This is a genomic window from Agrobacterium sp. H141, from assembly GCF_057158725.1.
This window is the reverse complement of the sequence record NZ_CM169893.1, coordinates 1,018,358-1,075,513: the sequence shown is the minus strand read 5'-3', so window position 1 is coordinate 1,075,513 and position 57,156 is coordinate 1,018,358. Positions and strand designations below refer to the sequence as shown.

General features: G+C 58.3%; 52 protein-coding genes (2 of these 52 only partly in view). 25 read left to right on the top strand and 27 right to left on the bottom strand.

The genetic code is table 11. The features are described from left to right. The 5 genes from ACWPM9_RS04810 to odc2 all read right to left on the bottom strand — a co-directional run. Positions 1-1,228 carry the 5' portion of an MFS transporter gene (locus ACWPM9_RS04810; protein WP_484756944.1) on the bottom strand. Its footprint begins 23 nt before the window's first position, so 1,228 of the gene's 1,251 nt are visible here — the first part of the coding sequence; its start codon is at positions 1,226-1,228; its stop codon lies off the left edge, out of view. Between the two features lie 373 nt (positions 1,229-1,601). Continuing rightward, the gene (locus ACWPM9_RS04805) at positions 1,602-2,285 is read right to left on the bottom strand and encodes an OmpW/AlkL family protein (protein WP_484756943.1); all 684 of its coding nucleotides are present in this window, start codon (positions 2,283-2,285) and stop codon (positions 1,602-1,604) included. A gap of 264 nt (positions 2,286-2,549) precedes the next feature. Beyond that, entirely contained in the window at positions 2,550-3,182 is a 633-nt protein-coding gene (locus ACWPM9_RS04800) for an outer membrane protein (RefSeq protein WP_428187804.1), read from the bottom strand. 393 nt (positions 3,183-3,575) lie between these two features. After that, entirely contained in the window at positions 3,576-4,166 is a 591-nt protein-coding gene (locus ACWPM9_RS04795; protein WP_428187803.1) for a GNAT family N-acetyltransferase, read from the bottom strand. Positions 4,167-4,242: 76 nt separating this feature from the next. Continuing rightward, positions 4,243-5,376, bottom strand: coding sequence for an ornithine/lysine decarboxylase (odc2, locus tag ACWPM9_RS04790; RefSeq protein WP_484756942.1), 1,134 nt, complete (start codon positions 5,374-5,376; stop codon positions 4,243-4,245). Between the two features lie 536 nt (positions 5,377-5,912). On the opposite strand from odc2, the gene ACWPM9_RS04785 reads away from it, so the two are divergent. The 3 genes from ACWPM9_RS04785 to ACWPM9_RS04775 all read left to right on the top strand — a co-directional run bounded on the left by ACWPM9_RS04785 (position 5,913) and on the right by ACWPM9_RS04775 (position 8,569). After that, positions 5,913-6,806 (top strand): LysR family transcriptional regulator, encoded by an 894-nt coding sequence (locus ACWPM9_RS04785; RefSeq protein ID WP_484756941.1) that lies wholly within the window; start codon positions 5,913-5,915, stop codon positions 6,804-6,806. A gap of 72 nt (positions 6,807-6,878) precedes the next feature. Continuing rightward, positions 6,879-7,520: a DUF1007 family protein gene (locus ACWPM9_RS04780; protein WP_484756940.1), complete on the top strand. Its 642-nt coding sequence runs from the start codon at positions 6,879-6,881 to the stop codon at positions 7,518-7,520. After that, on the top strand, positions 7,514-8,569 hold the full coding sequence (locus tag ACWPM9_RS04775) for a nickel/cobalt transporter (RefSeq protein WP_484756939.1): 1,056 nt from the start codon (positions 7,514-7,516) through the stop codon (positions 8,567-8,569). Before ACWPM9_RS04780 ends, ACWPM9_RS04775 begins: the two co-directional genes overlap by 7 nt. Here the strand turns inward: ACWPM9_RS04775 and ACWPM9_RS04770 are convergent. From ACWPM9_RS04770 to ACWPM9_RS04755, 4 genes are all read right to left on the bottom strand, one after another. Continuing rightward, a complete protein-coding gene (locus ACWPM9_RS04770; protein WP_428187798.1) occupies positions 8,560-8,778 on the bottom strand; it encodes a hypothetical protein in 219 nt (72 codons plus the stop codon). The two genes, ACWPM9_RS04775 and ACWPM9_RS04770, sit on opposite strands and share 10 nt — an antisense overlap. Beyond that, positions 8,775-9,464: a GNAT family N-acetyltransferase gene (locus ACWPM9_RS04765; RefSeq protein WP_484757598.1), complete on the bottom strand. Its 690-nt coding sequence runs from the start codon at positions 9,462-9,464 to the stop codon at positions 8,775-8,777. The genes ACWPM9_RS04770 and ACWPM9_RS04765 overlap by 4 nt, the downstream gene beginning before the upstream one ends. Positions 9,465-9,548: 84 nt before the next feature. Further along, a complete protein-coding gene (locus ACWPM9_RS04760) occupies positions 9,549-10,247 on the bottom strand; it encodes a tellurite resistance TerB family protein (RefSeq protein WP_484756938.1) in 699 nt (232 codons plus the stop codon). 91 nt (positions 10,248-10,338) lie between these two features. Beyond that, on the bottom strand, positions 10,339-10,977 hold the full coding sequence (locus ACWPM9_RS04755) for a 2-dehydro-3-deoxy-phosphogluconate aldolase (protein WP_428187990.1): 639 nt from the start codon (positions 10,975-10,977) through the stop codon (positions 10,339-10,341). Between the two features lie 153 nt (positions 10,978-11,130). Between ACWPM9_RS04755 and ACWPM9_RS04750 the strand changes: the two genes are divergently transcribed. The 5 genes from ACWPM9_RS04750 (at position 11,131) to trhO (ending at position 14,775) form a co-directional block, all read left to right on the top strand. Next, positions 11,131-11,619: a CYTH domain-containing protein gene (locus ACWPM9_RS04750; RefSeq protein WP_484756937.1), complete on the top strand. Its 489-nt coding sequence runs from the start codon at positions 11,131-11,133 to the stop codon at positions 11,617-11,619. After that, positions 11,603-12,514: a CHAD domain-containing protein gene (locus ACWPM9_RS04745; RefSeq protein WP_484756936.1), complete on the top strand. Its 912-nt coding sequence runs from the start codon at positions 11,603-11,605 to the stop codon at positions 12,512-12,514. Before ACWPM9_RS04750 ends, ACWPM9_RS04745 begins: the two co-directional genes overlap by 17 nt. Before the next feature lie 73 nt (positions 12,515-12,587). Continuing rightward, on the top strand, positions 12,588-13,283 hold the full coding sequence (locus ACWPM9_RS04740; RefSeq protein ID WP_484756935.1) for a helix-turn-helix transcriptional regulator: 696 nt from the start codon (positions 12,588-12,590) through the stop codon (positions 13,281-13,283). 67 nt (positions 13,284-13,350) lie between these two features. Beyond that, on the top strand, positions 13,351-13,722 hold the full coding sequence (locus tag ACWPM9_RS04735; protein WP_484756934.1) for a VOC family protein: 372 nt from the start codon (positions 13,351-13,353) through the stop codon (positions 13,720-13,722). A 108-nt stretch (positions 13,723-13,830) separates the two neighbouring features. Then, positions 13,831-14,775 (top strand): oxygen-dependent tRNA uridine(34) hydroxylase TrhO, encoded by a 945-nt coding sequence (gene trhO / locus ACWPM9_RS04730; RefSeq protein ID WP_484756933.1) that lies wholly within the window; start codon positions 13,831-13,833, stop codon positions 14,773-14,775. Between the two features lie 59 nt (positions 14,776-14,834). Here trhO and ACWPM9_RS04725 read toward each other — a convergent pair whose 3' ends face one another. The 7 genes from ACWPM9_RS04725 to ACWPM9_RS04695 all read right to left on the bottom strand — a co-directional run bounded on the left by ACWPM9_RS04725 (position 14,835) and on the right by ACWPM9_RS04695 (position 21,635). Further along, entirely contained in the window at positions 14,835-15,560 is a 726-nt protein-coding gene (locus ACWPM9_RS04725) for an EAL domain-containing protein (protein WP_484756932.1), read from the bottom strand. A gap of 231 nt (positions 15,561-15,791) precedes the next feature. After that, positions 15,792-16,421, bottom strand: coding sequence for a nitroreductase family protein (locus tag ACWPM9_RS04720; RefSeq protein WP_484756931.1), 630 nt, complete (start codon positions 16,419-16,421; stop codon positions 15,792-15,794). Between the two features lie 197 nt (positions 16,422-16,618). Then, positions 16,619-17,230, bottom strand: coding sequence for a DsbA family protein (locus ACWPM9_RS04715; RefSeq protein ID WP_428187788.1), 612 nt, complete (start codon positions 17,228-17,230; stop codon positions 16,619-16,621). Positions 17,231-17,398: 168 nt separating this feature from the next. Next, entirely contained in the window at positions 17,399-18,178 is a 780-nt protein-coding gene (locus ACWPM9_RS04710) for a MetQ/NlpA family ABC transporter substrate-binding protein (RefSeq protein ID WP_428187787.1), read from the bottom strand. Positions 18,179-18,207: 29 nt separating this feature from the next. Continuing rightward, positions 18,208-18,876, bottom strand: a complete 669-nt coding sequence (locus ACWPM9_RS04705) for a methionine ABC transporter permease (RefSeq protein WP_484756930.1) — start codon at positions 18,874-18,876, stop codon at positions 18,208-18,210. Further along, positions 18,866-19,906 carry a methionine ABC transporter ATP-binding protein gene (locus ACWPM9_RS04700; protein ID WP_484757597.1) on the bottom strand — a complete coding sequence of 347 codons (1,041 nt, stop codon included), beginning with the start codon at positions 19,904-19,906 and terminating at the stop codon, positions 18,866-18,868. The genes ACWPM9_RS04705 and ACWPM9_RS04700 overlap by 11 nt, the downstream gene beginning before the upstream one ends. A 355-nt stretch (positions 19,907-20,261) precedes the next feature. After that, positions 20,262-21,635: a GH1 family beta-glucosidase gene (locus ACWPM9_RS04695; protein WP_484757596.1), complete on the bottom strand. Its 1,374-nt coding sequence runs from the start codon at positions 21,633-21,635 to the stop codon at positions 20,262-20,264. A gap of 353 nt (positions 21,636-21,988) precedes the next feature. Between ACWPM9_RS04695 and ACWPM9_RS04690 the strand changes: the two genes are divergently transcribed. Genes ACWPM9_RS04690 through ACWPM9_RS04680 form a run of 3 tightly spaced genes read left to right on the top strand, consistent with a single transcriptional unit; the run spans position 21,989 to position 25,788 of the window. Next, positions 21,989-22,690 carry a gluconate 2-dehydrogenase subunit 3 family protein gene (locus ACWPM9_RS04690; protein ID WP_428187784.1) on the top strand — a complete coding sequence of 234 codons (702 nt, stop codon included), beginning with the start codon at positions 21,989-21,991 and terminating at the stop codon, positions 22,688-22,690. Positions 22,691-22,693: 3 nt separating this feature from the next. Next, complete coding sequence (locus ACWPM9_RS04685) at positions 22,694-24,463, top strand: GMC family oxidoreductase (protein ID WP_428187783.1); 1,770 nt, start codon at positions 22,694-22,696, stop codon at positions 24,461-24,463. A gap of 11 nt (positions 24,464-24,474) precedes the next feature. Then, complete coding sequence (locus ACWPM9_RS04680) at positions 24,475-25,788, top strand: c-type cytochrome (protein ID WP_484756929.1); 1,314 nt, start codon at positions 24,475-24,477, stop codon at positions 25,786-25,788. Between the two features lie 119 nt (positions 25,789-25,907). Here ACWPM9_RS04680 and ACWPM9_RS04675 read toward each other — a convergent pair whose 3' ends face one another. The 5 genes from ACWPM9_RS04675 to ACWPM9_RS04655 form a co-directional block, all read right to left on the bottom strand. Further along, complete coding sequence (locus ACWPM9_RS04675) at positions 25,908-27,080, bottom strand: Gfo/Idh/MocA family protein (RefSeq protein WP_484756928.1); 1,173 nt, start codon at positions 27,078-27,080, stop codon at positions 25,908-25,910. 173 nt (positions 27,081-27,253) lie between these two features. Beyond that, positions 27,254-28,306, bottom strand: a complete 1,053-nt coding sequence (locus ACWPM9_RS04670) for a sugar phosphate isomerase/epimerase family protein (RefSeq protein WP_484756927.1) — start codon at positions 28,304-28,306, stop codon at positions 27,254-27,256. A gap of 131 nt (positions 28,307-28,437) precedes the next feature. Next, positions 28,438-29,382 carry a substrate-binding domain-containing protein gene (locus tag ACWPM9_RS04665; protein ID WP_428187779.1) on the bottom strand — a complete coding sequence of 315 codons (945 nt, stop codon included), beginning with the start codon at positions 29,380-29,382 and terminating at the stop codon, positions 28,438-28,440. A 69-nt stretch (positions 29,383-29,451) separates the two neighbouring features. After that, positions 29,452-30,462 carry an ABC transporter permease gene (locus ACWPM9_RS04660; protein WP_428187778.1) on the bottom strand — a complete coding sequence of 337 codons (1,011 nt, stop codon included), beginning with the start codon at positions 30,460-30,462 and terminating at the stop codon, positions 29,452-29,454. Between the two features lie 77 nt (positions 30,463-30,539). After that, the gene (locus ACWPM9_RS04655) at positions 30,540-32,066 is read right to left on the bottom strand and encodes a sugar ABC transporter ATP-binding protein (RefSeq protein WP_484756926.1); all 1,527 of its coding nucleotides are present in this window, start codon (positions 32,064-32,066) and stop codon (positions 30,540-30,542) included. Between the two features lie 181 nt (positions 32,067-32,247). Here ACWPM9_RS04655 and ACWPM9_RS04650 point away from each other — a divergent pair, with 181 nt between their 5' ends. The 6 genes from ACWPM9_RS04650 (at position 32,248) to ACWPM9_RS04625 (ending at position 40,356) form a co-directional block, all read left to right on the top strand. After that, a complete protein-coding gene (locus ACWPM9_RS04650) occupies positions 32,248-33,273 on the top strand; it encodes a LacI family DNA-binding transcriptional regulator (RefSeq protein ID WP_428187776.1) in 1,026 nt (341 codons plus the stop codon). 10 nt (positions 33,274-33,283) lie between these two features. Beyond that, the gene (locus tag ACWPM9_RS04645) at positions 33,284-33,643 is read left to right on the top strand and encodes a VOC family protein (protein WP_428187775.1); all 360 of its coding nucleotides are present in this window, start codon (positions 33,284-33,286) and stop codon (positions 33,641-33,643) included. A gap of 210 nt (positions 33,644-33,853) precedes the next feature. After that, positions 33,854-35,038, top strand: a complete 1,185-nt coding sequence (locus ACWPM9_RS04640) for a hypothetical protein (RefSeq protein WP_484756925.1) — start codon at positions 33,854-33,856, stop codon at positions 35,036-35,038. A gap of 214 nt (positions 35,039-35,252) precedes the next feature. Continuing rightward, on the top strand, positions 35,253-37,997 hold the full coding sequence (locus ACWPM9_RS04635; protein WP_484756924.1) for a DNA translocase FtsK: 2,745 nt from the start codon (positions 35,253-35,255) through the stop codon (positions 37,995-37,997). Between the two features lie 137 nt (positions 37,998-38,134). After that, positions 38,135-38,965 carry an NADPH-dependent oxidoreductase gene (locus ACWPM9_RS04630; RefSeq protein WP_484756923.1) on the top strand — a complete coding sequence of 277 codons (831 nt, stop codon included), beginning with the start codon at positions 38,135-38,137 and terminating at the stop codon, positions 38,963-38,965. A 212-nt stretch (positions 38,966-39,177) separates the two neighbouring features. Beyond that, a complete protein-coding gene (locus ACWPM9_RS04625) occupies positions 39,178-40,356 on the top strand; it encodes a PQQ-dependent sugar dehydrogenase (protein WP_484756922.1) in 1,179 nt (392 codons plus the stop codon). Positions 40,357-40,424: 68 nt separating this feature from the next. On the opposite strand, the gene xylA is transcribed toward ACWPM9_RS04625, so the two are convergent. The 5 genes from xylA to ACWPM9_RS04600 all read right to left on the bottom strand — a co-directional run bounded on the left by xylA (position 40,425) and on the right by ACWPM9_RS04600 (position 47,400). Next, positions 40,425-41,735, bottom strand: a complete 1,311-nt coding sequence (gene xylA / locus ACWPM9_RS04620; RefSeq protein ID WP_484756921.1) for a xylose isomerase — start codon at positions 41,733-41,735, stop codon at positions 40,425-40,427. Positions 41,736-41,913: 178 nt separating this feature from the next. After that, positions 41,914-43,362 carry a xylulokinase gene (gene xylB / locus ACWPM9_RS04615; protein ID WP_484756920.1) on the bottom strand — a complete coding sequence of 483 codons (1,449 nt, stop codon included), beginning with the start codon at positions 43,360-43,362 and terminating at the stop codon, positions 41,914-41,916. Positions 43,363-43,389: 27 nt separating this feature from the next. Then, the gene (locus tag ACWPM9_RS04610; RefSeq protein WP_428187768.1) at positions 43,390-44,415 is read right to left on the bottom strand and encodes a LacI family DNA-binding transcriptional regulator; all 1,026 of its coding nucleotides are present in this window, start codon (positions 44,413-44,415) and stop codon (positions 43,390-43,392) included. Positions 44,416-44,584: 169 nt separating this feature from the next. Then, positions 44,585-46,180, bottom strand: coding sequence for a DHA2 family efflux MFS transporter permease subunit (locus tag ACWPM9_RS04605; protein WP_428187767.1), 1,596 nt, complete (start codon positions 46,178-46,180; stop codon positions 44,585-44,587). A gap of 11 nt (positions 46,181-46,191) precedes the next feature. Beyond that, positions 46,192-47,400, bottom strand: coding sequence for an HlyD family secretion protein (locus tag ACWPM9_RS04600; protein ID WP_428187766.1), 1,209 nt, complete (start codon positions 47,398-47,400; stop codon positions 46,192-46,194). Positions 47,401-47,494: 94 nt separating this feature from the next. On the opposite strand from ACWPM9_RS04600, the gene ACWPM9_RS04595 reads away from it, so the two are divergent. The 4 genes from ACWPM9_RS04595 to lysS all read left to right on the top strand — a co-directional run bounded on the left by ACWPM9_RS04595 (position 47,495) and on the right by lysS (position 52,565). Further along, the gene (locus ACWPM9_RS04595) at positions 47,495-48,214 is read left to right on the top strand and encodes a TetR/AcrR family transcriptional regulator (protein WP_484756919.1); all 720 of its coding nucleotides are present in this window, start codon (positions 47,495-47,497) and stop codon (positions 48,212-48,214) included. Positions 48,215-48,308: 94 nt separating this feature from the next. Beyond that, positions 48,309-49,055 carry a TerC family protein gene (locus ACWPM9_RS04590; protein ID WP_484756918.1) on the top strand — a complete coding sequence of 249 codons (747 nt, stop codon included), beginning with the start codon at positions 48,309-48,311 and terminating at the stop codon, positions 49,053-49,055. A gap of 461 nt (positions 49,056-49,516) precedes the next feature. Then, a complete protein-coding gene (gltX, locus tag ACWPM9_RS04585; RefSeq protein WP_484756917.1) occupies positions 49,517-50,974 on the top strand; it encodes a glutamate--tRNA ligase in 1,458 nt (485 codons plus the stop codon). Between the two features lie 97 nt (positions 50,975-51,071). Next, a complete protein-coding gene (gene lysS, locus ACWPM9_RS04580) occupies positions 51,072-52,565 on the top strand; it encodes a lysine--tRNA ligase (protein ID WP_428187762.1) in 1,494 nt (497 codons plus the stop codon). 98 nt (positions 52,566-52,663) lie between these two features. On the opposite strand, the gene ACWPM9_RS04575 is transcribed toward lysS, so the two are convergent. Beyond that, the gene (locus tag ACWPM9_RS04575) at positions 52,664-54,121 is read right to left on the bottom strand and encodes a hypothetical protein (protein WP_484756916.1); all 1,458 of its coding nucleotides are present in this window, start codon (positions 54,119-54,121) and stop codon (positions 52,664-52,666) included. Positions 54,122-54,341: 220 nt separating this feature from the next. Between ACWPM9_RS04575 and ACWPM9_RS04570 the strand changes: the two genes are divergently transcribed. The 4 genes in view from ACWPM9_RS04570 to ACWPM9_RS04555 are tightly spaced (each overlapping or abutting the next) and all read left to right on the top strand, a layout consistent with a single transcriptional unit that may run on beyond the window. After that, positions 54,342-55,229, top strand: coding sequence for a metal ABC transporter substrate-binding protein (locus ACWPM9_RS04570; protein ID WP_484756915.1), 888 nt, complete (start codon positions 54,342-54,344; stop codon positions 55,227-55,229). Further along, positions 55,226-56,113, top strand: a complete 888-nt coding sequence (locus ACWPM9_RS04565; protein ID WP_484756914.1) for a manganese/iron ABC transporter ATP-binding protein — start codon at positions 55,226-55,228, stop codon at positions 56,111-56,113. Before ACWPM9_RS04570 ends, ACWPM9_RS04565 begins: the two co-directional genes overlap by 4 nt. Beyond that, on the top strand, positions 56,097-56,963 hold the full coding sequence (locus ACWPM9_RS04560; protein ID WP_484756913.1) for a metal ABC transporter permease: 867 nt from the start codon (positions 56,097-56,099) through the stop codon (positions 56,961-56,963). The genes ACWPM9_RS04565 and ACWPM9_RS04560 overlap by 17 nt, the downstream gene beginning before the upstream one ends. Then, positions 56,960-57,156 carry the start of a metal ABC transporter permease gene (locus tag ACWPM9_RS04555; RefSeq protein ID WP_484756912.1) on the top strand. The gene runs 661 nt beyond the window's last position, so 197 of the gene's 858 nt are visible here — the first part of the coding sequence; its start codon is at positions 56,960-56,962; its stop codon lies off the right edge, out of view. The genes ACWPM9_RS04560 and ACWPM9_RS04555 overlap by 4 nt, the downstream gene beginning before the upstream one ends.

Genomic DNA, 57,156 nt, shown 5'->3' with positions numbered 1-57,156 from the left:
CCTGCGGGGAAACAGACCCCTTGAAGCTGATGCCCTTCTTCTCGTAGCCAAAGCCTGCAAGCAGGGCGACCGCGATACAGACGACAATGGCACCGACCAGCATCGTGAAGGCATAGTCGCCGTTCCAGTGCTCGGCCAGCCCTGCCTGCAGCGTGGCATTGCCCGAGGCCAGCAGATTGCCCAACTGATAGGCGAAACCCGGGAAGGTTCCGCGAACCTCGTCAGGCGATAGCTCGTTCAGATGAGCGGGAATGACACCCCAGGCACCCTGGACGAGGAACTGCATGAGGAATGCACCGATTGCCAGCAGAATGGGCGTGGAAGCATAGGTCCAAAGCGGGGCAACCGGGATCGCCAGCAAAGCAGCGATAACGATACTCTTGCGCCGCCCAATCTTCTGGGACAGGGCACCGAAGACAAGACCACCTATGATCGCGCCGATATTGTAGAAGATGGCGATGGCGCCGACGGTATGGGATGTGTAGCCACGCTGGCTCTCCATGAAGGTCGGATAGAGATCTTGCGTTCCGTGGCTGAAAAAATTGAAAGCGGTCATCAGGATGACAGCCCAGATGAACAGCGGGATATTCTCCTTCAGCACGACCAAAAATGGTCTGCGCACCTGATTGCGGCTGGCAATGAAAGCCGGAGATTCCTCCACATTGCGACGGATATAGAGAACCAGCAAAGCCGGTGCGACACCAATGAAGAACATGCCGCGCCAGCCGATCAGCGGATACAGGAAGAAGAAGACGAGCGAAGCAAGCAGATAGCCGCTGGGATAACCGGCCTGTAAAAGCCCGGACACGATCCCGCGTGTTCGCTCTGGAATGGTCTCCATCGTCAGCGAGGCACCGACGCCCCACTCGCCACCCATGGCGATACCATAGAGGAGACGCAGAACGATCAACAGCGTGAGCCCTGTCGAGAAGCCCGAAAGGAGTTCGAGCAGGGAATACAACAGCACATCGATCATCAAGGTGGTGCGACGCCCGAACCTGTCGGCAGCGAAACCGAAGATCAAGGCGCCGACAGGCCTCATGGCCAGTGTCAGAAAGATCGCGATGGACACCGCAGCGACGTCCGTGTGGAAGTCCTTTGCGATATCCTTGAGTATGAAGACGAGAATGAAGAAGTCGAAAGCATCGAGTGTCCAGCCGAGATAGCTGGCGATGACTGTGTTGCGTTGCGTTGGGGTCAACGCGCGTAGATCTGAGATTGCCGACATGAGGTCCTCCATCGGAGCACCGGCGGTGAGGCGGCTTGTAGTCCGGATACCGTCAAAGTGCGAAGCAAAAACCATCCCGGCGGGAGCCGGGCATTTCTGCGCTCAACGCAATGCGTGTCTCGGATAATAAGGCAGGTATGGCGCACGAGTAAGCAGCATACGTCTAAGGCCGAAAACTGGTGCTTTGTTCCAGGGCAATCCCTTACATTTCAGTAAGGTTGGCGGACGTCGAGATTGAAAACCCGGATCTACATCAGACGGAAGAAGAAGGCAGCGGCAGGCAGCTCTGTCCCAAAAAAAGAATGAACTCCCGTCCAAACGAACGGGAGCCCTTTCTCATGAGACGTGGATCTGTCAGCGAAACATTGAAAGGTCAGAAGCGGTAGGTGACACCCGCGCCGATCAGCCACGGGTTCAACTTGGCCTTGCCGCTTACCGGTGTGCCGCCAACGACCGCATCATAATCGGCCTCCATAAAGATCTTCTTCACGTCGAAGTTCACACCCCAGTGCTGATCGACCATGTAGTCAAAACCAGCCTGCAGCGCCGCACCGAAGGTGTTCTTCACATCGATTGAGTCCGCAGCGGACCCCTTCTGGTTGTAGTAGATGCTGTAATTGACACCCGCTCCGACATAGGGCTTGAAGTTGCCAAAGTTGGTGAAGTGGTACTGCAATGTCAGCGTTGGTGGAAGAAGCCAGGTCTTGCCAATCTTGCCATAACCGGAAATCGCACCTTCGCCATCGATATTGGCATAGGTCGTCCCGAGTATCAGTTCGGCAGCAATATTGTCGGTGAAGAAATAGGAAATATCGAGTTCGGGAACGACGGTGTCGCTATAGGAAAGGTCGGAGCCCGCAACGCCATCCAGAGAGCCCTTGTCCTCGGTGATTACACCCAGACCACGCAGGCGGATCATCCAGGGGCTGACAGAGGTCATCGCCGCTTCTTCCGCAGGCGTCATCGGCATCAGATCGGCCGCGGTCGCAGCAGACGCCACAGTCAGGGTGGATGCGCAAAGAGCCAGAGTGCGGACAGTCGTCCAGATGGTCGTCATTTTATCTCTCCTTAGGAATCGTAAGGCCAAAGCCTTCCGCGACTTTCCTGACGGAGGAGATAAATATATTGATTTAAATCAATACATTAGAAATTAGATAAGCATGCTTCCCGATCCGGCGCCCATGTCACAAAATTAGCACGCAAGGCTCTGACAAACGTCAAGAATAATGCGTGTCATTGGGCCAGACGCGAAGACCGGCCAGCATCATCAGATGCTGACCGGCCCATGACTGACGTCGGCAAAAGATCGCCGAGCGTAATATTAGAACTTCACGCCGAGACCGACATTGATCACATGCTGGCTGAAGTCGACGTTTGTGCCGCCGATATCCTTGTCGCCGTAATCGTTGTAACGATATTCAACGCGACCGAACATGTTGTCGGTGAAGGCGTAATCTACACCACCGCCAACGGTCCAGCCGTTCATCATCTCGTTGGATTCACCCGCGCCTGTGTCGAGCTTGGCATCCGTCGCCGTCCAACCGGCTGCACCGAAGAGCAGCGCGCGATCCATGGCATAACCGACGCGACCGCGAACGCCACCGTTCAGACCGGTTTCGAAGTCGGCACCGCCAACGGAATCCTTGTTCCAGTCGTAATCGAGGTTACCTTCGAGACCGACGATCAGGTTGCTGCCGGTATCCCAGTTATAACCAACGAAGCCACCGAAGCGACCGCCATCGAAATCACCGGAACCGGAACCGGCAACGTCGCCGTCACCCCAGCCATAGCCGCCTTCAGCACCGACGTAAGCGCCGCCCCACGAATAGACCACAGGGGCTTCAACAGCCGCTGGTGGCGCAGGTGGTGCTTCATAGACGACGTCGGCAGCCATGGCTGCACCGGCTGTGAACAGTGTTGTTGCGACCGAGGCCAGAAGAATCTTCTTGTACATTTGGGTTACTCCCTAAGGGCTGCGTTTTAGATCTCCGACATGTCGGAGCGTATGTGGATCACCCACGAACCCATAACTCTCGAAGGAGGGGCTAATGTTCCGAAGGTTCCATACGAAATGAAACTTCTTTCCGCACACCGTGGCGGTTATGTGACATAACGATTTTCAGGTCGCCGCGGACAAGTCGACAGTGACGGTAAAACACACAGCGAAAACAGCCACTTCATCACCAACTGCGTGACACCCGGAATTGGGGCGTGCAAAAAAATAGCTGCGATCCCGAGAATGTGATCGCAGCTATAAGAATAAGTATGGGCCCGCGCTGTCGACCGGCGACTCAAGAAGTCCCGCCAAATCGAGCCAAGCCGGGAGCGCGAGCCCTTTGTGGGGTCCTCAGTCCGCCTTTGTCTCCAAGGACACCCCTAGCTTGTTACCCGTTGCGACAACCATGCCGGCAGCGCCACTCAGCCACCCGGTCTTCAACTCGATTCCGAGAAAACGATCACGCGCAAAAGGACCGGGCATGATCAGATGCTGTGCCTTGTCAGCGAAGAAACCGAAACGTTCATAATAGGCAGCGTCGCCCACCAGCAGCACCGCGCCATGGCCACGCCGCTTGGCTTCCAGAAGTGCGGCGCGCATCAAGGCAGAACCGATCCCCTTGCCTTCGCAGGCGCAGTCAACGGCGAGCGGCCCAAGAAGCAATGCATCGATGGCATTGCCCTCGCTGGAAATGCCAGCCTCGATGTTCCAAAGGCGCACGGTGCCGATCACATGACCGTCACGATCACGCGCAACCAGTGCCAGGCCTTCAGCCGGCAGCCGACCACGGCGGATCTTTTCCGACGACTTGGTCTTGCGGTCCTCACCCATGACCTTGTCGAGAAGCGCTTCGCGCGCCACGACATCGGCCGGTGTTTCAGTGTCGATCAAAAAGGCAGGTGCTGCGAAAAATGCGCGCACGCTATCCAGAACAGCGGCCATCGCGGCCTCCCGTTGCAAAGCAGTTTCAACAAATTGTTTGAAGAGCCGCGCCGGAAAACCCGGCGCGGACGTCCTGTCAGATAACGTAGGACTTCAGCGGATCGAAACCGTTGAAGGCAACCGCCGAATAGGTGGTCGTGTAAGCGCCTGTGCCCTCGATCAGAACTTCGTCGCCGATCGTGAGCGAAAGCGGCAGCGGATACATGTTCTTCTCGTAAAGCACATCGGCTGAATCGCAGGTGGGACCGGCCAGAATGCACGGCTCCATCTCGTCGGCATCACGGGCGGTGCGGATCGGGTAGCGGATCGCTTCGTCCATGGTTTCAGCCAGACCGCCGAACTTGCCGATGTCGAGGAACACCCAGCGATGTGCGTCATTGTCCGACTTCTTCGAGATCAGTACGACTTCGGCCTTGATCACACCGGCGTTACCCACCATGCCGCGGCCAGGCTCGATGATGGTGCGCGGAAGCTGATTGCCGAAATGCTTCTTCAGCGAAGAAACGATGGCCTGACCATAGGCTTCAGCAGACGGGATATCGCGCAGATACTTGGTTGGGAAACCGCCGCCCATATTGACCATCTGCAGGTGGATTCCCTGCTTGGCAAGCTGTGCAAAGACGCGCTTGGCATCGCCGAGAGCTGCATCCCATGCATCGACCTTGGTCATCTGCGAACCGACATGGAAGGAAACCCCGTAGGATTCCAGTCCAAGCTGATGCGCATAGACGAGAACGTCGACCGCCATCTGCGGCACGCAGCCGAACTTGCGGCTAAGCGGCCATTCGGCGCCCTCGCCATCTGTGAGAACGCGGCAGAATACGCGAGCGCCGGGAGCGGCACGGGCAATCTTCTCAACTTCCTCGTGGCTGTCGACGGCAAAGAGGTCGATACCGAGCGCGAAGGCGCGAGCGATATCGCGCTCCTTCTTGATCGTGTTGCCAAAGGAAACGCGATCCGCAGTAGCACCGGCTTCCAGAGCCATCTGAACTTCCGCAACCGAAGCGCAGTCGAAGTTCGAACCGAGCGAAGCCAGAAGTTTCAGAATCTGCGGCTCGGGGTTTGCCTTCACGGCGTAATAGATCGAGCTGTCCGGAAGGGCGTGGCGGAAAGCGGAATAATTGTCACGGACGACGTCGAGATCGACCACGAGGCAGGGACCTTCGGGACGTCGGGTGTTGATGAAGTCGAGGATGCGCTGAGTGGTCATCGTTATAACCCTTCCAAATAGCTTCAAACCCGGAATCCAGTCGGATTCCGGAGTGACAAAGGACGACGAAATCTTGAGCGAAACCAGCCTTTGGAGACCCTGGTGACGAACAAGCGCTCGGCGCGCGGTATATGGGAACAACGCATAGAAAGGAGCATTGATCCGCTTTGTCTGCCTTGGATTGGGAGGTTGAGCCTACCGCACTTCCGGCAATGATGGTGTGCCTCTTCAGTGACCCCGGCTGTTGGAAAGCCGGAAGAGAACCAGAAAGGCCCGCACCGTCGTTGCTTCAAGATGTCCTCGCATTTCCGGTTGGCCGGAGAAACGACTGGAGGGGTTAGTTCCAGGTACCTTACCGATTTCTCACCATTCGAGGATCGGCGGACACCCACAGGCACGTGCGACTTTGGGCAAGTCAGGAGATATGAATGTTCGTCGTCATAATCAAGTGTTTTTTGAACGCATCGAGAAATTTTTCTTCGAACAAAATATGCTAATTGTTCAATGAAACGAGACGAGTCGGAAACAGGACGCCAATGGATACCCTTACGCGAATTCGCGCATTTATCGACGTGGTCGAGGCGGAAGGTTTTTCCGCAGCCGCCCGCAAGACCGGCCGTTCCAAGGCTTTACTATCAAAATATGTCCGCGAACTTGAGGATGAACTCGGCGCCCTGTTGCTCAATCGAACGACACGCCAGTTCTCCATGACCGAGGCCGGCAACACCTATTACCGCTCGGCATCCGAAATCCTGAAGGAAATTGAAAGCCTTGCCGATCTGGTACGCGAAAACAATGCGGATCTGAAGGGCAAGCTGAAAGTGTCGGTGCCGCGCACCTTCATCGACGCCGATGTCGGCCAGTCGATGATCGATTTTGCCGCTGAACACCCCGATGTCACCCTGGAGATCCTGGCCGAAGACCGGTTTGTCGATCTGATCGAAGAAAGCTTCGATCTGGCCATCCGCATCACCCGTTTGGAGGATTCGGGCCTCATTGCAAGGAAGCTGTCCGATTTCGGTGTCTATGCCCTTGCGAGTCCCGCCTTTCTGGAAAAGCACGGGCCGCTCGATCACCCGTCCGATCTCAGTCACGTGCCGTTCCTGATCGATACCAATGCGAGAGCGCATAACTCGGTCAAGTTCCAGAGCCCCGAGGGCGAACCGATCACGGTTCAAGTCAGCGGACCGATTGTCGTCAATAGTCCGCTTGCGACCTTGCGCGCCACCCGCAAGGATATGGGCGTGGCCATGGTCCCGGATTTCATCGCCAGACCGTATGTCGAATCAGGCGAACTCATTCGTTTGTTCGAGGACTATCTGCCGAGCGACCGTGGCATCTATGCGGTCTATCCGCATCGACGCTATCTGCCGGCCAAGGTCAGGGTTTTTGTCGATTATCTGCATGCGTGGTTCCGAAAAAACACCTGAACGGGTCGCGCGTCCCAATTCAGTCTCATTTGCTCGAAATACCGGCACCAACCCGAAATTCTGGGAGAAGAGATGAAGTCTCGTCTTGCCGCTTTCCTGATCTCCATGCTCGTCGCGCCTGCCATTGCCGATGCGCATCCGCACATTTTCGCCGACGCGACCATCGAGGTCACCGCCAACAAGGATGGAACGCTTGGCGAGTTACGCAATGTCTGGCGCTTCGACGATGTGTTTTCGTCCAGCGTATTGCTGGATTTCGACACCAATACCGACTTGAAGCTCGATCACGACGAGCTGGAAGAGATTTCCAAGACCATCCGCACGTCGCTTGCCGACTATGATTACTTCACCTTCATCACCCGAGACGGTGCCCCGGTTAAAATTGGCAAGCCCGATCACTTCCACGCGGACTTCAAGGACAACAAGCTACTTCTGGTTTTCTCGCTGAGACCCGTCGACAAGGTCCCCCTTAAGGGCAAGTTCAATATCGGCATCTACGACCCGACGCTCTACACGGCGATCGATTTCAACAAGGATGAGGACATGAAGGTGGAGGGCAAGCTGCTCAAGGCGTGCAAACGCTCGGTCATCCGCCCGGATCCGGACAAGATATTCGCCCAAAACCAGAATATGCAGACGGAATCCTTTTTCAACGATCCCGGTAACACCGATATCGGCAAGCTGTTTGCGACCCGGCTGGAGATGACATGCTGATATCGAGGCGTGCCCTGATCGTGACAGGGCTGCTCGCGGTCATGGCCGCGAATGTCGTGCCCGCAATCGCCCAGGCAGCCTCCCCCCTTGGCATCGGCACTGCCGAGCCATCCTTCCAGACGTCGGGGCTGTTCAGCGGCTTCCTGTTCTGGGTCAACCAGCATCAACAGAGCTTTTACCGGGCACTCACCCAGTCTCTGGAGTCGATGCGGGATAATGGCACCCATCTTTGGACACTGATCGGCCTGTCGTTCGCTTATGGCGTTTTTCATGCAGCCGGCCCCGGCCACGGCAAGGCCGTTATCTCGTCCTACATGATTGCCAACGAGACAGAGCTTCGCCGCGGCGCAACCATTTCGCTCGTATCGGCCTTGCTGCAAGGCATCGTCGCCATCCTCACAGTCGCCGCCGCATATATGGTGTTGCGCGGAAGCGGCATCACCCTGACCGACGCCACCAACACGATGGAAATCGCAAGCTATGCGATGATTATACTGTTTGGCAGCTGGCTTCTGTTTCGCAAGCTGCGGCAGATCGCCATCCGCAGATCGGCGCCTGTCAGCGCATCTCTTTTCGACGGGCCGCAACTGGCGCAGGCTGGTGGTACGGGTCTGTCCTTCTCTGCAACCGACGCCAACCATGGCCATGACAGCCTTGCAGCAGGAGCCACATGCCCCGACTGCGGCATCACCCATCTTCCGGACCCCGCAATGCTGAAGGGTTCAAGCTTCAGCATCAAAGAGGCGTGGTCAGCCATCATCGCAGTCGGCTTGCGGCCCTGCTCCGGTGCGCTTCTGGTGATGACCTTTTCGATACTGAACGGACTTTATCTCGGCGGCATCCTGTCGGTGCTGGCCATGTCGATCGGCACCGCGATCACCGTGTCTCTGCTGGCGACGCTTGCCGTGACCGCCAAGGGTATTGCCGTCAGATTGTCTGGGCCCGGCTCCACGCTGTCACGCAGCATCTCGACCGCCATTGAACTTCTGGGCGCTCTTCTGGTGGTTGTCCTCGGTGTGATCCTGCTGCTGGCAGCCCTTCAATCCTGAGAGGGATGCCGCCGCTTGTAACGGGCACGCAGCCAGAAAACACCGAAGAAGGACAGGATCACCAGCCCGCCGACAATGGTCGCCAGGATAGGTGAGAACTCTGCAATCCACAGCACCAGTTGCGGCAGGAAATAAAGTGCGACACCTGCGCCCAGCAAGATGATGGCAGCCGCGATGGCTGAAGAACGGTTCTGGTCTGCGTTGCTCACAGTGTCTCTTTCAAAAATTCGCTGCGGATATCGTCCAGACGGCGCACCTGCTTGCCGTCGGCGTCGAAATTCTCCGGCGCAAGCCAGGCCTCGAATGCAGATTTGATCACCGGCCATTCGCAATCGATCATCGAGAACCATGCGGTATCGCGATTGCTGCCCTTGGAGATCACATGCTGCCGGAAAACACCCTCAAAGGTAAAGCCGTATCGCTTCGCCGTAATCTTGCTGGGCTCATTTTCGTTATGACACTTCCATTCGTAGCGTCGGTAATCGAGGTCGTCGAACACATGGCGCGCCATCAGATAGTGGATCTCGGTCGCAAGCGGTGACTGCTTCATGGAAGGCCCATGCGCCACGGAGCCCACTTCAATCACGCCATTCTTGGGATCGGGACGCATGTAGCTCGCCATGCCGACGATGCGTCCACTGGCATTCTCCCGACAGACAAGCGTGATCAGACTGCCCGAAGCGTTGGCGCCATCGAGCCAATCGCCAAACTCTGCCCTGTCGGCGAAATCGTCATTGGGAAAATATTTGAGCAGCGCATTGGTGCCAAGGCCGCCGAGCCCATCCCACAGATCGGCCAGATGCTCCTCATGGCTATAGGGTTCGAGCGTCACGAAGCGCCCCTTCAAAGTGACGGGAGCCGGCGGTGAAACCTTGTAATTCCTCAGATCGCGCATCATTGCCTCTTGTCGTGGGGCACGAGGATTAGGCCAGCCGCCCGCCAAAGGCAACCGCTTCAACGGGCGGCAATTTGACCTTGGTCAGACCTTGGACGCGGAGACGGTTGCTTCAATGTGATCGACCAGAGCATCCGCCAGGCCCAGACGTCCGGCAAGCAGGTCGAGATAGCCCCGCTCGGCACGATTGTCGGGCTCGATGGCGAGCCTGGACGCGGTATAGAGTTCGACCTTCTGCTCTTCCGTGACAGCCGCTGCCACGAGCGCATCGAGATCGGTCGGATTGGACAATTCCTTTTCAATGAAGTCCTGTGCCTCAGCGCCGAGACCGGACACCTGCACGCGGTCCATGATCCGGGCACGCTCGGAATTGTCGATATGGCCATCGGCCTTTGCCGCAGCGATCATCGCTCTGACCAATGCCAGGGCGAAGTCATTGGTGGCATGAGGTGCTTCCGCACTGAACGCGGAATCTGATGGTGGCGGCAGAAGTTCGGCCGGGGCATTGGCGGCAGACCGGTCTGGTGCATGACCAGCCTGATAATTCTTGTAGGCCTGATAACCAAGACCGGCAATGGCTGCCAGTCCCCCGAGCTTGACGGCGCTACCGGTTAGCGACCTTCCGGTCTTGGTCCCCAAAAGCACAGCCGCGATGGCGCCGGTTGCCAGCGGATTGTCTTTCGCCATCTGGACAACCCCGCCAGCCTTCTCCTTCACCGACCCGCTCGACCCCGGAACCTGTGCGCCGAGGAACTGATCCAGCAACTTCTTCGCGTCAAACATAGCCTTCTCCCTTGTCGTTCAATTCTCGACAGGGGAGATAAGGATGCACAGACGCTATTACAAAGCGACCGGAGCCGAGGTCACGGAAATGTCAGCCGGCAAGAGCCGCAGCTTCCGCTGCAAGCTTGGTGATACCAGCCCAATCGCCCGCATCGACAAGCTCCTTCGGCGCAACCCAGGAGCCCCCGACGCAGATGACATTGGGCAGCGACAGGTAATCGCGCGCATTCTTCAGCGAAATACCGCCGGTCGGGCAAAACACCGTGCCGGCGAGCGGCGACGACAGTGATTTCAGATAAGCAGCACCGCCCGCCTGTTCTGCCGGGAAGAACTTCAACACGCGGTAGCCTTCTTCACGCAGTGCCATCACTTCGCTTGCGGTCGCGGCCCCCGGCAAAAGGGGAATGTCGGACTTGCGTGCGGCGTCCAGCAATTCATGGGTGGTGCCGGGGCTGACGATGAACTGCGAACCGGCAGCAACGGCCGCCTCGTAGTGCGCAGCATTGAGAATGGTGCCGGCACCGGCAACGGCACCTTCGACTTCATTTGCCACGAGACGCACCGCCTCGAGAGCCGCCTCCGTGCGCATGGTGATCTCGATGGCCTTCAGACCGCCGGCGACCAACGCCCGTGCCAGCGGCACAGCCTTTGCAGCGTCCTCGATGATCAGAACCGGCACGACCGGCTGCAACTTGAGAACGGAAAGGAGCTTCTCGGTTTTCGGACCCATCATCGGACCATCCTTTTTCAAACGATTGATTGGCCGAAGAAGTATCGCGGGTGTTGCCCCTTGTCGAGACAAGACGCCACATTCTTGATGTCTTTCATTGGCCAATGTGATCTTTTGCGATAGGCTTTTCGCTGATGAAACCGAGGTTGCCCCATGGCCAAGGAAATCGAACGTAAGTTTCTAGTCGTTGACGATAGCTGGCGCCGGGACGCAATCTCTGCGGTCACCATGCGTCAGGCCTATATTTCCGTCAATTCCGACAGATCGGTGCGCGTGCGCACCCTGGACAACGGCTCGGCCCGACTGACGGTCAAGGTGGGCGGGGCAGCGCTGGTTCGCGATGAATTCGAATACGACATTCCGCTGGCCGATGCCGAAGAGATGATCGATCTTTCTCTTGGTAACGTCATCGAAAAAACCCGCCATAACGTGAAAATCGGCGATTTCACCTGGGAAGTGGATGTTTTCGCCGGTGCCTATCATGGACTGGTGGTTGCGGAAGTGGAAATGAAGGCCGAGACCGATGATCCGGAAATCCCACACTGGGTCGGCCGCGAAGTGACAGGCGACCGTCGTTATTCCAATCAGGCTCTGGCCACCGAACGGCTGAAGCCGGAGCTCGTGCATGCGCTATCGCGTTAAGCCTGGCAAACCCTTCACTCAGGAGATCCGGTCCCTGGCGCAACACCAGTTGCGCACGGCTGAAAAGGCACTGACCGAACAACCGGACGGCCTGCATGAGGCCATTCATGAAGCCCGCAAGAAGTTCAAGCGCGTACGCGGGCTCTATCGCCTGATCGCCAAGGGACAGAAGGAATTTCGCACACGCGAAAATGCCCGGCTGCGCGATACCGCGGCCAGCCTGTCGGTCGTGCGCGATGCCACCGCTCTGGTCGAAACACTGGACTATCTGGCAGGCTTCACCGAGACACCCGAAGAAGCCCAATCGATCGAACACGCCCGTGACATTCTGAAAGCGCGCCGGGAAGAGGTCGCGGACGCGGCGACCGATCTGAAGGACGATGTGCAGGCGGCGATCGGCTCATGCCAAAGCGCGATCGAAGCCTTGTCAGAACTCAACTTCGATGACCACCCGAAAAAGGTGGCCAAACTGCTGGGCAAGAGCTGGGTCAAGACACTGGAGCGCGCCCACAGCAATCTTGCGGAATGCCAGGACAATGTCCACGCAGAGGCCTTCCATGAATTGCGCAAGACCGCGCAAACCTACTGGATGTACAATTCGCTCTTGCGCGATATCTGGCCCTCGGCGATGAATGCCAAGCGGTCGCAGACCAAAGCCCTCGTCGACCTTCTTGGCCACGAACATGACATCACACTGCTCGTTGAACTTTTGAACCTCGATGCCAGCATGTTGGGTGGCGGCGAGGAATTGTCGCATCTCCTGGGCGTCATCATCCGCCAGCAACAGATCCTGCGCCGTGAGGCGCTCACACTGGCAGCCAGCGTATTCCAGGACACGCCCGAACGCGAGGCGAAGACCATCTCGACGCTCTGGATGGCAGCGGCCGATACATGATCACTTGACCAAGGTTCATGAACAGGAAATCATGCTGACATGATCTGTCAGCATGATCCCATAGAGATCGTCCATGAACCGCTCGGTCCGCCTGCTTGAACTCCTGCAAATCCTCCGCCGACATCGCCGCGCGGTAAGCGGACAGGTATTGGCCGAGGAACTCGGTATTTCTCTTCGCACCCTCTATCGCGATATCGCAGCGCTGCAGGCGCAAGGTGCCGACATCGAGGGTGAGCCGGGTGTCGGTTACATTTTGCGACCGGGCTTCATGCTGCCGCCGTTGATGTTTTCACCAGAAGAGATTGAAGCGCTGGTTCTCGGCTCCCGCTGGGTATCGAGCCGCGCCGACAACGACCTGAACGATGCGGCACGCAATGCACTGGCCAAGATCGAGGCGGTTCTACCCTCGGACCTCAAGGCGCACTTGCGCGATTCCGGACTGCTGATCGTCGGCGGGGAGCGCGGCAGCGACGGCGTGATCGACGCATCGCTTGTTCGTCGCCTGATCCGGGAAGAACGCAAGGTCGAGATGGCTTATGCAGATGCCTCGGGTCGCGCCAGCGAGCGCACGGTCTGGCCAATTGCGCTCGGCTACCTCGACAAGCAGCGTATCATCGTCGGCTGGTGCGAACTGCGCCAGGACTTCCGCCATTTCAGAACAGATCGCGTCGTCACGCTCACGCCCTTGCCCGACCGTTATCCCAGGCGTCGCACGCAACTTCTGAAGGAATGGCGCGAGCACGTCGGTATCTCGCCACCGCCATTATGATACTGACAAAATTTGGCAGCATGTCGCGTTATTGTCTCCTCGTTCAAACACGACAAGGAGCCAGACAATGACCAAAACCGTATACTCCCTTCTCTACACAAAAGACGTAATGAAGAGCGTCGCCTTCTATGAAAAAATGCTCGGCATGCCACCGCTGGAAGCATTCCCGACCTTTGCCAGCTTCCTGTTGAATGACGGCATGAGGCTGGGCCTCTGGTCCACGTCCACGGTCGCGCCGGACGTGACGCCGGCGGGCGGATCGGAAGTCGCGCTGGTGGTCAAATCAGCAGATGATGTTGACGCTAAATGCGCGGAGTGGGCATCGCTCGGCGCGACCATTCTGCAGGAGCCGACCGACCTCGTCTTCGGCCGGACATTCCTCGCGGCCGATCCCGACGGCCACCGCATTCGTGTCTTTAACGAAAACAATCCCGTGTAGCGGGAACCCCAAGATACTCTGAGACCCGCCGGACTTGACGAAAGGCAAAGCGCAATCATCACCCACATGATGATTGCGCAACGGCCGTAGAAGCTGTATTTGCGGGCCATGAGCGACAATCCTGATACCATCCCGCATGAGCCCGGCGGCGCGTTTTGCGTGGCTGCCCTTTATCATTTCGCCCGCTTTCCGCGTTTCGAAAGCTTTCAAGAGCCGCTTTATGCGCTCTGTCAGGAAAACGGCGTAAAGGGCTCGCTGCTGATTGCCTCCGAAGGCATCAATGGCACCATTGCCGGCAGCGATGAGGGCATTGCCAATGTGCTTGCCTTCCTGCGCGCCCAGCCGGAATTTTCGGCTCTCGTGCACAAGGAAAGCCGCGCTTCCAAAATGCCCTTCCTGCGCATGAAGGTTCGGCTGAAAAAAGAGATTGTCACCATGGGCGTCGAGAACATCGACCCCAACAAGATCGTCGGCACCTATGTCGAGCCGAAGGACTGGAACGAACTGATCTCCGATCCGGAAACCATCGTTATCGACACCCGCAACGACTACGAAACCTCGATTGGCATCTTCAAGAATGCCATTGACCCGAACACCAAGACCTTCCGGGAATTCCCCGACTGGGTGAGAAACAATACCGGCCTGCACAACAAGCCGAAGATCGCCATGTACTGCACCGGCGGAATTCGCTGCGAAAAGGCAACGGCCTTCATGAAGGAACAGGGCTTCGATGAGGTCTATCACCTCAAGGGCGGCATCCTGAAATATCTGGAAGAGGTACCGGAAGAAGAAAGCCTGTGGGAGGGCGCATGCTTCGTCTTCGATGAGCGTGTTTCGATCACCCATGGACTGAAGGAAGGAGAGCACACGCTTTGCCATGCCTGCCGCTATCCGCTTACCGCAGAGGAAGTGCAATCCCCTCTCTACGAAGAAGGTGTGGCCTGCCCCCATTGCCATGCGACGCGCACCGAAGAGGATCGCCTGCGCTACCGCCAGCGCCAGAAGCAGATTGCGCTGGCAAAGACGCGCGGCGAAAAACATATCGGCAGTTGATCGGAACCACCGCCTCGGTCGCGTGAACCCGTAACGCGGGACGGCGATTGGCCGGATCGTCAGGCTGCAGTTGTTTCCAGATTTTGGCTGACGGCTACCGGACGGGGCCCGAACGTCGAGAAGGTCTCGAAAGAGGGCTTGGCCAGGAGATAGCCCTGGATAAGGGTAATGCCGAAATCGCGCAGGATAGACAGTTCCGCTTCGGTCTCGACGCCTTCACACACCGGCGTGATACCGAACTCGTTCAGCATGGCCACGGTATGGCGCACGATGATCTGCTTTGACGTGTCGACATCAATCCCGCGGATCAGGTCCATATCAAGCTTGACAATATCCGGTTGGAACCTGGCCAGAAGGTTGAGGCCGGCATGCCCTGCCCCGAAGTCATCGATGGCCGTCTTGAAGCCGATCGCCTTGTATACCCTTAGAATATTGAGCACGTGCTCGGTATCCAGCCGCTCATTTTCGGTGAATTCGAAGATGATACGGTTGAGCGGAAAGCCGACTCGTTCGGCGGTCGCCAGCGTCAGACGAATGCAGGCGCGCGGCTCATACACCGCATTCGGCATGAAATTGATCGACAGCTTGCTGTCATCGCCGGGCACCGACAGCTTCGACGCCAGTTCAATAGCCTTCACCCGGCACCGCTGATCGAAGGCATAGCGGTTATCATCGCTCACCCGCGACAGAACTGAACCAGCCGATTCTCCATTCAACCCGCGAACGAGCGCCTCATGGGCGAAAATACGGCCGCTGGAGAGATCGACAATTGGCTGAAATGCCATGGAAAACGGCAAATCGAAGCCCTCGCCATTCCGACACCCGTTGCAAACCCCAGCCATAATCAACACTCCAATGCTTTGTCTGGATATCGCATGGAAGCATTAAAAGTGCCTTATATGAATGCAATCAGTTGGAGTAATCACGAACTCCACGCAGTCTGAGCACGGAGCGAGATCATTCCGCAAAAAAGGCTCCATCACTGGAGCCTTTTCTATCTTGATGTCTGAATTGCCTTAAGCGACTTCGGTCACAAACAGATCTTTGGGTCGGCGGACCTTTTTCAGGCCGGCAAGCCAATCGCCATCTTCGGCCCGATAGCCAAGCGGCAGAATGCAGACCGAGCGCAAGCCCTTATCGCGAAGACCGAGGATATCGTCGACCTTGTCAGCCTCGAAGCCTTCCATCGGCGTTGCGTCCACGCCTTCAAAAGCCGCCTGGGCGATAGACATGCCAAAGCCGATATAGGCCTGACGTGCGGCATGCTCGAAATTGGTCTGTGCGTCCCGCGGCAGATACATACCCTTCAGGCGCGCGTAATAGGCATCCATCACATCATTCTGGCCGCGCTCGGCCGTGATCTGCGCCAGTACACCATCGATGCGCTCTTCGGTGTAGTTGTCCCAGGCAGCAAAGACCAGAACATGCGAGGCGTCGGTGATCTGGCTCTGATCCCAGCTGACAGTGCGCAACCTGGCCTTTGTCTCGGGATTGGTCACCACGATCACTTCGAAGGGCTGCAAGCCGCTTGAGGTCGGCGCAAGCCGTGCGGCTTCGAGAATGCGCTCAACCTTCTCGGCAGGCACGGATTTCGAGGGATCCATCTTCTTGGTGGCATAACGCCAGTTCAGTTTTTCGAGCAACATGGAATGTCCTTTCCGGGCAGTGCGGCAGCTCTTCGCCTTCCTGGGAGACAAGACGAGACCTCAGCCGCTGGCGATTTCATCGCACCTAGATGGCAATGCAAAACCGCCCTGCAAGCAGGAACAAAAAGTATACCACCTATTTGAGATCGCTTTTCGGCAACGTCAAGCCGGAACAGCTGAAGGGACGATCTGCGCGGCTACGCCTTGCGCGCGGCTTCCACCGCACGCTTCATTGCATCACGGTCCATGGCACCGGGATAGACTGTTGTGCCGATGATGAAGGAGGGCGTTCCACGAAATCTGAGACCGACCGCCTGTTGGTAATTGCGGTCCAGCAAACCGGATATTTTCCCGCTATTGGCGTTGACGGCAGCCGCAACCGCATCCATGTCGACGCCGGCACTCTCCAGACGCATCTTGATATAGGTCTTGGTCAGCCTGCCCTTGGCTGTAATCAGCGCCTCCATGGCCGGCTCATATTGCCCGATCTGGGCAGCCCCCAGCACAGCCTGCGCCGCATAGATCGAAGCATCGCCGAAGATAGGCCAGTCTTTCATCAGCAGTTTGATATTGCCATCTTCCTCGACCAGCGACATCACATCGGCATGGACGGCCTTGCAGTAACCGCATTGATAGTCGAAATATTCGGCCATCGTCACGTCACCGTCCGGATTGCCGAGCACCGGCGCATCTTCATCGAGGAAGATGTCGTCCTCGGTCAACGCGCTCGCCAGAGCCGGGATTTGTCCCAGAAATGACAATGCGGCAACAGCGCCAACCCCCTTCAGCAATGTCCTGCGTTCGATCATCGGCAACTGAACCTCTCTGCATAAATGCACTGCACCTTGATAGTCATGGGGACGGACAGACAGCAAGGCTTAATCGTCGTGCAGGGACAACAGCGTTGCCAACTGCCACATAAAAAAGAGGCCCCGCGAGTGCGAAGGCCTCTTCATCAGACTGTCAATGTCGACCCGTTACCAGGCGGCGACGACGGCGCCCTTGAACTGGGTTGCGATGAAATCCTTCACTTCGGGGCTGTGATAGGATTCGATCAGCGTCTTCACCCAAGGCGCATCCTTGTTGGCATCCTTGACGGCGATGACGTTGATGTAGGGCGCCTTTTCGTTTTCACGGGCAATCGGATCCGTACCCGGATTAAGACCGGCTTCCAGGGCGTAATTGGTGTTGATGACCGACGCATCGACATCATCCAGCGCGCGCGGCAACTGGGCCGCATCGAGCTCTGCAAAGGTGATGTTCTTCGGATTCTCGACGATATCGGCTGGGCCAACCTTGAGGCCGGCACCATCTGCGAACTTGATCAGGCCCTGATCGGCAACGATCAGCAGTGCGCGACCGCCATTTGTCGGATCGTTAGGGATGGCAATTGTGCCGCCTTCCGGAAGCTCATCAAGGCTTTTGATCTTCTTGGAATAGATGCCCATCGGAAAGTTCACGGTCTGGGCAACGCTGACAAGGTCAAAGCCGCGATCGGCCACCTGGTTGTCCAGATAGGGCTGATGCTGGAAGGAATTGGCGTCGAGATCGCCGTCAGCCAGTGCCTGATTTGGAACGACGTAGTCGGAGAATTCGAGAATCTCGATGTCGAGGCCCTTGGTGGCTGCGACTTCCTTTACCTTCTCCATGATCTGCGCATGCGGACCACCGGTGACACCGACCTTGATGGTTTCAGCCATTGCCGAACCGGCGGAAAAGAGCGCCACGGCAGCGGCCGCGAGAATTAGCTTCTTCATGATTGTCTCCTTGGAATGAATTGTGTTGTTCAGGATTTGCGATTGCGCTTGTCGAACCGGCGGGCAAGCGCATCACCGACGCTTTGCACCGCCTGCACAAGCAGGATCAGAACCACCACCACCGCCAGCATGACGTCGGGCATAAAGCGCTGGTAGCCATAGCGAATGCCAAGGTCGCCCAGCCCCCCACCGCCGACGGCACCGACCATGGCCGAATAACCGATGAGGCTGACAACTGTCATCGTCAACGCCAGTGCGATGCCGGAGCGGGATTCCGCCAGCAATACCTTCGTCACGATCTGCATCGGGGTTGCCCCCATGGCACGAGCAGCCTCGATCAATCCCTTGTCTACCTCGCGGATGGAGGCCTCCACCAGGCGGGCGACGAAGGGGATGGTCGCGATTGTCAGAGGCACGATGGCAGCCGCCGTGCCGATAGATGTGCCGGCCAGCAGACGGGTCAACGGAATGATGGCGACGACCAGAATGATGAACGGCGTCGAGCGCGCGGCATTGACGATCAGCCCGAGCACACGGTTGACCAATGGCGCCTCATAGAGTTCGCCCTTGCCACTGGTTGCCAGAAAGACACCGAGCGGCAGGCCGATGACGCTGCCGATGAACCCGGCGACGGCCACCATCTGGATGGTCTGCCACAGCGCCTTTGTCAGAAGGTTGAACAGCATATCAAGCGCCATAACCGAGCACCTCCGTCTTCAGACCGGTTTGTGTATAGAAACGATTGGCCCGATCCATGATCTCGGGCGACGCCGGATAAGAGACCACCAGCGACCCGAAGGGTTCGCCTGCAATTTCGTCGATGTTGCCAGCAAGAATATTCACATCCGCACCGATCTCGGCGACAAGCCGCGCCGTTAGAGGCTGAAAGGCTGTTTCGCGGAAGAACACCAGCCGCACGAATGCCCGGTCGCCCGCCGAGGGCGCAGCGTTCAGGTCCGAGCGGATCCAGTCTGGACGTTTGGTTCCGGTTGTCGCCGACAGAAGCACCCGCGTGGTCTCGTGCTGCGGATCGGTGAACACATCGAAGGTGCGACCGCTTTCAACAATCTTGCCCCGATCGATGACAGCGACTTCGGATGTCACCGCCTTCACCACTTCCATCTCATGGGTAATCAACAATACGGTCAGACCGAGGTCGCGATTGATATTCTTCAGAAGCTCCAGAATCGATTGCGTCGTTTCAGGATCGAGCGCTGAGGTCGCCTCGTCGGAGAGCAGCAATTTCGGATCGGTGGCCAATGCGCGCGCAATGCCGACGCGCTGCTTCTGACCGCCCGACAGCTCCGCCGGATAGCGATCGGCCTTGTCAGCCAGTCCAACCAGTTCCATCAGCGGTCCGATCTTGTCGCGGATCACGGCCTTGGAGACGCCGGCAATTTCAAGCGGCATGGCGATATTGTCGCAAACGGTGCGTGATGACAGCAGATTGAAATGCTGGAAGATCATGCCAACAGAACGACGCAGCGTGCGAAGTCCGGCATCGTCCAGCCCGCCGACATTGACGCCGTCCACGATAACCTTGCCATCGCTTGGCATCTCAAGCCCGTTCACAAGACGGATCAACGTCGACTTGCCGGCGCCCGAGCGCCCGATAATACCGGTGATGGAGCCGCGTGGCACGGTGAAGTCGACGCCGCCCAGGGCCACGAAAGGCGGGCGATCCTTGTCTCCGGGAAATGTCTTGGTCACAGCCTCAAAGGCAACCATCGCATCATGGACATTATGCGACCTGGCTGTTGGAACGGGCGAAATTTGCGGACGCGGATGTTCCGTGTTGGACGATGGGGACTCGGGCATGGAAGTCTCTCGGTGATGAGCCCGGCAAGCCGGACAAGATGAGGGTTCGAACAGTCAGGCTGTTCGACACATTCGGCGGGTATGGCGCGGCCCTAACATCTTTTCACTCACCTTTTCAAACCGGTCTGCGCAAATCTGCCCTGCGCTCGGGACTGAGCTTATGGCTCGGATCACGCACGAACAACAGCAATAGCATTGCGTCGATCATCAGATCGTGAGCAAAAATCTTCCAATTTTACCTGCCGGCGACCACGGACATCGAGCTTCAGGAGGACGCGTGATTGACCTTGGGGAATTCGCCTGCAAGCATCTGATACCACTTGCCGCTCTTCTTCAGAACGCGCTCTTGTGTCTCATAGTCAACATAAACCAGCCCGAAGCGCATTTTGTAGCCTTCCGCCCATTCAAAGTTATCCATCAGCGACCAGGCGAAATAACCCTTCATCGGCACGCCGTCCGATATCAGATCAGCCACAACGCCCAGATGCTCGGCGTAATAATCGAGACGTGGCTGATCGTCGACCTCGCCGTTTTCCAGACCCATGTTATAGCAGGCACCATTCTCGGTGATGTAGCAATCTGGCAGGTCGTAGCGATCGTAGAGATCCTTCGCCAGACTGCCCAGCGCCGGCGCATAGACTTCCCAGCCGATATCGGTCTTGACCGTCGACACTGGCGGAGCGTCCACGACAGCAGGGAATTCGGCACCCTTGGCCGGATTATGCGCGACACGCATCGGTGTGTAATAGTTGAGGCCCCACCAGTCGAGTTTCTGGCTGATCACCTCGAGATCGCCATCTTCGATTGGTGGCATGCGACCACCAAGGGCCTTCATGAAATTATCTGGATATTCGCCCTTGAACACAGGTCCGAAGAAAACGCCGTTGTTGAACTGGAAGGCGCGCTCGGCAGCCGCCTTGTCGGCCTTGCTGTCGGAGCCGGCAATGACCGAATGCGCGTTGAGCACAAGGCCCGCCGGCACGTTCGGGGCAACCTGACGAATGGCATCGATGCCAAGGCCGTGCGCCAGGTTGGTATAGTGCAGGGCATGCAGGGCTGCATCCATATTCTTCTCACCGGGCGCATGAATCCCATAAAGGTGAGAAAGCCAGACCGAGCACCAGGGCTCATTGAAAGTCGCAACCGCATCCAGACGATCGCCCAGACGAGACATGACCACCTTGGCATAACGTTGGAAGGCATAGGCGGTCGAGCGGGCCGTCCAGCCGCCCTCACCCATCAGTGTCAGCGGCAAGTCCCAATGATAGAGCGTTGCATAGGCCTTGATGCCGCGATCTTTCAGACCGTCGATCAGCTTGTCGTAGAAATCGAGCCCCTGTTCGTTGACGCGTCCCGTGCCATCTGGAATGATGCGCGGCCATGCGATCGAGAACCGATAGGCAGACACGCCCATGTCCTTGATGAGATCAAGATCCTGTTCCCAACGGTGATAATGATCGCAAGCCACATCACCGTTCTGACGACCATAGACACGACCGGGCATGTTGGAAAATGCATCCCAGATGGATGGCTTGCGCCCATCCTCCTTTGTCGCGCCTTCAATCTGGAATGACGCGGTAGCAACCCCGAAGAGAAAATCTCCAGGGAAACGGCCTGCCAGTTTCTTGGGATCGTTCATGGGAAAATCAAACCTGTCTGTCTCGGTCAAAATCGACTGTTTCATGCGATTTAGACAATCAACCGCAAGATGTACAGGCGATTCATCGGCATGCGGGACATCGCTGAGACACCCAGACGTGCCGGATTTTGGCGGGGAAGATGGATTTTGATCCCGCCACTCTCTTCACTCGAGACATCGTGAACATCTTAGTCAGCATAGGTAGTAAGTATACACACTTCAACTTTACAACCGTTGCTACACCTGATTCCGAGGCGTAAAGCGACGCGACAACGTGTCGCCTTTCACGAGGACGAGGTCGCTGTTTCTGGAATCTGAAACGGGAAAATATAAACGTTGCTAAGGAGCGAAACATGAGAGATGTACCGGGTTTACCGTCCCGCAGAAGCTTTTTGAAAGCATCGGCGGCAACAGCCGCTCTGGCCGGCATTGCCGTGCCAGCCAAGGCTGAAACAGCGCCGCCGCCACCACCATTGGACGATTATCAACCGGACTGTCTCAAGCCCACTGAGTGGGCCTTTGTCATGGCAGCCGTAGCCAGATTGATCCCGTCGGAAGGCGATGGCCCCGGCGCACTCGAAGCCCGTGTTCCCGTCTTCATCGACCGGCAGTTGGCTGGCGACTTCGGCGCAGCCTCCGACTGGTATATGGAAGGCCCCTTTGAGGCCGACGCGAGCCCATTGCGCGGCTGGCAGACACCGCTGACGCCGCTGGAAATCTACCAGCAAGCCATCCCGTTTTTCGACCAATGGTGCCAGACCAATCACGGCAAGCCCTTCGCTGAACTGGATGCCGAGACCCAGGATAAAGCCCTGACCTCGTTGCAGAAAGACGAGATCGGCCTGAAGCCTGAATTGCGCGATTTCTTCTCGATCCTGCTACAAAACACCAAGGAAGGCTATTTCGCCGATCCGATGTATGGCGGCAACCAGGGCATGGAAGCCTGGAAATATATCGGCTTTCCGGGCGCGCGCGGCAACTACAAGGAATGGGTCGACAAATACAACGTGCCTTACCCGCTGGGTCCGGTATCGATTTCCGGGGAAAGGGGCTGATCCATGGCACGGACTGAAAAGAAGAAAGACGTCGTCATCGTCGGGCTCGGCTGGACAGGCTCGATCCTCGGCATGGAACTGGCACAGGAAGGCCTGGACATTGTGGCGCTCGAGCGCGGCCATGATCAGAACACCGTTCCGGACTTCCAGTACCCGAACATGATGGATGAGCTGAAATACGGCGTGCGTTACGGCCTGATGCAAAAGCCCAGCAAATCCACCCTCACCATTCGTCGCAGCACCGACGAGACCGCCCTGCCATACCGCAGCCTCGGCTCGTTCCTTCCCGGCAACGGCGTCGGCGGAGCAGGCACCCACTGGAACGGACTGACCTGGCGTCCCCAGCTGTCAGAATATCGTCTGCGTTCCCATGTCGAAGAAAACTTCGGCGCAGACATCATTCCGGAAGATATGCATCTTCAGGATTATCCGGTCACATACGAAGAGCTCGAGCCCTTCTTCGACCGCTTTGAGCGTGTAGCCGGAATTTCCGGCAATGCCGGCAATCTCAACGGCAAGACGGTCGAAGGTGGCAACCCGTTCGAAGCCCCCCGTTCGCAAGATTATCCGATGCCAGCCATGCCGGTCACCTGGGATGGCGTGAAATTTGGCGAGGCTGCGAAGTCCCTGGGCTACCATCCCTTCCAGAGTCCCGGCGGCATTGCCTCCAAGGCCTATGTCAACGAATACGGCATGCAGATGGGCCCTTGCAATTTCTGCGGTTTCTGTGAGCGCTTCGGTTGCTACAACTATTCCAAGTCCTCGCCGCAGACGGCCATCCTGGATGCGCTGAAGCGCATGCCGAATTTCGAATACCGCGTGAATTCTGAAGTGCTGAAGATCGAAATGGCAGCCGACGGCAAGACCGCAACCGGCGTGACCTATTTCGACGAGAAGGCCGGCGAAGAAGTGTTCCAACCGGCGGATCTTGTCATCCTGGCCGCCTATCAGCTGCACAACGTCCATCTCATGCTGCTGTCGGGCATCGGACAGGCTTATGACCCGAACACCGGCGAAGGTGTGACGGGCCGCAACTACGCCTACCAGATGAATGGCGGTTATTCGCTGTTCTTCAAGGACGAATCCTTCAACCCGTTCGTCGGCACAGGTGCCAATGGCATGTCCGTGAATGATTTCGGTCTGGATAGCATCGACTTTGGCCGCGAGGGCTTCATCGGCGGCGCCTATTGGCGCGCCGGCCAGCCCAATGGTCAGCCAATCCGCTCCATGCGCCTTCCGCCCGGTACGCCGTCCTGGGGCGCGGGCTGGAAAGAATCGATCGGCGAATGGTACGGCCATTCCATGTCGATCGGCTCGCACGGTTCGCATATGTCCTATCGCGGCAACTATCTCGACCTCGATCCGACCTACACGGATCGCCATGGCCGTCCGCTGATGCGCATGACCTTCAACTGGAATGCCAATGACATCCGCCAGACGCAGTTCATGAAGGAGAAGATGGAGCCGATCGTAAAGGCCATGAACCCCGACATCTCGTCCGCCAGCTTCAAGAAGGAAGGCGCGATGTACGACGTGCGTCCTTACCAGACGACCCATAATGTCGGCGGATCGGTCATGGGCGATGATCCCAAGACCTCGGCGGTCAACCGCTATCTGCAGGCCTGGGACAAGCACAATATCTTCGTCATGGGTGCAGGTGCCTTCCCGCAGAACACCCAGTACAACCCGACCGGCATGGTCGGCGGCCTCGCCTACTGGGCAGCGCACGCCATCCGCACCAACTACCTGCGCAACCCGCGTCCGCTGGTCTGAGGAGAACCGTTATGAAAACATTGATTCGCGTTCTTCTGGGGCTCGTCGTCATTGGCGTTGTCGCGCTCGCAGCGTTCATCTTCGTTCCCGTTCAAAAGACCGGTCCGGTGACGCAGCTTGCCGGCGACTTCAAGCCGGCCGAAGGTGCCGGCGAATACGTGATGCGGGCATCGGACTGCATGGCCTGTCATACCGCGGAGGGCGGCAAGCCCTTCGCCGGTGGTCGCCCGATCGAAAGCCCGATGGGCACCATCTGGTCCACCAACATTACTCCGGACAAGGAAACCGGCATCGGCGAATACACGCTCGATGACTTCCGCGCAGTCCTTTATGACGGCATCAGCAAGAATGGTACGCATCTCTATCCGGCCATGCCGTATGAGAACTATCGCAAGCTGAAGGAAGAGGACGTCGTTGCCCTCTACCAGTATTTCATGAATGACGTTGATGCGGTCTCCAACAAGGTTCAACCTACCGAACTGGCATTTCCGTTCAACATGCGCTTCGGCATACGAGCCTGGAACTGGGTCGCCCTTGGCAAGGCAGGGTTCGATCCGAATGAGAAAGACAGTGATGCCTTCAATCGTGGCGCCTATCTCGTCGAAGGTGCCGGCCACTGTGCCGCCTGCCACAGCCCGCGCAACCTGATCATGGCGCAGAGCGGTCATGATGAGACCAGCCCGGAATTCCTGACCGGTGGCGAAGTCGACGGTTTCTCCGTTCCGGCCCTTCGCGGCCCGCACAGTGCACCGCAGAAGTGGGACACCGAACAGCTGGCGGCCTATCTTTCGACCGGTCGCAACGCCCATTCCACCGCGACCGGTGAAATGATGCTGGCTGTACGCGACTCGCTTCAATACATGACGCATGAGGACAATCTGGCCATTGCCACATACCTCAAGACGATCAGTGGCGGCGACAAGAAGGCGGACACCGCCGAGGCCAAGCCTGAGGTCACCGAGACGGAAAAGATGCTGACGGAAGCCAAGACGGACATGCCACTCGGACCCCGTCTTTATCTGGACAACTGTAACGGTTGCCACTTCGTCAACGGCAAGGGCGCGCCCGAGATCTTCCCGGAACTGGATGGCAATTCGCTGGTAACGGCAAAGCTGCCAAAGGGACTGCTGGACGTGATTTTCCACGGCGCGGAACTTCCCTCCACCAAGGATCGTCCGATGAAGGTCCGCATGCAGGGCTATGCAGATCGTCTGTCTGACGAGGAAGCGGCGACGCTTGCCACCTTCCTGCGTCAGGCCTGGCACAATGACGCGCCGGCGGTAACGGCGGCAGATGCGAAGGCTGCCCGCGACGCTGGCCATTGATGACACCGGTCCGCATCGGGCCGGTTCATCTGCTGAATTGAAAAACCCCGCCGTGCATTGCGCGGCGGGGTTTTTCATCTCTACGAAATAATGGATCGCCTATCGGCCACGTTCGATGGTCAAAGCTTGACCCAGGCGCCATTCTGCTTCGACGATTGAACGCAAGCGCCAACAAAGGCAACGCCCTTCACCCCATCGTCCACCGTTGGGAAATGCACGGCCGGATCGAGTGCAGAACCCGACTTGGCCGCATTGATGGCCGCCGCCGCTTCGGTATAGATCGTTGCAAAGGCTTCCAGATAACCTTCAGGGTGCCCGCCCGGAATACGGCTGACACGGCCTGCGGCAGCACCCGCTCCCGCGCCGTTACGGGTGATCAGGCGCTTCTGTTCGCCAAACGGTGTGAACCACAGATAGTTGGGGTTCTCCTGCTCCCATTCGAGCCCACCCTTGGTGCCGTAGATGCGCAGTTTCAGTGCGTTTTCATTGCCCGGCGCCACCTGACTGCACCAGAGCATGCCTTTGGCACCGCCAGTGAAGCGCATCATGACATGGCCGTTATCGTCCACGCGACGTCCCTCGACGAAACTGTCGAGATCGGCAGAAAGGCTTTCAAGCGTCAGACCCGATACAAAGCTTGCAAGGTTATAGGCATGGGTGCCGATATCGCCGGTAGCCCCGCCGGCGCCCGACTGATTGGGATCGGTGCGCCACACGGCTTGCTTGGCGCCGGTCTGTTCCACCGCCTCGGTCAGCCAGTCCTGCACATATTCGACGTTCACGAGCCTGAGCGTGCCGAGATCGCCATTGGCAACCATGTCCCGGGCCTGCCGGATCATCGGATAACCCGTATAGTTATGCGTCAGCACAAAAAGCGCCTTGGAGCCGTCGGCCGCAGCCTTGAGCTTCTTTGCGTCTTCCAGATTGGATGTGAGCGGCTTGTCGCAGATCACATGAATGCCCCGCTCCAGAAATGCCTTGGCCGCTGGATAGTGCACATGATTGGGCGTCACAATCGACACCGCCTCGATCCCGTCAGGTCGCGCGGCTTCCTTCTCGGCCATCTCCTCGAAAGACCCGTAGCAACGCTCCGGGTCAAGACCGAGATCCTTCCCAGATGCCTTCGATTTGTCAGCCGTGGACGACAGTGCGCCCGCCACCAGTTCAAAGTGATCGTCGAGCCGGGACGCCATGCGGTGCACGCCGCCAATAAACGCCCCCTGCCCGCCACCAACCATGCCGAGCCTGATGCGTGGGGCTCGCGTGCCTTCGTCCTTGCCTTCGATTGCCATAGATTTTCTCCCTGAAATGTCGTTCGAAACAAGCTCCCCTCAAGTCTGGCAGCCATCTTCCCCACAAGGGGGAGATACTACGCCGCATCCCTTGGCCGGAATGGCATATCGGCGGGGCCGTCGGGTCAAGCCCTCCCCTTGTGGGGAGTGTGAGGAGGGGTGTTGTTGTTCGTCTACAGCCCCAGCATCCGTCGGTTGGCTGCATCGTCGGTCCCGCTCGAGGCAAAATCGTCGAATGCCTTTTCCGTCACACGGATGATGTGGTGGCGAACGAAGTCGGCGCCTTCGCGGGCACCGTCTTCGGGATGCTTCAGCGCGCATTCCCATTCGACCACGGCCCAGCCGTCGAAGTCATTGGCCGCCATCTTGGAGAAGACCGCGCCAAAATCGACCTGACCGTCACCGAGCGACCGGAAACGCCCGGCGCGATCCACCCAGCCCTGATACCCGCCATAGACGCCCTGGCGACCGGTCGGATTGAACTCCGCGTCCTTGACGTGGAACATCCGGATACGGTCCTTGTAGATGTCGATATTGTCGAGATAGTCGAGGCACTGCAGCACATAGTGCGAGGGATCGTAGAGCATGTTGGCGCGCGGATGGTTCTTGACCCGCTCCAGGAACATCTCGAACGTCACGCCGTCATGCAGATCCTCACCCGGATGGATTTCATAACAGACATCGACGCCCTGCTCGTCTGCATAATCGAGGATCGGCGCCCAACGTTTGGCCAGCTCGTCGAATGCGGTTTCGACCAGACCGGCGGGACGCTGCGGCCATGGATAGATATAGGGCCAGGCCAGCGCACCGGAGAAGGTGGCATGCGCCTTGATGCCCATATTGCGAGAGGCTTTGAGCGCCATCTTGACCTGCTCGACCGCCCATTCCTGACGCGCCTTCGGATTGCCGCGCACTTCCGGTGCCGCAAAGCCGTCAAAGGCTTCGTCATAGGCGGGATGCACGGCAACCAACTGGCCTTGGAGATGGGTCGAAAGTTCCGTTACGTCGACGCCGTTATCCTTGGCAACACCGGCAAATTCATCGCAATAATCTTTGGATTCGGCAGCTTTTTTCAGGTCGATCAGCTGGCTTGCCCAGGTCGGCACCTGAACGCCGAGATAGCCTTTTTCCGCTGCCCATTTGGTAATGCCGTCCCATGTGTTGAATGGTGCCGCATCGCCTGCAAACTGCCCCAGAAAAAGAGCCGGACCTTTAATCGTTTTCATGAAACTCCTCCCAATAGCTGCAACGTTTCCGTTAACGTTTACAACATTGCATCATGGTGACAACAGGGCAAGTCGACCCCGAAAGGCCTGCCCGGAGACCGGGCAGGAGATTGGCGAACGGGTGAGTGAAATCAGAAGGGCGAATCCGGGAAATAGTAGTTCTCGGCATTGTCCTTGGTGATCAGCGTTGCATCCAGCGTATAGGTGCCGTGAACCGGAACCTGATCGTAGATAGCAGCCGCTGTCAGTTCCATGGCCGTACCCACCATTGCCGGCGGATAAAGAACGTCGACCGGGATCATCTTGTCGCCGTCCATGACCTTCTTAATCATGTCTTTGGAACCGGCACCGGCCACCACATATTGGATGTCGGAGCGGCCAGCCTGTTCGATGGCCTGAAGCACGCCAACGGCCATGTCGTCATCCTGACACCACACAACGTCGATCTTGTCGTATTTGGTCAGATAGTCCTGCATGACCTTGAACGCATCGTCGCGGTTCCAGTTGCCGAACTGGCGGTCGAGGATCTCGACATTGGAACCCTTGATGCCTTCATCGAAGCCGTCCTGGCGCTGCTGATCGATCGGGATCGGCAGACCGCGGATGACGACGACTTTCGCGTCCGGTGTCTTCTCGGCAATATATTCACCGGCAACGCGACCGAGCGCCGGGTTGTTACCGGCAACGTAGAGATCTCGCACGGAATTGTCGTTGACCGACGGTGCGCGGTCGACGATCGAGACGAATGTGCCCTTGCTCTTCACTTCCTTGATGGCATTGACGAGCGGGTCCGGATCGGTCGGCAGGATCACCAGCGCGTCGATACCCTGGATTTCCAGATCCTGAAGCGCATTGGCCTGCGTGGCCGGATCGGGCGATGTCTTGACGATGACGTTAAGGCCCGGATGTTCCTTCATCAAAAGCTCGGCCACGCGATTGGCGTGGTAGACGACGCCAGCCGTCCAGCCATGGTCAGCAGCCGGAATGGAAACGCCGATGGTCTTGGTATCTGCGGCATAGGCCGTGCCGATCATCGCCGTCATGGCGACCGCGAGGCCCAAAAGGTTCTTCTTCATGTTCTCCTCCCAGAGTGTCGTCGGGGTCTGCGGTTTGAAAACCGGGCCACCCCACCAAGCCCGGTCAAGTCACGATTTGCGCGTCAGCGAGCGCTGGACGAGCATCGCGATGATGATGATCGCGCCCTGAATGGCACCGATCAGATATTCGCTGATGAAGTTGGACAGCAGCATGATATTGCCGACCAGTTCGAGAATGAACGCGCCGCAAATGGTGCCCCACACGCGACCGACACCGCCTTTCAGCGCCGTACCGCCAATCACCACAGCCGTGATCGCCTGCAATTCCCAGAGGATACCGGTGGTCGCGGAGGTGGAGCCGAGACGTGGCACGTAGAGCAGCACGGCAATGGCCACGCAGACACCCTGAATGATGAAGGCGATGGTGCGCACCTTGTCGACGCCGATACCGGAATAGCGGGCAACATCCCGGCTGGACCCAACGGCCACGACATGCCGGCCATAGCGCGTGCGATAGAGAATAAAGGCTGCAACGGCGCTAACCGCCAGAATGACGACAATCGGCACCGGCAGTCCCAGGATCGAACCGAAATAGGCCGGTCGGTACATGTCCTGCAGTTCGGGCGAACGCAGGGTGATGGCGCCGCCCTGGCTGAGCCACGTCGTCAATCCGCGGTAGATGCCCATGGTGCCAAGCGTGGCGATAAAGGGTTCGATCCGCCCGACGGTCGTGATCAGACCGTTGGCCAGGCCGCAAAGTCCACCGATGACGATGGCAAGCGCCATGGCCGCAAAGAGCATAAGGGCGGGGTCGGCGATCACTGCGGAATTCATGAACAGGATCATCAGACTGGCGACAAAGGCCACCATCGAACCAACCGACAGGTCGAGATCGCCCGACGAAATGACGAAGGTAGCGCCGACCGCGATAATGGCGATGAAAGCGCTGCGTGTTGCCACATTGGCGAGATTGTTGATCCCGATGAAGTTCGGATTGACCAGAGCCCCCACGATCAAGAGCAGAGCCAGCGCCGCAAATGGCGCAACCGCACGCAGATCGATATTCCGGCGTCCTTTTCGAACCTCCACGCTGGATCCGCCCTCTTCACTTGCCGACATTGTCACCCTCTTCCTCCCTGACCGGCGCATTCAGCATGCCGGCACCTTGTCTTTTTAAGCGTTCGAACTTGACCCGATCAGCTCGCCAGCTGTCTCTTCAGACCTGCAGCATAGCGCATGATCACCTGTTCAGAGACTTCCTCGCCTTCCAACATGCCGACGATCCGGCCCTCACGCATCACCGCGACGCGGGTACAAAGACCGATGATCTCCTGCATTTCAGAGGATACCACGATGATGGAACGCCCCTCGCGCGCAAGCGCTGCGATGAAATGGTAGATCTGCTGTTTGGTGCCCACGTCGATGCCACGTGTCGGTTCATCGATGATGATGACATCCGGCTCGGTTTCCATGATTTTCGCCAGCATCAGTTTTTGCTGGTTACCGCCCGACATGCGCCCGGCAATAATGCTGTCATCGCGCACGCGGATATCGAAGCGACGGCGTGCACGCGCCAGAGCTTGGGCCTCGCTTTGCGGATTGAGATAGCCATGGCGCACATGCCGGTCGAGCGATTGCAGCGTCAGGTTGACCGCCATGCCCTCACCCAGCAACAGTCCCCGTCCCTTGCGGTCCTTGGTCATATAGGAGAGACCGCGCGCCTTGGCCGAGCGGAAATCGCCAGACTGGAGATTGGCACCCTTCAGGTCGATTTCGCCGGCATGCCAGGGCCTCAGGCCTGCAATGGCCTCCATCAGCTCGGAGCGTCCTGATCCGACAAGGCCGGAGAAGCCAAGAACCTCGCCCTTGCGCAGATCGAAACTGGCATCGCGGACATATCCGGTGGTGAGACCCCGGACAGACAGGGTCACTTCTTCATCCACATCCGGCTCGTGCTTGGCGGGATAGAGGCTGGAGAGTTCGCGGCCAACCATCAGCTGCGCCATCGACTCGCCGTCGAGGATCGCGGTCGGCGCCGTCTTGATCCATTGACCATCACGCAGAATCGTCACCCGGTCGGTCAGCTCCAGCACCTCATCCAGCTTGTGGGAGATGAAAACGAAACTGGTTCCCCTTGCGCTCAGTTTACGCACCTGGTCGAAAAGGACATCGGTTTCTTCGCGCGAGAGCACAGCCGTTGGCTCGTCCATGAACACGACGCGAGCATCGCGACTGATGGCCTTGGCAATTTCAACCATCTGCTTGTCGGCGACAGCCAGCGAGGAAATCGGCGCGTCCTCGTCGATATGGGACCCAAGCTGATCGAGAATGCGACGGGTCTCTTCGCGCATGAATTTGCGGTCGAGCATGCCAAAGCGCGACACCTCTCGACCAAGGAACAGGCTTTCGGTTACACTTAGGTGTTCGGCAAGGTTGAATTCCTGATGAATGAGCACGATGCCCATATTCTCGGCCCGACCATTGGACGGCAGCGTGACTGGCTGACCGTCGAGCATAATCTGTCCGGAACTTGCCTGTTCGAAACCGGCCAGGATTTTCGACAGCGTCGATTTGCCGGCACCGTTCTCGCCAATGAGCGCATGAATTTCACCCGGCAGCACATCGAAATCGACGCTGAAAAGCACCTGCACTTCACCGAAGGTTTTGGAAATGCGCTCGGCCGCAAGCACAGGCGTGCGCGCCTCGCCAATCTGGCTGTCCATGATATCCTCCCGCGGCTCCTCAACCGCTCCTGACAACTTATGTAAACCTTTACATGACCTATGTAAAGGTTTACATCATGCATCATTCTGGGGATTGTTGGCGTTTAGACAGCTTTTCCGCTGGCAACTCCCGCTATAAGGTCGTCTGAACTTCCAGAGGCATATGGGGATAACGCCGTCCGTGTCGAATTCCACGACAGCAACCATCGAGGACGTCGCGCGTATGGCAGAGGTGTCGATCGCAACGGTCAGCCGTGCCATCCACACGCCCGACAAGGTGGCAAAGTCGACACGCCAGCGCGTCAACCAGGCAATCGCCATCACAGGCTACACCACCAATGCCATGGCCCGCTCCCTGCGCATGGGCCGCTCCAACATGATTCTCGTGTTGGCCCCCGACATTGGCGACCCGAACTTTTCCAATATTCTCGTGGGGCTGGAAAACGAAGCGCGCGCCCATGGCTATGGAGTGCTGATCGGTCACACACAGAACGATCCAGAACGCGGACTGGAATATCTGAAATTCTTGAGTTCCGGTCAGGCCTCCGGAATGGTGCTGTTCACCGGCCACGAACCCTTTGGCCATCAGGCGCTGGGTCAGAACCTGCCCCCATCGGTCGCCGTGTTCGAACCCGTCTTTGGCAGCAAGATTTCCTATGTGGGCGTAGATGACGTGGCGGGCGGACGCAAGGCTGCCGAACACCTGCTGTCTGCCGGCCATCGCGCCATCGCCTTTATCGGCGACAACCGCACGCGCCTCGGACAAGCCCGCCGCCGGCAGGGTTATGACATGGCGCTCGATGCGGCCCGCATCGCGCAGGACAAGCGCATGGTGATCGAGGGTGACGGCACCACTGAAAGCGGCAGACTGGCAGTCGAGCAGCTTTTCATGCGCGATACGCTCCCAACCGCCTTCATGTGCGTCAACGATGCCACCGCCGTCGGCGTCATGAACGGGCTTGCCGCACGCGGCTACGATCTGCCCAATGACTTCTCCATCATCGGTTTTGACGACGTGCCCCAGGCAACCTACCTCAACCCGGCCCTAACCACCATTCGCCAGCCCCGAACCGCCATCGGAAAACAGGCGATGGCGCTTCTCCTGCAATCGCTCGCAACGCCGTTGAGCGCACCGAAGGAAGTGCTGATCATGCCGGATCTGGTCGTCAGAGGCTCTGTGACAAGCCCCACCAGAAAACAACGATAGAGGGCCTCCCATGCGTCTTGGACGGATCACACTTTACGTGCGCGACGTCGAGACCTCGGCTGAATTCTATCAACGCCATTTCGGCTTCAGCGTCTTGAGACTGGAAGGTGACCGAATTGTCGAACTGGTCTCAACTGACGGTGGTGCGAATTTACTGCTGCACAAGGCTGGCAAAGCACAGAAAATGGGTCAGGTTCTGGTGAAACTGATCTTCGATGTCGAGGATGTCGAGAAGGCCAGCGCCGAATGCGCCGCCAATGGCCTGATCTTCGGTCCGCGACATCCAGCAGACGGTTACGTCTTCGCCAACGCCAAGGACCCCGACGGCAACCCGATTGCGCTGTCCAGCAGAGCTTTCGTCAGGCGTTGATTGACGCCTCGTAGCTGCATTCCCGATGCTTCTCCACCGATGCACGAGCAATCATTATGTTTCCCGCGTCAGACAAAGGCGCATTGCGGCGGATTGCATTTTGAAATACGGCAGCGTGACAACCGCTTGTCCGGCGCCTGTGCACCGCACATCCGACGGCCTTCAGCCTCAGGGCTCGAAGGACGAGGCCGATAGAGAAGAGAACCGAGCTTGGACGACACGATTTCGAAATCGCGCATTGCAAAACGCCATGTCCTGCATTTTCCAGGCTTCGAGCCACTGGATGCGACCCAACATCGCGAGCGTTACACCCACACGGTTGCCAAAGCGGCTGAACTCTGGGACTTCGAAACAAACGTCGCGCCGATCGAAATGGATAACGGCATTGCCCGCTTCACCGTCGACAGCCGCGGGCAGGGCTGGCACACGGCAAGCCATATCCACGTCTTCGACCATGACTGGCTGGTGGAAAAGCTTGCGAACAGATCGCTTTTCGGCCGCTTTGTCCATGGCTACAAAAGCGCTGCGCGCGTTGTCATGGAAGGCGGTGCCGCAGGCTATATGAAGCATGGATGGCGCTTTGGCCTGTTCTTCGTCTTTCCGTTCCTGATTGTCGCCCTCGCACTCGCCGCAAGCCTGGGCATCGCCACCTATCCATTCTGGTTTGAGCTACCCCTGTGGCACTTTCCAATCGGCCTCGTGCTCGCATGGCTTTTCTTCATGAAACTCTTTCTGCCCTGGTCGGAAAAATACCATGTGCTGCATCTCTTTTCCGATTGGGAAATGGCCGTCGCAGTTGCAGCCCTTGACCGTGCCGACGTCCGCGACTGGCTGGAGCGATGTGCCGCCCATGCAAAATCGGTCTTCGAGGACGATGCCGACGAGTATCTGGTGAGTTCCCACAGCATGGGCTCGAGCGCCGCTGTTCATGTCATCGGCATGCTGTTGGAACGCGACCCGCATCTTCTGGACGGCAAGCGCGTGGTCTTTGCCACACTCGGCGGAGCCATTTTGCAATGCGCGCTGCTCAAATCTGCAAAGCTGTTGCGTGCCCGCGCCGGCATGATTGCCCACGCGGCCTCCATCAAATGGTTCGAGGTGCAGTGCCTGACGGATGCCGTCAACTTTTATAAATCCCGCACAGCATCCATTCTTGGCCACGCAGATGCCCCGCAGCCTGTCATCCGCCTTATCCGCATCAAGAACATGCTGACGCCCGAACGCTATCGCCGCATCAAATGGGACATGCTGCGCGTTCATCGCCAATACGTGCTGGCCTCCGACAAGCAGACGACCTTCGATTTCTCGCTGATGACTGCTGGCCCCCTGCCAGCCATCCAGTTCGCATCACCTCCCCGCGAGGGTCTGCCGGAGTTGGCGGCTGAAGGCCTTTGAGGCATCGGTTGTCTGCGGGCAGAAGGTCGCTCGGGCATGCAGCAGTATTTAACGATCATCTCGGCACGAAAAAATACTTAACTTAAAAAACGCAACGATTTCAAACGCGCGGCAGCTTCGGACACATTCTCGCCGTAGTTTGGAAAGGGCTGATTAAGGTTTGCTTTCTATTAACAAGGTCAGATTGACAGCTTGTGTAATGGTCTCGCGTAGCATGCAGTTTTCCCGATCAAATCTTCGATATATCGCTTCCCGCAGCTCTGAAACCGGTTCCGGTGAAAGGCAATCGCCGCAGGATGAAAACCAGACGGAGGCGCACAGCGCGCCGCCAACGGCAGGCATCTCCAAGAGCGGCGTCGCGCTCGATCCAGAGACGCTTCCAAGCTGGCAGCAACCATTCGTACTGGGCCGAAATGTCCGTTTCACCCGCACCCCGACGCAGATCCGGCCCGATCGTGACGCCTCGACCAGGCAAAATGCGCATCCTCCGGCATCCGACACCGGATCTTCGCCTGTTGCCGACCTGCAAGACAAGGTCGCGCAAGCGGTGACCGCCATGGCAGCCGACGAGAGCCCGATCGTTGCCGTTCCAGGCCCATATGTGATCCCCGCGCACCTGAACCTGCCGCCGCGCACCGGTTCGCCATTGCGCATTCCGCCCCGCCCACCGCGCGACAAGACGGCGGTCCTGCCCGATGTGTCAGAACTGGCAAGGCGCGCCATCGAACAGCAGTCGCCTCAAGTATCGACAGTTGCTCCGACCCCGACGCCTGCACCTGCCGTTCAAACAGAGCCGACATACCCGAAAATGCCAGAGACAGCAGCCCCCATGCCCCAAACACCAACCGCATCCGCAAAGCCGGCACGGCCGCTGGCCATCATCCCGGATCACCTGCTGTGGGAAATGCTAAGCTCGGGTGCCTCCGAACGCGCCGAAACACGGCCTGCGACGACAACCGCCCAGCCTCGCAGCTTTGCAGGCGATCTGCCAGATATCCCCTCTCCCGGAACACCGTCGCGTCCAAACGAGACTGCGTCGAGGCCGCCCGTGCATTCCTACACTGTCCCCGCCACGGCACCAAGATTTCCGAGGGTCAAGCCCGCAGCGCCGGCGGTTCAGCATGCTGCCGCCGAAACCGAGAGCACGATTTCCGCCGTTCATCTCTACCGTCAGATCGAACTGCGCCGGACAACCGAACCCTCCTTGGACGTCGCAACAGCTGAAGCCCAGCCAGTTTCGCGCCACGAGATTGCCGAAGCAATTCAAACCGAAATTGCGCCCTTGGAAAGGGTCCCTGCGACGGTTATCCCGAGCAGGCCGGAAGTCGCCAGCCCATCGCCCGCGCCCGCGCCGGCATCCGCAAGACGCTCACTATCGCCGATGTCTTTCATTCATACAGACGACTATCTCTTCCCGTCCGTCGATCTGTTGCAGCAGGCGCGCTTTGGCCATACCGGTCACATGACCCAGGAAGCACTGGAACAGAGCGCCGGTCTGCTGGAAAGCGTGCTGGAAGACTTCGGCGTCAAGGGCGAGATCATCGATGTGCGTCCGGGGCCTGTGGTCACGCTCTATGAATTCGAGCCGGCACCCGGCGTCAAATCCTCGCGTGTGATCAACCTTGCAGACGATATCGCCCGCTCCATGTCCTCGGTCTCGGCACGCGTCGCCGTCGTTCCCGGCCGTAATGTCATCGGCATCGAACTGCCCAACAATGAGCGCGAAACGGTTTACCTGCGCGAATTGATTGAAAGTCGCGCCTATGTCGGCACCGAATACCGCCTGCCATTGTGCCTTGGCAAAACCATTGGCGGTGAACCGGTCGTGGCGGAACTTGCCAAGATGCCGCATCTGCTGGTCGCCGGCACCACAGGTTCCGGCAAGTCGGTTGCCATCAATACCATGATCCTGTCGCTGATCTATCATCTGCGGCCCGAAGAATGCCGCCTGATCATGGTCGATCCCAAAATGCTGGAACTCTCGGTCTATGACGGCATCCCGCATCTGCTGACGCCGGTCGTGACCGATCCGAAGAAGGCAGTCCTGGCGCTCAAATGGGCCGTGCGCGAGATGGAAGATCGCTATCGCAAGATGTCGAAGCTCGGCGTGCGCAATATCGACGGCTTCAACGAGCGTGTGGCCGAAGCCCGCGCCAGCGACGAGAAGATCATGCTTTCGGTCCCGGTCGGTTTCGACAAGGGCACCGGCGAACAGATCTTCGAGGAACAGGAACTCGACCTGACGGCACTGCCCTATATCGTTGTCATCGTTGACGAGATGGCCGATCTGATGATGGTCGCCGGCAAGGAAATCGAAGGTGCCATCCAGCGTCTCGCCCAAATGGCCCGTGCCGCCGGTATCCACCTCATCATGGCAACGCAGCGCCCCTCGGTCGATGTCATCACAGGCACGATCAAGGCCAACTTCCCGACCCGTATTTCCTTCCAGGTAACGTCGAAGATCGACAGCCGGACCATCCTTGGTGAACAGGGTGCTGAAAACCTTCTCGGCCAGGGTGACATGTTGCACATGAAGGGTGGCGGCCGCATTGCCCGCGTCCACGGTCCTTTCGTCGCCGACGCAGAAGTCGAAAAGGTTGTTGCCCATCTGAAGACGCAAGGGCAGCCGGCCTATCTCGGCAGCGTGACGGAAGACAGTGACGAGGACATGGAAGACGAAGACGACAGCGCCGTTTTCGACAACACGTCGATGGGTGCCGCCGGCAGTGAAGACGATGGCGACGACCTGTTCGAACGGGCCGTGAAGATCGTCCAGCGCGACAAGAAGTGCTCGACCTCCTATATCCAGCGCCGCCTCTCGATCGGATACAACCGAGCCGCCTCGCTGGTGGAGCGCATGGAAAAGGAAGGTCTGGTTGGCCCCGCCAACCATGTTGGCAAGCGCGAGATCCTCGAACCGCGCGCCCATCATGCCGTCGAGCAGCAAGCGGAAGAATAGCGATACTAGGGCCGGCCTCTCGCCGGCCCTTTTCATTTCAACACGTACCACGCCCGGCGAGATCTTGCTGCCACCGGATCATGCCCTAGATTGGCGGTGTCACGTCCCCGGACAGAACAATCAGCAAGGACACGTAAATGTCGCCTCAATCCCCAACAGCCACCGATCTGCTTCACCGTCGCTACGGTGCGGATCAGGGAGCGAAGATCGAGCGCCACAACGAGACGGTGGAGGCCATGCTTTCGCACCGCTCCGTCCGCAGCTATCTGCCGGATCCCGTGCCGGAAGACCTGTTGCAACTGGCCATCGCCGCCGCACAGTCGGCACCGACATCCTCCAGCCTGCAGGCCTGGAGCGTCGTGGCTGTGGAGGACGAGGAAAAGCGGAGAAGGCTGGAGCAACTGGCCTCACCCAATCCCCAGATCGTTTCGGCTCCCTTATTTCTCGTCTGGATCGCCGATCTTTCGCGGCTTCGCATCATTAGCCAGTCAAACGGCAAGAGCGGAGAAGGCCTCGATTATCTGGAGAGCTTTCTCGTTGCCAGCATTGACGCGACGCTGGCCGCCCAGAACGCGCTTGTTGCCTTCGAATCCTTCGGACTTGGCACATGCTATATCGGCGGCATGCGCAATCATCCGTCCGAGGTCGCGGAACTGCTGGGCCTGCCCCCGGAAAGCATGGCGGTGTTCGGCATGACTGTCGGCTACCCGGACCCGGCGATCAAGACCGCAGTGAAACCGAGACTCCCACAATCGCTCGTCCTGCATCGGGAACACTATCGGTCCGGGGCTGTCGAACGGGATTTCGAAGGCTATGACGAGACCATGCGTGCCTTCCAGAGCGCCCAGGATATGGCTGTTCGCGGCTGGACAAAGGTCGTCGCCAACCGTATTGGCGAAGCGCAGTCGCTGCATGGTCGGCACCTCTTGTCCGCGATCATGCGGCGAATGGGTTTCAAGATTAAGTAGCGAGGCGACTGCAAGAGCCCTGCCGCTAGCCCCGATCGGCAGGCAACTTGCAAACCGCCGCTTGGCGGTCACCACGGCGTTCCCCCGTCTCATAGCGGGGTGCCGCACGCGCATCTAACGAAGAGTTGACCACACCAAGCACCTCCGATTGCGGCGTTTGTAACGTTGAGACCTTAGATCTCGATGAGAGCATACCGAAATGGAGGAAAAAGATGACCAGCAGACGAACCAGCCTATGGCACAGAGCAGCCGCGGCCACCGTAGCCTCAATACTCGTATCCGGCACCGTCGTTATGACGACCACGGCAGCGCTCGCCCAGTCCATCAATGCCGGCGACCGCCAGCCCGTGTCGGAATTGCCCTTTACCGTCACTGAGGTCGGCGAGTTCGACACACCCTGGTCGATCGCCTTTCTGCCGGATGGCCGCATGCTGGTCACGGAAAAGCCCGGCGCGATGTATCTGGCCACCCAGGACGGCGGCAAGATTGAAGTCGAAGGCATGCCGCAAGTCAGTTATTCCGGACAGATAGGCATGCTCGATGTCGCACCGGCGCCGAGCTTCGCCGACGACAACAAGATCTATATTTCGTATGTCGGACCGGGCGAAGGCGGCAGCATTCTGGAACTGGCCACGGCGACACTTTCCGAAAGCGACGGCAAGGCATCCCTTGCCGATCTCAATGTCATCTTCCGCCAGACACCGCCGGGCGGTCGCGGCCAACCGGGCGGCATCATCGCTTTCTCGCCCGACAATCAGCATCTTTTTCTCTCGACCGGCGACCGCATGGTACCGGATCGGGCGCAAGACCCGGATGACACCGCCGGCAAGATACTCAGACTGAACCTAGACGGCTCCATACCGAACGACAACCCGAACGCCGACAAGGGTGGCGTCCAAGCCATGACCTGGAGCATGGGCCACCGCAACCCCTACGGCCTCGCCTTCGCACCCGACGGTCGTCTCTGGGAACACGAGATGGGGCCAAAGGGCGGGGACGAGTTCAACCTGATCGAGGCAGGCAAGAATTATGGCTGGCCGGAGGTCTCGAACGGCAGCCAATATAGCGGCACCCCGATTCCTGACCATTCGACGCGTCCGGAATTTGCGCCACCGCCGCTTTACTGGACGCCGGTGATCGCGCCAGCCGGCCTGACATTCTACGAGAGCGACATGTTCCCTGAGTGGAAAGGCTCTGCCCTGATCGGTGGTCTGGCCGCCACCACATTGGTGCGTGTGGCCTTCGACGGCAGCGGCAATCCCGACGAGGCCGAACGCTATGACATGGAGGCCCGTATCCGTGACGTCGCGGTAGGGCCGGACGGTGCAGTCTGGCTGGCCGTCGATGACAGCCCGGCCCCACTCCTGAAGCTCACGCCGAAAGCCGAGTGAGCCAGACAGGGCAATAAACAAAGCCGGGGCGCATGGCACCCCGGCTTTTCTTCCTTCTGCAGAACGGATCAAACGTAACGATTGACCACGTTTTCCAGATATTCCTGACGGCCCGACTTTGGCTCGGGATTGATGTTGTCCTTCTCGACCTTCGCCGTGATCTCTTCCAGCGTGTATTCACCGCGCAGCATCTTCTGGGCCTCCGCCGAGTTCCAGCCGGCATAACGCTCGTCGAGCGGCTTCTGCAGAGCGCCGTCCTCCACCATCTTCGCAGCCGCTTTCAGGCCACGGGCACAGCAATCCATGCCACCGATATGGCCAATCAGCAGGTCTTCGGCATCGATGGACTGGCGACGAAGCTTGGCGTCGAAATTGGTGCCCCCGGAGGTAAATCCGCCGGCCTGCAGCACCTGGTAATAGGCAAGCGCCATTTCCGGGACATTGTTGGGGAACTGGTCCGTGTCCCAGCCCGACTGGTAGTCATTGCGGTTCATGTCGATCGAGCCAAAGATGCCGAGCGCATTGGCAAGTGCCAGTTCATGCTCGAAGGTGTGCCCCGCCAGGATTGCATGGCCCTGCTCGATATTCATCTTCACTTCGTTTTCGAGGCCATACTTCTTGAGAAAACCATAGACCGTTGCAACGTCGTAGTCATACTGGTGCTTGGTCGGCTCCTGCGGCTTGGGCTCGACAAGGATCGCGCCCTTGAAACCGATCTTGTGCTTGTACTCGACCACCATGTGCAACATGCGCGCCATCTGGTCGAACTCGCGCTTGAGATCGGTGTTGAGCAGCGTTTCATAACCTTCGCGACCGCCCCAAAGCACGTAGTTCTCGCCGCCCAGCTTCATGGTGGCATCCATGCAGGTCTTGATGGTGGCAGCCGAATAGGCAAACACATCCGGATCCGGATTGGTCGATGCGCCGGACATGAAGCGGCGGTTGGAAAACAGGTTGGCCGTGCCCCACAGAAGCTTGACGCCGGTCTCTTCCTGCTTCTGGGCAAAGTAGTCGACGATCTCGTTGAGGTTCCTGGTGTTCTCGGCAAAGGTCTTGCCTTCCGGCCGAACATCGGCATCGTGGAAGCAGTAATAGGGCGACCCCAAGAGCTGGAACATCTCGAAGGCCACGTCGGCTTTCAGCTTTGCCTTGTCCATCTCGCCATCATACCAGGGTCGGTCGAAGGTGCGCCCACCAAAGGGATCGCCGCCCTCCCAGGCAAAGGAATGCCAATAGGCAACGGCAAAGCGCAGATGATCTTCCATGCGCTTGCCCATGACGATTTCGTCCGGGTTGTAATGACGAAAGGCCAGCGGATTGGTGCTGTCAGGGCCTTCATACTTGATCTTGGAAATGTTGCCGAAAAATCCTGTCGACATGGATGACTCCTCCTTGTGTGTCGAAATTTGAAACTGAGTGAAACTGCCCTCCCCACCCCTCCCGACAAGGGAGCGGAAATTTGCCTCCGCCTCACCCGCTGCCTAAAGCATGCGGGCCAGGCATGGTGTCTCCCCTTGTGGAAGAGATGGCCGGCAAACCAGAGGGGATCTAGAAAATTCACATCCCCTTGAGCGCTGGATAAAATGCCCGGTAACGGCCATAGGCCTCCGCATAGGCATCTGAAAGCGCCGAGACCGGCTCAACCGTCTCAGCGGTCTGAGGTGCCGCACACACGGCTACCGGATCAGCACCGGTTGCTGCGATCAGGCCAAGACGGGCAGCGCCGAATGCTGCGCCGAAATCGCCATCCGCTGGAATATCGACCGGAATGCCAAGAGCGGTCGCAATCGAAGACAGCCAGTAACGCGAGCGTGACCCGCCTCCGATGGCCGTCACGCGCTGGATGCTGGTGCCAGCGGATTTCAGGGCCTCAAGATTGTCACGAATGGCAAAGGTCACACCTTCGAGCACAGCCTGCGTCATCGCCTGTCTGCCGGACTCATGGCCGAGACCCATGAAGGCACCGCGGATTTGCGCGTCATTGTGGGGGGTCCGCTCACCGGAGAGATAAGGCAGGAAGGTCACGCTGCCGGGCGCCTTGAGATCGTTGCCCAGTTCGGCTGTCAGATCGCCGGCACTTCTGTCGGTCACGCCCGAAAGCCAGTTGAGCGCATCGGTCGCAGACAGAATAACGCCCATCTGGTGCCAGGTCTGCGGCAGCGCATGGCAGAAGGCGTGGACTGCACTTTCCGGTTTTGGCAGATAGGATGCGTTGGCCGCAAAGAGCACACCGGAAGTGCCAAGCGACACAAACGCATTGCCTTCCGCCACCGTGCCCATACCGCAGGCAGAGGCCGCATTGTCGCCGGCACCGCCAGCGATCACCACTTTATCGCCCATGCCCCACTCAGCGGCAAGCTCGGCCCGAAGCGTGCCGGCCTGTTCGGTGCCCTCGACCAGACCCGGCATCTGGCCTTCAACCAGATCCGTCGCATCAAGCAACTCGTCGGACCATTTGCGCGCGCCGGTATCAAGCCAGGAAGTGCCAGCAGAGTCCGACATTTCAGACAAATGCTCGCCCGAAAGCCAAAGCCGCAGATAATCCTTCGGCAGCAATACCTTGGCCACAGCCTCAAACGCCTCAGGCTCGTTATTGCGCACCCAGACGAGCTTCGGTGCAGTAAAGCCTGGAAAAACGATATTGCCGGTCAGTTTGCGAAAGATCGGATTGGCATCCAGCTCGGCTGCCTCTTTCCAGGATCGCGTGTCATTCCAAAGAATGCAGGGGCGGATGACCTCGTCGGAAGAATCGACCAGCGTCGCGCCGTGCATATGGCCGGAAAGGCCAATGCCCTTCACCGCTGCCAGTTCCTTGGCGAAGTTCTGCTTGAGGCTGGCAACGGCGTCCTTGGTTGCCTTGATCCACCAGGCAGGGTCCTGCTCCGACCAGCCGGGATGCGGGCGACTGACGTCGAGTGTGCCGTTGCCGACGCCAACGACCCGCTGATCCCCATCGATCAGCATCGCCTTCACGCCTGACGTGCCAAGATCCAGTCCAAGATACATGCCTTACTCCCTAATTTGTCTTTGCCCTTACGGCAGATTGTCTCTCAAGAAGATGTCGAGGCGAATGCGCTCCTGCGCCGCCACGATCTGAAGATTGTCGGCTTTCGCCGTGAGCACGCGAATGGCGCTGCGAATTTCATGACCAGGATCCTGGTTCAGCACCGCATCGATGACGCCGCTCTTCAGTGCTTCGCGCGTGGTATTGGTCAACTCGTGGACGATGACGGAAATATGTTCGCCTTCGCTACGCGCCGATATTGCCCGCACAAGACCGCGATTACCGGCACCCAGACTGTAAAGACCCAGAATATTGCGATGTTCGCCAAGCGCTGAGGACACCATCCGCTCGGCCCGCTCGGGCTCGTCCCAGCCTTCGAGAATTGGCAGGATATTAAGCTTTGGAAACTCCGTATTGAGGACGGCTGAGAAACCTTCCAGACGTTCGCGATGGTCGCGTACCAGCATGGAACCGGCCAGCACCGCGACCGATCCACGGCGGTCTCGCAAAAATCGTCCAAGTAGGCTGGCCGCTGTTCGGCCGGCCGCCAGATTGTCGATGCCGGCATAATGCACCCGTTTGGAGCCGAGAAGATCGGAAACGAGGGTAACGCAGGCGATACCCTGTTCCGCCAGACGGTCGATCGCTGCTGCGACGACGGGCGACTCCACCGCCACGAGCGCCACGCCATCGGGCCTTTCTTCGGCAAGTCCATCCAGGATGGCTGCAAGCGACTTGGCATCGAAGGCACGGACATCGACGATACGGATCGACGTTCGTTCGAACTTTGCCCGCTGTGCCGCTTCCATTGCTTCGGCTCTCAGCGCCTCCATGAAGGAATTATTGCCGGTCGGCAAAATCAGAACGAAGGAATAGCTGCGGCTCTTCGCCAGATTGGCGGCATTCACGTCGCGCACGAAACCAAGCGCCGAAATCGACTCCTCGACCTTGACCCTTGTGACTTCTCGCACGCCCGGACGGTCGTTCAAGACACGGTCAACCGTTGCCAGGCTCACGCCGGCATGGGCCGCAATATCATGCACCGTTGGTTTCATGTCTCCTCCGGCGCACACCTGTAACGAAGTTTTTGAGGTACGTAAATCAAAAATCTGCAAATGCGCAGAGTGAGACTGATCCAGCGCTTTCGCAAGCAAACAAGCCGCCGCCCCTCAGGGGACGACGGCTTGCTTGCAGGCGGTGGATAGCTTGGGATACGTGGCGCGGTCAGTGGCCTCCGCCACCCGACGCACTGCCCTGCGGCGCCGGCTTGTCGATGAAGGAGACGCCGAGGATCATCAGCGAGAAAAGCACCGTCAAAAGCAGAAACACATCCGAGAAAGACATGACGACGGCCTGCTGCGTGACCATGCCGACCATCTTCTTGATGGCGATGGTCGGACCGTCCATGCCAAGCGCATTGAATTTGTTGGTCAGGTCGGTCAGCATGTTTTCTGCAGCGGGCTTGCCCCATTCCACGCCTTCGCGCAGACGCTGGTAATGCACATCCTGACGCGTGGTCAAAATCGTATTGATGATCGCCAGACCGACAGCCCCGCCGAGGTTACGCGTGAGGTTGAAAAGCCCCGACGCACCGCGGATCTTTTGTGGAGACAGGGTGCCAAGCGCAATATTGTTGATCGGCACCATGCACATCATCAGGCCAAAACCACGCAGGATCTGGGGAATGAAGAGCTCCCAGAAATCCCAGTCAGCGGTAATACCGGTCATCAGATAGGTGCCGGCAGCAAAGCTGACAAAGCCGATCGCCATCATCAAGCGCAAATCGAGAAGGGACGCCAACCGACCCGCAATCGGCGCAGTCATGAACATGGCGAGACCGGAGACGAACATGGTCTCCCCGATCATCAACGCATCGTAACCGCGGATAGCGCTCAGATAGACGGGATAGATATAGGTCAAGCCATACAGACCAATTCCCATCACGAAGGAGAATATCGATCCGAAGGTGAAGTTGCGGTTGGCAAAAGCGGTCAGATCGACGACCGGAAAATCCACGGTAAAAGCCCGGTAGAAGAAAATGATGCAACCGATCGCCGATGCGATGGCGGCCAGCATAATCATTTCATCGTTGAACCAGCCATTGGCATTGCCCTCCTCCAGAACATATTCCAGCGCGCCAAGGAAGATCGCCATTGCTGCCAGACCCCACCAGTCGAACCGTTTGAAGAGCTTCAGGTCGGGTTTGTCGAAGTCGATGAAATTATACGTGACGATGGTCACGATGATCCCCGGCACGATATTGACGAGGAACAGCCAGTGCCAGGAAAATGCATTGGACAGATAGCCGCCGACGGTCGGGCCGATGGTGGGCGCCAGCGTGGCAATCAGGCCGATGATCGGCGAGACGATATTGCGCTTGGACGGCGGGAAGATCGTGAAGGCAGCAGCAAACACCGAAGGAATCATGCCACCGCCGATAAAACCCTGGATCGCCCGGTAGACGATCATCTGGTCGATATTGGTCGCTGTCGCAGCCAGCGCGCTCGCCGCGGTAAAACCGGCAGCCGAAAACGCAAAGAGGTAGCGCGTCGAGACGATGCGCGCCAGGGTGCCCGACAGAGGGATCATGATCACCTCGGCGATCAGATAGGAAGTCTGCACCCAGGCGATCTCGTCGGATCCGGCCGACAGGCCTGCCTGGATTTCAGATAGTGAGGCCGAGACGATCTGGATGTCGAGGATCGACATGAACATGCCAAGCACCATCGCGAAGAAGGCAATCAGCTTGCGTGGATCCATAGCTTCGTCGGCAGGCGCGGTCGATGCCACGCCCGCAGCAGGATTAGCAGTCTCAGCCATGACTGACCTCTTTACTCGGTCGCGCTTTTCGGAGCCGTCCGCTTGTCGACATCGACAACCACGCTCAGGCCCGCCCGCAGACGACCGCTTTCAAGCGCTTCCTTAGGCAGAGAAATGCGAACAGGAATGCGCTGAATGATCTTTGTGAAGTTGCCGGTGGCGTTTTCGGGTGGCAACAGAGAGAAGACCGAACCGGACGCTGGCGAGATTGACTCGACCGTTCCCTCAATCGGATCGTCCCGATAGGCGTCGGCCACAACTCTCACCTTTGAACCCGGCACCAGACCGTCAAGCTGTGTTTCCTTGAAGTTCGCAGCGACATACAAATCTTCGGTCGGCACAAGCGCCATCAACTGATGGCCACTGGAGACAAGATCGCCGATCTGGACGGAGCGATTGCCGACAATGCCGTTATAGGGCGCCTTCAAAACCGTGAAATCGAGATTGCGCTCTGCTTGCTGCAGAGAAATTTCCGCGGAGTGCACGGATGCTTCGGCCTCGGCGCGCTGCGCCTTAAAAACAGCAATCTGCGCTTCGGCAGATGCGATATTGGCGTCAGCTCCGGTGACATTGGCCTTTGCTTGGGCAAGCGTCGACTTCGCACTGTCGAGATCGGCTGTCGAGACAACCTTCTGCTTCTGCAGATTGGTGACACGGTCGAAGGACAGCTGTGCCAGGTCAAGGCTGGCGTCGGATGCTTCTCTCTGAGCCTTGGCCTGCGCAAGCGCTGCATCGCCACCCTTGATCTGGGCGTCGATACGATCAACGGTCAGCTGCGCGCTATTCAGCTGCGCCTTGGCCTGTTCCACAGCAATCTTGTAGTCGCCATCATCGAGAGTAACGAGAACATCGCCCTTTTTGACGTGCTGGTTATCCTGCACGGCAACCGATGCGACATAGCCGGACACCTTCGGCGAGATCTCGGCGATATCTCCCTGTATATAGGCGTCATCGGTCGAGATCTGGAAACGATAGTCGGTAAACCAGTTATAGCCATACCAGCCAGCGCCACCGAGAAGCGCGATAACGATGACCGGCATGATCAGGCTGCTACGCTTCTTCTTGGCCGGCGCTGCCGGCTGCTTCGCCTGAACCGTCGTCTGATCGACGGGCGCGCCGGCATCGGCCCGGGCCGCATCGTTTTGGACGTTATCCGTTTGATCGACAGTCTCAACTGCGCTCACGGGACGAATTGCGGCATTTCTGTTGTTGATGGACATGATCTCGGACCAATTGAGGAGAAACTAATTCGAACTAAACCGTTCGGTTCGATTGACATAGTCATATTACTCGCCCATATCAAGTCTTATCTAATTGAAACGTTCCAAAAAGTTAACGAACGAGTATCCAATGAGCGGAATACCAAAAAAAGCCAATCCCGACGCCTCGCAGGACAAGCCTTCGCAAGGGCAAGGTCGCTATGCAGCGGGCGAGGATCCGGTCAAGCGCGAGCAGATACTCGACGGTGCGAAATCCGTCTTCATGCGACTTGGCTTCGATGCCGCAAGCATGAACGACGTGACACGAGAGGCGGGAGTTTCGAAAGGAACCGTCTACGTCTATTTCAGCAGCAAGGAAGAACTTTTCGCTGCATTGATCAATCGCGAGAAGAGCTTGTTCAGCATGAAGCTGCGCGACGTGATGGCGGAAAGCAACGATGTGGCCGATGCTCTCTACCAGTTCGGAATAACCTTCGTCACACAGATGACAGGCACCGGAATGGTCCCGGCCATGCGCACCTTGCTGGGCGTGATCGACCGGATGCCCGGCCTATGTAAAAACTTCTTCGCGGCCTCGCCGATCAATGCAGTGACGGTTCTGATAGAATTTTTTAATCGGCCCGATGTCAAGGCGCGCCTGGATATCGACGACAGGGAGCTTGCAGCACGCCAGTTCATCGACGCCTGCAGCGCGACATTTTTCAAAAGCCGCCTTTTGGATGAGATTTTGGCCACTCCGCCTGACAAAGAAGTGCATCGCTATGTGTCGCGGGCGGTAGACATGTTCATGCGGTTCTATACCCGCAAGCCCTGACGCAGGCTGCGCTCGGCCACGTTGCCGAGACATCGCCTTTGCACCTTAAGTAATCCATGCTAGATCCGTGCGATAAGCAATCGGATCGGATTTCATGCAGGATATTGTGCTCCTTGTTCAAGACCCTGCTGCGTGGATAGCGCTTCTGACGCTCGTCGTTATGGAAGTCGTGCTCGGCATCGACAATCTGGTCTTTATCTCCATCCTCACCAACAAACTGCCCGAAGCACAGCGCGTGCCAGCCAGGCGCGTCGGCATTGGTCTTGCTCTGGTGTTAAGGCTTCTTCTGCTGGGAACGGTCGCCTGGATTGTTCAACTGACAGCCCCCCTGTTCACGGCCTTTGGTCATGGCTATTCCTGGAAGGACCTGATCCTCATTGCAGGCGGACTGTTCCTCGTCTGGAAGGCCACCAAGGAAATACACCACAATGTCGATCCGGAAGACGACAAGGAAGATTTCATCGCCTCCTCGGCCACGACCACACTGACTGCGGCCATCGGCCAGATCCTCATTCTTGACCTGGTCTTCTCCGTCGACAGCATCATTACGGCCGTCGGTATGACCGATCATTTACCGATCATGGTCACGTCGGTCATCATCGCCGTCACCGTCATGCTGGTTGCTGCAACGCCGCTTGCCAACTTCATTGAAAAGAACCCGACGATCGTCATGCTCGCGCTCGGCTTCCTGCTGATGATCGGTATGACGCTGATCGCCGATGGCATGGGCTTCCATGTGCCCAAGGGCTACATCTATGCAGCCATGGCCTTTTCCGGTCTGGTGGAAGGGCTCAATATGCTCGCACGCCGCAAACGCCGCTCTGACAAATCGAGACAGTAGGCTGACCCAAAAAGAGAAAAGCCTGCATTGGCGGATGCAGGCTTTTCAGGGCGGGGACTTTGGGTATAGGTGTCGCCGATAGTCCAAGTGGGGGGCTCTCGACTACCGCTTCCTTGAACACGAAGAAAAACAGGATGACGAAACGCCGTCTTGATTTTCACCGTCTTCGCAGTTGCGACCGGCAACACACTGAGCAGATAATGCGGGTGCGAAAAAAAGGTTCCGGGAAAAATGAGATTTTTTTCAATAGCGCGTTTTTTTGCTCGTTGAAGGCAATCCGCAAAGGCACCGTTGCGGCGCTTTCCCTTGACGTACCCCCTTGAATGTGGCCTAAGGCCAGCCGAACGGAAGAGCGCGGAAAAGCCGCCATTTGCTTGCCGCCTGCTCCGCAATTCAACCGATTTCCCGCGACCTTTGGCACTGCCTCTGTGTTGCCCGCACGTCAGCAAGAGCAAAAACCCATGACCACTTCCGGCGTCCGCGTCCGTATCGCACCCTCTCCCACAGGCGAACCGCATGTCGGCACCGCCTATATCGCTCTGTTCAACTATCTCTTCGCCAAGAAACACGGCGGCGAATTCATCCTGCGTATCGAAGACACCGATGCAACACGCTCCACGCTCGAATTCGAGCAGAAGGTGCTGGATGCATTGAAGTGGTGCGGTCTCGACTGGAAGGAAGGCCCGGACGTCGGCGGCCCCTACGGTCCCTACCGCCAGTCCGACCGCAAGGATCTTTACCAGCCCTATGCGCAGGAGCTGCTCGACGAGGGTCATGCCTTCCGTTGCTTCTGCACCCCGGAACGTCTGGAGCAGATGCGCGACGCCCAGCGTGCCGCCGGCAAGGCACCCAAATACGACGGCTTCTGCCTGCATTTGAAGGCGGAAGAAGTGACCGCCAAGATGGAAGCGGGCGAAAGCTCCGTCATCCGCATGAAGATCCCGACCGAAGGATCCTGCGACTTCACCGATGGCGTCTATGGTCCGGTCTCGATCCCGTATGACTCTGTCGACATGCAGGTTCTGGTCAAGGGCGACGGCATGCCGACCTATCACATGGCCAATGTTATCGACGACCATGCGATGAAGATCACCCATGTCGCCCGCGGCGAGGAGTGGCTGTCGTCTGTGCCCAAGCACATCCTGCTCTACCGGTATTTCGGCTGGCAGGAACCGACCTTCATGCACCTGTCGCTGATGCGCAATGCCGACAAGTCGAAGTTGTCGAAGCGCAAGAACCCGACATCGATTTCCTACTATTCGGCGCTCGGTTATCTGCCGGAAGCACTGATGAACTTCCTCGGCCTGTTCTTCATGCAGATCGGTGAAGGCGAGGAAGTGCTGGATATGGAGGAGCTGGCCGCTCAGTTCGATCCCGAAAATCTCTCCAAGGCCGGTGCCATCTTCGACATCCAGAAACTCGACTGGCTGAACGGCCGCTGGCTGCGCGAAAGGCTCTCCGAAGAGGAGTTCATCTCCCGCACGCTCAACTGGGCGATGGAGAATGAACGCCTGAAGGCCGGCCTGAAGCTCTCGCAGTCGCGCATCTCCAAGCTGGGCGAGATCCCGAACCTGGCCGGCTTCCTTCTGCAGTCCGATATGGAGCCGAAGCCGGAAGCCTTTGCCGCGCTCAAGAAGACCTCGCCGGAAGAAACGCTGGAGATCTTGAAAGCCGTCCAGCCGGCGCTGGAAAAACTGATCGAGTGGAATGTCGAGACGATCGAGCAGTGCCTGCGCGAGCTCTCCGAAGAAATGGACAAGAAGCTGCGCATCGTCGTTGCTCCACTCTTCGTCGCCATGTCCGGCACCTCGCGCTCGCTGCCACTGTTTGACAGCATGGACATCCTCGGCCGCTCGGTCGTGCGCCAGCGCTTGAAGACCGCCGAAAAGGTCGTGGCCGCAATGGTGGCCGCGCAGTAAAAAAAGCCCCTCCCCACAAGGGCAGGGCCAGACAGAACCAGCCGCGAAGGCAGCGCTGGAACGCAAACGAGACAATTGCCCGATAGGCGAGACCGATATGACTGACCAGAAGACAGACACCGCACTTTCCTCCGACCCGACCGAGGTCCGCCGTCAGAAACTCGCCCAGTTGCGCGAGAAGATCGGCGACGTTTATCCGGCCCATTTTCACCGCACCATCACCAATGCGGAACTGGCGGAGAAATATGCGGATCTCGCAGACGACACCGAAACCGGTGACGTCGTGACCATTGCCGGCCGCGTCTTTTCCGCGCGCAATTCGGGCATGTTCATCGATCTTCGCGACGCCTCGGGCAAGATCCAGGTCTTCTCCCACAAGGACACCACACCTGAGGAAGCCCGCGAACTGCTGCCGATGATCGATCTCGGTGACATCATAGGCGTGACCGGCGTCGTGCGCCGCACCAAGCGGGGCGAACTGACGGTCAACGCCCAGAAAATCACCATGCTGACCAAGACGCTTCTTCCGATGCCGGAGAAGTGGAACGGCATTGCCGACGTCGAAATCCGCTATCGCAAGCGCCACCTCGACATCCTCAGCAATGATGACTCCAAGCTGCGCTTCCAGCAGCGCTCGCAGATCATCTCCGGCGTGCGTCGCTTCATGGAAGACGACGGCTTCATGGAAGTCGAAACGCCGATGCTGCATTCGGTCTATGGCGGTGCCTCGGCCGATCCGTTCAAGACCCACCACAATACGCTGAAGCAGGACATGTATCTGCGTATCGCGCCGGAACTGTTTTTGAAGCGCACGCTGGTCTCGGGCCTCACCGACAAGGTGTTCGAGGTCAACCGCAACTTCCGCAACGAAGGCGTCTCCACCCGGCACAATCCTGAATTCACCATGATGGAATGCTACTGGGCCTATGCCGACTACGAGGACATCATGGATCTCGTCGAGCGGCTGTTCGAGAGCCTGGCGATCAAGATCCACGGCTCTTCCGAATTTGCCTATGGCGAACACCAGATCTCGTTCAAGGGTCCCTTCAAGCGCGTGCCGATGCCCGAAGCCGTCAAGGACGTGACCGGCATCGATTTCCTTGCGATGAAGACGGACGAAGAAGCCCGCGCTGCCGCCAAGGCCGCCGGCTTCGAGGTCGAGAAGGACTGGACCTGGGGCGAATGCCTTGCCTTCATCTTCGAGGAAAAGGTCGAAGGCACGCTGATCCAGCCGAGCCACGTCACGCATTTCCCCAAGGACATCTCGCCCTTTGCCAAGGAAGTGCCGGGCGAACCGCGCCTGGTCGAGCGCTTCGAGACCTATTGCAACGCCTGGGAACTGGGCAATGCCTTCTCCGAACTGAATGATCCGGAAGAACAGCGCCGCCGCATGGTGGATCAGCTGGAACAGGCTCATGCCCGCGGCGAGACGGAAAAGCAGCTCGACGACGAATTCCTCGACGCCATCGATCAGGGCATGCCGCCCGCCGGCGGTCTCGGCATTGGCGTCGATCGCCTGATCATGCTCTTGACCAATGCGCCGTCGATCCGCGACGTGATCCTCTTCCCGGCACGTCGCGCCAGGGACTGAGTTCGCCACAGCGTGCTGAATTGAAAAAGGCTTCTTCCCGTCGGGAAGAAGCCTTTTTTGTTGGATCATGAGGGAGTGTCAAATGCCGTGCAGAGCCTTCAGTGACCCGAGTCTGCGGTCGCCTCGTCATGAGCGGAATCGCTCGCCTTGGGCGGTAGATAATCGGAATCTTCTGCCGGGACGTCAGGAATCGAGGGCTCATTATGCGCCGTATCGTCCGACAGCTTCTCGGCATCGGCCGCGGCCTTACGCTTCAGCTTGGCGAGCCAGGCCGCACCCGCTTGATCCGCGTCACCGCCAGCTTCCGGCACATCCTTAGCCATCACTTCTTCCGGAAGCTCACCCTCATGGTCGCCGCTATTGCTCCAGACCATATCTTTCAATGAACCGAGCCAACCCTTGCCGTCCTCGGCAGCAGGTTCGGCGTCATGACCGGTATCTGCAGCCTTAGCTTCTTCGACGGGTGCCTCTGCATCGCTCACGGTTGGGTGGTCATTGGCTTCCACGGGCTGCTCGTGACCGCTGGATGGCTCTCCATGGGCAGTTTCACCATGCGCCGTTTCGCCATGAGGAGACTTCTCAATTGACACACCCTGAGCATCACCATGCGGCACCGTGCCATGATCGGCCGGAGCCTCACCATGGGCCACCGGCGCAGCACCCTCTGGTCCGTCTACCCCATGCGCTTCAGCCGGAGCGTCCTCTCCGCCAAAAACCATGCCCTTGATCGATGCGAACCATCCGCCGCTTTCCGCTGGCGCAGGTTCACCATGGGAGGCGTCAACCTCATGGCCGCCTTCGGCGGGTGCAGCGTCCCCATGGCCGCTGTCCGTGGCGTGACCATCGCTTTCGCCATGGCCGGCGCCCGCATCTTCTCCGTGCCCTGCAGCTTCACCGTGACCCGCCGCTGCCTCACCATGTCCGGCAGGTGCTTCGCCGTGGCCTGCCACCGCACCATGGTCACCCTCGGTCTCGACCTCGGGCTTGATGCAATCGGTACGATCGTCAAGCTTGGCAAACAGCGCGTCGATCTCTGCCTCCGGTAGCGACAGACGCTCGCCATAAAACTGGCCATCGGCGCTGGCCTGTTTGTCGACGAAACGCGCGGTCAGTTTTTCCGTACCGGCTTCTTCCGGCACCTTGCTGGGGTCGGGAATATAGACAACATCGGCACCGATTGCGCGGCCACGCATGCCGGCGCGGTCTGTCGGACCGTTCTTGTCGAGAACCACGACTTGAACGAGATCCGGCTTCTCGGCTTCATAGACGGCAGCGGCCACACGCAAGGCGGTCTTGACCCGAGCCAGACCGTCACCTGGCTCGGTCGACACATATTTGCGGATCCAGAAGCGGTCTTTCTTGGTAATCTGTACGGTCTTGATCTCAGTGCAGGCCATGCCATTCAATTCGGCATAGGAGGGACCAAGCAATGTGTCGGCGCCGATAAACACAGCAGCAGCGCCAGTGCCGCCCAGCAGCACCAGAACGCCTCCGACAACAATGACCAGTTTCCGGGACAGATGAATGCGCCCGAAAAGACCCTTTACGCTGGGCATACCCAATTGAGGCCACTCCACTGATTTACGCTATACTCGGCGCAGACCCTGACAGCTTTCTCTTGAGGAAGGTTTAACCTGCGGACTGATGAGCACACTCCCCGTCTGCTTTTTTGGCACAACTCGAGTTTTCGCTTTTGCGAACCGCTCGCAACTGACTTGACAACACAGAAATTGGGCATAGGTTAAATGCAAATAAGTCGCAAAAGCGGAGAAATGCATGCCCAGACTGCTGGCGATCCTGTTTGCTTTCGCCACCTGCATCACGCCCTTGAAGGCACAGGCCACTGAGCGGCTGAAGGTCATCACCACCTTCACCGTGATCGCTGATATGGCAAAGAACGTGGCGGGGGATGCAGCCGACGTCGACAGCCTTCTGAAACCCGATGCGGAAATTCATAACTACCAACCGACGCCCCGCGATATCCTGAAGGCAAGCGGCGCAGGTCTGGTCCTGTGGAACGGGCTGAACCTCGAGCGCTGGTTTGAAAAGTTCCTTACCAATCTGCGGGACGTGCCAAGCGCCGTCGTCAGTGACGGCATAGATCCGATGAGCATTTCCGGCGGCGCCTATGATGGCAAGCCCAATCCGCATGCCTGGATGTCTCCCGACAATGCCGTGATCTATGTCGACAACATACGCAAGGCGCTCAGCGATGCCGACCCGGCCAATGCCGACACATATGCTGCCAATGCCAAGGCCTACACGGCCAGGATCAAGGCTGAGATCGATCCGCTCAAACAGGCGATTGACAGCCTGCCGCAGAATCGCCGCTGGCTGGCGACCAGCGAAGGGGCCTTCTCCTATCTTGCACGAGATCTGGGTTTGAGAGAACTATTCCTCTGGCCGATCAACGCCGACAGCCAGGGCACCCCCCAGCAGGTCCGCGCCATCATCGACGCCATGCGCGAACACGAGGTCGTCGCCATCTTCTCCGAAAGTACCGTTTCCGACAAGCCGGCCCGGCAGGTCGCATCGGAAACCGGTGCCCGCTATGGCGGAGTGCTCTATGTGGATTCACTCAGCAGCGAAGACGGACCTGTACCGACCTATATTGACCTCCTCAAGGTGACCGTTTCGACGATCGTGAAAGGTCTGTCGCAATGATCATGTCCGGGGGGACGCGCAAGAAGGGCGCGGGGCTATCGGTTAGCAAAATCTCTGTGACCTACCGCAATGGACACACGGCGCTGAAAAATGCGAGCTTTTCGATCCCGAATGGAACCATAACTGCACTCGTCGGTGTGAATGGTGCCGGCAAGTCGACCCTGTTCAAGGCCATCATGGGCTTTGTGCCGCTGGCCGAAGGGGCAATCTCCATTCTCGGCATGCCGGTACGAGAAGCACTCGGCAAAAATCTCATTGCCTATGTTCCGCAAAGCGAAGAGGTGGACTGGAATTTCCCGGTCCTTGTCGAGGATGTCGTGATGATGGGGCGCTACGGCCACATGAACTTCATGCGCATCCCCGGCAAGCGCGACCGTGCTCTGGTCGATGACGCCCTCAAGCGCGTCGGCATGATCGACTATCGCAAACGCCAGATCGGCGAATTGTCCGGCGGCCAGCGCAAGCGCGTGTTTCTGGCACGGGCGCTGGCACAGGAAGGCCAGGTGATCCTGCTCGACGAGCCGTTTACCGGGGTCGACGTCACCACCGAAGAGCAGATTATCGCATTGCTGGGTGAACTGCGCCGCGAGGGTCGGATCATGCTGGTCTCGACCCACAATCTCGGCAGCGTCCCGGATTTCTGCGACCGTACCGTCTTCGTCAAGGGGACCGTCCTGGCCGCAGGTTTGACCGCCGACACCTTCACCGAAGAGAACCTGAAGAATGCCTTCGGCGGCGTGCTGCGTCATTTCGTTCTCGGCGGTCGCGACTTGCACGACGATGCTGACCGGCGCGAACTGACGGTCATCACCGACGACGAACGCCCCTTCGTGATCTACGGCGAACCGCGCACTGGTGAGGAGAACAATGAGCGTTCTTCTTGAGCCCTTCAGCTATCAATATATGGTCAATGCCATCTGGGTCAGTGCGCTGGTCGGTGGCGTCTGCGGCTTTCTCTCCGCCTATCTGATGCTCAAGGGCTGGTCGCTGATTGGCGACGCGCTTTCGCATTCCATCGTACCCGGCGTGGCCGGTGCTTACATGCTCGGCCTGCCCTTTGCACTCGGCGCGTTTCTATCCGGCGGTCTTGCCGCCATAGCCATGCTCTTTCTCAACCAGCGGACCCGCCTGAAGGAAGATGCCATCATCGGTCTGATCTTCACCTCCTTCTTTGGCCTTGGCCTGTTCATGGTTTCCGTCTCGCCGGTGCCGGTGAACATCCAGACGATCATCATGGGTAATGTGCTGGCGATCACGCCTGCCGATACGCTTCAGCTCGTGCTGATCAGCAGCGTCACGCTTGTCATTCTGGCTTTCAAGTGGAAGGACCTGATGGCGGTCTTCTTCGATGAAAACCACGCCCGTTCAATCGGTCTCAAGCCTGATTTCCTCAAGGGCCTGTTCTTCACTCTCCTTGCGGCCTCGACCGTCGCGGCACTTCAAACCGTTGGCGCCTTCCTCGTTATCGCCATGGTGGTGACACCGGGGGCGACAGCCTATCTGCTGACAGATCGCTTTCAGAGGCTGATTGTGCTGGCCGCAGCAATAGGAGCTGCCACCAGTCTCGTCGGTGCCTATGCGAGCTACTTTCTCGACGGCGCAACCGGCGGCATCATTGTCGTGCTGCAAACATTGATCTTTCTTTCAGCCTTCGTCTTTGCGCCCAAACACGGTCTCCTCGCCAGCCGGCGCAAGGCGAGGCGCGCGCTTGGCACAAAAGCGGGGAACGCATGAGCGATACCCTGGCCTTTGCCCTCTTGCCCTTTCAACTGCCCTTCATGCAGACAGCTTTTCTCGTCACGCTGATGATCGTCATCCCGATGTCGATCCTGTCTGCCTTTCTCGTGTTGAAAGGCTGGTCGCTGATGGGAGATGCCGTGTCCCATGCGGTCCTGCCGGGCATCGTCCTTGCCTATATGCTCAACCT

Bases quoted from the DNA above. Each gene is read 5' to 3' on its own strand.
- ACWPM9_RS04805 (WP_484756943.1), bottom strand. From the start codon at position 2,285: ATGACGACCATCTGGACGACTGTCCGCACTCTGGCTCTTTGCGCATCC.
- ACWPM9_RS04800 (WP_428187804.1), bottom strand. From the start codon at position 3,182: ATGTACAAGAAGATTCTTCTGGCCTCGGTCGCAACAACACTGTTCACA.
- ACWPM9_RS04795 (WP_428187803.1), bottom strand. From the start codon at position 4,166: ATGGCCGCTGTTCTGGATAGCGTGCGCGCATTTTTCGCAGCACCTGCC.
- odc2 (WP_484756942.1), bottom strand. From the start codon at position 5,376: ATGACCACTCAGCGCATCCTCGACTTCATCAACACCCGACGTCCCGAA.
- ACWPM9_RS04785 (WP_484756941.1), top strand. From the start codon at position 5,913: ATGGATACCCTTACGCGAATTCGCGCATTTATCGACGTGGTCGAGGCG.
- ACWPM9_RS04780 (WP_484756940.1), top strand. From the start codon at position 6,879: ATGAAGTCTCGTCTTGCCGCTTTCCTGATCTCCATGCTCGTCGCGCCT.
- ACWPM9_RS04775 (WP_484756939.1), top strand. From the start codon at position 7,514: ATGCTGATATCGAGGCGTGCCCTGATCGTGACAGGGCTGCTCGCGGTC.
- ACWPM9_RS04765 (WP_484757598.1), bottom strand. From the start codon at position 9,464: ATGCGCGATCTGAGGAATTACAAGGTTTCACCGCCGGCTCCCGTCACT.
- ACWPM9_RS04760 (WP_484756938.1), bottom strand. From the start codon at position 10,247: ATGTTTGACGCGAAGAAGTTGCTGGATCAGTTCCTCGGCGCACAGGTT.
- ACWPM9_RS04755 (WP_428187990.1), bottom strand. From the start codon at position 10,977: ATGGGTCCGAAAACCGAGAAGCTCCTTTCCGTTCTCAAGTTGCAGCCG.
- ACWPM9_RS04750 (WP_484756937.1), top strand. From the start codon at position 11,131: ATGGCCAAGGAAATCGAACGTAAGTTTCTAGTCGTTGACGATAGCTGG.
- ACWPM9_RS04745 (WP_484756936.1), top strand. From the start codon at position 11,603: ATGCGCTATCGCGTTAAGCCTGGCAAACCCTTCACTCAGGAGATCCGG.
- ACWPM9_RS04740 (WP_484756935.1), top strand. From the start codon at position 12,588: ATGAACCGCTCGGTCCGCCTGCTTGAACTCCTGCAAATCCTCCGCCGA.
- ACWPM9_RS04735 (WP_484756934.1), top strand. From the start codon at position 13,351: ATGACCAAAACCGTATACTCCCTTCTCTACACAAAAGACGTAATGAAG.
- trhO (WP_484756933.1), top strand. From the start codon at position 13,831: ATGAGCGACAATCCTGATACCATCCCGCATGAGCCCGGCGGCGCGTTT.
- ACWPM9_RS04725 (WP_484756932.1), bottom strand. From the start codon at position 15,560: ATGGCATTTCAGCCAATTGTCGATCTCTCCAGCGGCCGTATTTTCGCC.
- ACWPM9_RS04720 (WP_484756931.1), bottom strand. From the start codon at position 16,421: ATGTTGCTCGAAAAACTGAACTGGCGTTATGCCACCAAGAAGATGGAT.
- ACWPM9_RS04715 (WP_428187788.1), bottom strand. From the start codon at position 17,230: ATGATCGAACGCAGGACATTGCTGAAGGGGGTTGGCGCTGTTGCCGCA.
- ACWPM9_RS04710 (WP_428187787.1), bottom strand. From the start codon at position 18,178: ATGAAGAAGCTAATTCTCGCGGCCGCTGCCGTGGCGCTCTTTTCCGCC.
- ACWPM9_RS04705 (WP_484756930.1), bottom strand. From the start codon at position 18,876: ATGGCGCTTGATATGCTGTTCAACCTTCTGACAAAGGCGCTGTGGCAG.
- ACWPM9_RS04700 (WP_484757597.1), bottom strand. From the start codon at position 19,906: ATGGTTGCCTTTGAGGCTGTGACCAAGACATTTCCCGGAGACAAGGAT.
- ACWPM9_RS04695 (WP_484757596.1), bottom strand. From the start codon at position 21,635: ATGAACGATCCCAAGAAACTGGCAGGCCGTTTCCCTGGAGATTTTCTC.
- ACWPM9_RS04690 (WP_428187784.1), top strand. From the start codon at position 21,989: ATGAGAGATGTACCGGGTTTACCGTCCCGCAGAAGCTTTTTGAAAGCA.
- ACWPM9_RS04685 (WP_428187783.1), top strand. From the start codon at position 22,694: ATGGCACGGACTGAAAAGAAGAAAGACGTCGTCATCGTCGGGCTCGGC.
- ACWPM9_RS04680 (WP_484756929.1), top strand. From the start codon at position 24,475: ATGAAAACATTGATTCGCGTTCTTCTGGGGCTCGTCGTCATTGGCGTT.
- ACWPM9_RS04675 (WP_484756928.1), bottom strand. From the start codon at position 27,080: ATGGCAATCGAAGGCAAGGACGAAGGCACGCGAGCCCCACGCATCAGG.
- ACWPM9_RS04670 (WP_484756927.1), bottom strand. From the start codon at position 28,306: ATGAAAACGATTAAAGGTCCGGCTCTTTTTCTGGGGCAGTTTGCAGGC.
- ACWPM9_RS04665 (WP_428187779.1), bottom strand. From the start codon at position 29,382: ATGAAGAAGAACCTTTTGGGCCTCGCGGTCGCCATGACGGCGATGATC.
- ACWPM9_RS04660 (WP_428187778.1), bottom strand. From the start codon at position 30,462: ATGTCGGCAAGTGAAGAGGGCGGATCCAGCGTGGAGGTTCGAAAAGGA.
- ACWPM9_RS04655 (WP_484756926.1), bottom strand. From the start codon at position 32,066: ATGGACAGCCAGATTGGCGAGGCGCGCACGCCTGTGCTTGCGGCCGAG.
- ACWPM9_RS04645 (WP_428187775.1), top strand. From the start codon at position 33,284: ATGCGTCTTGGACGGATCACACTTTACGTGCGCGACGTCGAGACCTCG.
- ACWPM9_RS04635 (WP_484756924.1), top strand. From the start codon at position 35,253: ATGCAGTTTTCCCGATCAAATCTTCGATATATCGCTTCCCGCAGCTCT.
- ACWPM9_RS04630 (WP_484756923.1), top strand. From the start codon at position 38,135: ATGTCGCCTCAATCCCCAACAGCCACCGATCTGCTTCACCGTCGCTAC.
- ACWPM9_RS04625 (WP_484756922.1), top strand. From the start codon at position 39,178: ATGACCAGCAGACGAACCAGCCTATGGCACAGAGCAGCCGCGGCCACC.
- xylA (WP_484756921.1), bottom strand. From the start codon at position 41,735: ATGTCGACAGGATTTTTCGGCAACATTTCCAAGATCAAGTATGAAGGC.
- xylB (WP_484756920.1), bottom strand. From the start codon at position 43,362: ATGTATCTTGGACTGGATCTTGGCACGTCAGGCGTGAAGGCGATGCTG.
- ACWPM9_RS04610 (WP_428187768.1), bottom strand. From the start codon at position 44,415: ATGAAACCAACGGTGCATGATATTGCGGCCCATGCCGGCGTGAGCCTG.
- ACWPM9_RS04605 (WP_428187767.1), bottom strand. From the start codon at position 46,180: ATGGCTGAGACTGCTAATCCTGCTGCGGGCGTGGCATCGACCGCGCCT.
- ACWPM9_RS04600 (WP_428187766.1), bottom strand. From the start codon at position 47,400: ATGTCCATCAACAACAGAAATGCCGCAATTCGTCCCGTGAGCGCAGTT.
- ACWPM9_RS04590 (WP_484756918.1), top strand. From the start codon at position 48,309: ATGCAGGATATTGTGCTCCTTGTTCAAGACCCTGCTGCGTGGATAGCG.
- gltX (WP_484756917.1), top strand. From the start codon at position 49,517: ATGACCACTTCCGGCGTCCGCGTCCGTATCGCACCCTCTCCCACAGGC.
- lysS (WP_428187762.1), top strand. From the start codon at position 51,072: ATGACTGACCAGAAGACAGACACCGCACTTTCCTCCGACCCGACCGAG.
- ACWPM9_RS04575 (WP_484756916.1), bottom strand. From the start codon at position 54,121: ATGCCCAGCGTAAAGGGTCTTTTCGGGCGCATTCATCTGTCCCGGAAA.
- ACWPM9_RS04570 (WP_484756915.1), top strand. From the start codon at position 54,342: ATGCCCAGACTGCTGGCGATCCTGTTTGCTTTCGCCACCTGCATCACG.
- ACWPM9_RS04565 (WP_484756914.1), top strand. From the start codon at position 55,226: ATGATCATGTCCGGGGGGACGCGCAAGAAGGGCGCGGGGCTATCGGTT.
- ACWPM9_RS04560 (WP_484756913.1), top strand. From the start codon at position 56,097: ATGAGCGTTCTTCTTGAGCCCTTCAGCTATCAATATATGGTCAATGCC.